The organism is Cellulomonas sp. P5_C5 (genome assembly GCF_054049655.1).
In genome coordinates, this window is sequence record NZ_JBFULY010000018.1 from 1 (window position 1) to 56,642 (window position 56,642).

57 protein-coding genes and 1 riboswitch (1 of these 58 running past the window's edge) are annotated in these 56,642 nt (G+C 73.2%); of the genes, 19 read left to right on the forward strand and 38 right to left on the reverse strand.

Annotated elements, in window-relative coordinates:
* The coding region (locus tag ACXJKF_RS14610) for a glycoside hydrolase family 6 protein (RefSeq protein ID WP_456788435.1) at positions 1–1,570 on the reverse strand (1,570 nt) is incomplete at its 3' end.
* A gap of 174 nt (positions 1,571–1,744) precedes the next feature.
* Entirely contained in the window at positions 1,745–2,734 is a 990-nt protein-coding gene (locus ACXJKF_RS14615; protein ID WP_456788436.1) for a LacI family DNA-binding transcriptional regulator, read from the reverse strand.
* Positions 2,735–3,051: 317 nt separating this feature from the next.
* Between ACXJKF_RS14615 and ACXJKF_RS14620 the strand changes: the two genes are divergently transcribed.
* Positions 3,052–5,637: a substrate-binding domain-containing protein gene (locus ACXJKF_RS14620; RefSeq protein WP_456788437.1), complete on the forward strand. Its 2,586-nt coding sequence runs from the start codon at positions 3,052–3,054 to the stop codon at positions 5,635–5,637.
* Positions 5,638–5,695: 58 nt separating this feature from the next.
* Here ACXJKF_RS14620 and ACXJKF_RS14625 read toward each other — a convergent pair whose 3' ends face one another.
* Together ACXJKF_RS14625 and ACXJKF_RS14630 are read right to left on the reverse strand one after the other, a co-directional pair.
* Positions 5,696–7,456: a DEAD/DEAH box helicase gene (locus ACXJKF_RS14625; RefSeq protein WP_456788438.1), complete on the reverse strand. Its 1,761-nt coding sequence runs from the start codon at positions 7,454–7,456 to the stop codon at positions 5,696–5,698.
* A 260-nt stretch (positions 7,457–7,716) separates the two neighbouring features.
* A complete protein-coding gene (locus ACXJKF_RS14630; protein ID WP_456788439.1) occupies positions 7,717–8,130 on the reverse strand; it encodes a CoA-binding protein in 414 nt (137 codons plus the stop codon).
* 102 nt (positions 8,131–8,232) lie between these two features.
* Between ACXJKF_RS14630 and ACXJKF_RS14635 the strand changes: the two genes are divergently transcribed.
* From ACXJKF_RS14635 to ACXJKF_RS14670, 8 genes are all read left to right on the forward strand, one after another.
* Positions 8,233–8,832 (forward strand): CDP-alcohol phosphatidyltransferase family protein, encoded by a 600-nt coding sequence (locus tag ACXJKF_RS14635; RefSeq protein WP_456788440.1) that lies wholly within the window; start codon positions 8,233–8,235, stop codon positions 8,830–8,832.
* Complete coding sequence (locus tag ACXJKF_RS14640) at positions 8,829–9,797, forward strand: DUF881 domain-containing protein (RefSeq protein ID WP_456788441.1); 969 nt, start codon at positions 8,829–8,831, stop codon at positions 9,795–9,797. Before ACXJKF_RS14635 ends, ACXJKF_RS14640 begins: the two co-directional genes overlap by 4 nt.
* On the forward strand, positions 9,794–10,126 hold the full coding sequence (locus ACXJKF_RS14645; RefSeq protein WP_056027523.1) for a small basic family protein: 333 nt from the start codon (positions 9,794–9,796) through the stop codon (positions 10,124–10,126). Before ACXJKF_RS14640 ends, ACXJKF_RS14645 begins: the two co-directional genes overlap by 4 nt.
* Entirely contained in the window at positions 10,123–11,427 is a 1,305-nt protein-coding gene (locus ACXJKF_RS14650) for a DUF881 domain-containing protein (RefSeq protein ID WP_456788442.1), read from the forward strand. Before ACXJKF_RS14645 ends, ACXJKF_RS14650 begins: the two co-directional genes overlap by 4 nt.
* A gap of 197 nt (positions 11,428–11,624) precedes the next feature.
* Positions 11,625–12,035: an FHA domain-containing protein gene (locus tag ACXJKF_RS14655; protein ID WP_456788443.1), complete on the forward strand. Its 411-nt coding sequence runs from the start codon at positions 11,625–11,627 to the stop codon at positions 12,033–12,035.
* 40 nt (positions 12,036–12,075) lie between these two features.
* The gene (ftsR, locus tag ACXJKF_RS14660) at positions 12,076–12,840 is read left to right on the forward strand and encodes a transcriptional regulator FtsR (protein ID WP_456788444.1); all 765 of its coding nucleotides are present in this window, start codon (positions 12,076–12,078) and stop codon (positions 12,838–12,840) included.
* 70 nt (positions 12,841–12,910) lie between these two features.
* Positions 12,911–13,435: a bifunctional nuclease family protein gene (locus tag ACXJKF_RS14665; RefSeq protein WP_456788445.1), complete on the forward strand. Its 525-nt coding sequence runs from the start codon at positions 12,911–12,913 to the stop codon at positions 13,433–13,435.
* A gap of 250 nt (positions 13,436–13,685) precedes the next feature.
* Complete coding sequence (locus tag ACXJKF_RS14670) at positions 13,686–14,219, forward strand: MerR family transcriptional regulator (RefSeq protein WP_456788514.1); 534 nt, start codon at positions 13,686–13,688, stop codon at positions 14,217–14,219.
* Positions 14,220–14,271: 52 nt separating this feature from the next.
* Here the strand turns inward: ACXJKF_RS14670 and ACXJKF_RS14675 are convergent, their stop codons facing one another.
* Complete coding sequence (locus tag ACXJKF_RS14675; protein WP_456788446.1) at positions 14,272–15,036, reverse strand: ParA family protein; 765 nt, start codon at positions 15,034–15,036, stop codon at positions 14,272–14,274.
* A gap of 77 nt (positions 15,037–15,113) precedes the next feature.
* Here ACXJKF_RS14675 and ACXJKF_RS14680 point away from each other — a divergent pair, with 77 nt between their 5' ends.
* The 4 genes from ACXJKF_RS14680 (at position 15,114) to ACXJKF_RS14695 (ending at position 18,281) form a co-directional block, all read left to right on the forward strand.
* On the forward strand, positions 15,114–15,758 hold the full coding sequence (locus ACXJKF_RS14680) for an MBL fold metallo-hydrolase (protein WP_456788447.1): 645 nt from the start codon (positions 15,114–15,116) through the stop codon (positions 15,756–15,758).
* A gap of 64 nt (positions 15,759–15,822) precedes the next feature.
* On the forward strand, positions 15,823–15,984 hold the full coding sequence (locus ACXJKF_RS14685; RefSeq protein WP_456788448.1) for a hypothetical protein: 162 nt from the start codon (positions 15,823–15,825) through the stop codon (positions 15,982–15,984).
* 35 nt (positions 15,985–16,019) lie between these two features.
* The gene (locus ACXJKF_RS14690) at positions 16,020–16,520 is read left to right on the forward strand and encodes an N-acetyltransferase family protein (protein WP_456788449.1); all 501 of its coding nucleotides are present in this window, start codon (positions 16,020–16,022) and stop codon (positions 16,518–16,520) included.
* Positions 16,521–17,279: 759 nt separating this feature from the next.
* Positions 17,280–18,281, forward strand: a complete 1,002-nt coding sequence (locus ACXJKF_RS14695; RefSeq protein WP_456788450.1) for a tyrosine-type recombinase/integrase — start codon at positions 17,280–17,282, stop codon at positions 18,279–18,281.
* 10 nt (positions 18,282–18,291) lie between these two features.
* Here the strand turns inward: ACXJKF_RS14695 and ACXJKF_RS14700 are convergent, their stop codons facing one another.
* Positions 18,292–18,525 carry a hypothetical protein gene (locus tag ACXJKF_RS14700; RefSeq protein ID WP_456788451.1) on the reverse strand — a complete coding sequence of 78 codons (234 nt, stop codon included), beginning with the start codon at positions 18,523–18,525 and terminating at the stop codon, positions 18,292–18,294.
* Between the two features lie 148 nt (positions 18,526–18,673).
* On the opposite strand from ACXJKF_RS14700, the gene ACXJKF_RS14705 reads away from it, so the two are divergent.
* Entirely contained in the window at positions 18,674–19,069 is a 396-nt protein-coding gene (locus tag ACXJKF_RS14705) for a hypothetical protein (protein WP_456788452.1), read from the forward strand.
* Positions 19,070–19,100: 31 nt separating this feature from the next.
* Here ACXJKF_RS14705 and ACXJKF_RS14710 read toward each other — a convergent pair whose 3' ends face one another.
* The 5 genes from ACXJKF_RS14710 to ACXJKF_RS14730 all read right to left on the reverse strand — a co-directional run bounded on the left by ACXJKF_RS14710 (position 19,101) and on the right by ACXJKF_RS14730 (position 24,490).
* The gene (locus tag ACXJKF_RS14710; protein WP_456788453.1) at positions 19,101–19,526 is read right to left on the reverse strand and encodes an iron chaperone; all 426 of its coding nucleotides are present in this window, start codon (positions 19,524–19,526) and stop codon (positions 19,101–19,103) included.
* Between the two features lie 32 nt (positions 19,527–19,558).
* Positions 19,559–21,922: an excinuclease ABC subunit UvrA gene (locus ACXJKF_RS14715; protein ID WP_456788454.1), complete on the reverse strand. Its 2,364-nt coding sequence runs from the start codon at positions 21,920–21,922 to the stop codon at positions 19,559–19,561.
* A 96-nt stretch (positions 21,923–22,018) separates the two neighbouring features.
* Positions 22,019–22,429: a VOC family protein gene (locus tag ACXJKF_RS14720; RefSeq protein ID WP_456788455.1), complete on the reverse strand. Its 411-nt coding sequence runs from the start codon at positions 22,427–22,429 to the stop codon at positions 22,019–22,021.
* Between the two features lie 10 nt (positions 22,430–22,439).
* Positions 22,440–22,883 carry a helix-turn-helix transcriptional regulator gene (locus tag ACXJKF_RS14725; RefSeq protein WP_456788456.1) on the reverse strand — a complete coding sequence of 148 codons (444 nt, stop codon included), beginning with the start codon at positions 22,881–22,883 and terminating at the stop codon, positions 22,440–22,442.
* A 32-nt stretch (positions 22,884–22,915) separates the two neighbouring features.
* Complete coding sequence (locus tag ACXJKF_RS14730; RefSeq protein WP_456788457.1) at positions 22,916–24,490, reverse strand: OmpA family protein; 1,575 nt, start codon at positions 24,488–24,490, stop codon at positions 22,916–22,918.
* Positions 24,491–24,607: 117 nt separating this feature from the next.
* On the opposite strand from ACXJKF_RS14730, the gene ACXJKF_RS14735 reads away from it, so the two are divergent.
* The 3 genes from ACXJKF_RS14735 to ACXJKF_RS14745 all read left to right on the forward strand — a co-directional run bounded on the left by ACXJKF_RS14735 (position 24,608) and on the right by ACXJKF_RS14745 (position 27,968).
* On the forward strand, positions 24,608–26,902 hold the full coding sequence (locus ACXJKF_RS14735; RefSeq protein WP_456788458.1) for an LLM class flavin-dependent oxidoreductase: 2,295 nt from the start codon (positions 24,608–24,610) through the stop codon (positions 26,900–26,902).
* Positions 26,899–27,372, forward strand: a complete 474-nt coding sequence (locus ACXJKF_RS14740; protein ID WP_456788459.1) for a heme-degrading domain-containing protein — start codon at positions 26,899–26,901, stop codon at positions 27,370–27,372. The genes ACXJKF_RS14735 and ACXJKF_RS14740 overlap by 4 nt, the downstream gene beginning before the upstream one ends.
* 89 nt (positions 27,373–27,461) lie before the next feature.
* Entirely contained in the window at positions 27,462–27,968 is a 507-nt protein-coding gene (locus ACXJKF_RS14745) for a hypothetical protein (protein WP_456788460.1), read from the forward strand.
* 23 nt (positions 27,969–27,991) lie between these two features.
* Here the strand turns inward: ACXJKF_RS14745 and ACXJKF_RS14750 are convergent, their stop codons facing one another.
* Positions 27,992–28,942 (reverse strand): aldo/keto reductase, encoded by a 951-nt coding sequence (locus tag ACXJKF_RS14750; protein WP_456788461.1) that lies wholly within the window; start codon positions 28,940–28,942, stop codon positions 27,992–27,994.
* Positions 28,943–29,139: 197 nt separating this feature from the next.
* Here ACXJKF_RS14750 and ACXJKF_RS14755 point away from each other — a divergent pair, with 197 nt between their 5' ends.
* Positions 29,140–29,484: an RNA polymerase-binding protein RbpA gene (locus ACXJKF_RS14755; protein WP_055914529.1), complete on the forward strand. Its 345-nt coding sequence runs from the start codon at positions 29,140–29,142 to the stop codon at positions 29,482–29,484.
* Positions 29,485–29,582: 98 nt separating this feature from the next.
* Here the strand turns inward: ACXJKF_RS14755 and ACXJKF_RS14760 are convergent, their stop codons facing one another.
* The 10 genes from ACXJKF_RS14760 to ACXJKF_RS14805 form a co-directional block, all read right to left on the reverse strand.
* Positions 29,583–30,353 (reverse strand): polyprenol monophosphomannose synthase, encoded by a 771-nt coding sequence (locus ACXJKF_RS14760; RefSeq protein ID WP_456788462.1) that lies wholly within the window; start codon positions 30,351–30,353, stop codon positions 29,583–29,585.
* A complete protein-coding gene (gene lnt / locus ACXJKF_RS14765; protein ID WP_456788463.1) occupies positions 30,350–31,915 on the reverse strand; it encodes an apolipoprotein N-acyltransferase in 1,566 nt (521 codons plus the stop codon). The genes ACXJKF_RS14760 and lnt overlap by 4 nt, the downstream gene beginning before the upstream one ends.
* Positions 31,916–32,344: 429 nt before the next feature.
* The gene (locus ACXJKF_RS14770; RefSeq protein ID WP_456788464.1) at positions 32,345–33,973 is read right to left on the reverse strand and encodes an amidohydrolase; all 1,629 of its coding nucleotides are present in this window, start codon (positions 33,971–33,973) and stop codon (positions 32,345–32,347) included.
* 75 nt (positions 33,974–34,048) lie between these two features.
* Complete coding sequence (locus tag ACXJKF_RS14775) at positions 34,049–36,868, reverse strand: DEAD/DEAH box helicase (RefSeq protein ID WP_456788465.1); 2,820 nt, start codon at positions 36,866–36,868, stop codon at positions 34,049–34,051.
* 95 nt (positions 36,869–36,963) lie between these two features.
* A complete protein-coding gene (locus ACXJKF_RS14780) occupies positions 36,964–37,878 on the reverse strand; it encodes a diacylglycerol/lipid kinase family protein (protein ID WP_456788466.1) in 915 nt (304 codons plus the stop codon).
* Positions 37,875–38,669 (reverse strand): twin-arginine translocase subunit TatC, encoded by a 795-nt coding sequence (gene tatC / locus ACXJKF_RS14785; RefSeq protein WP_456788467.1) that lies wholly within the window; start codon positions 38,667–38,669, stop codon positions 37,875–37,877. The genes ACXJKF_RS14780 and tatC overlap by 4 nt, the downstream gene beginning before the upstream one ends.
* A gap of 43 nt (positions 38,670–38,712) precedes the next feature.
* Positions 38,713–39,027 carry a Sec-independent protein translocase subunit TatA gene (tatA, locus tag ACXJKF_RS14790; RefSeq protein WP_456788468.1) on the reverse strand — a complete coding sequence of 105 codons (315 nt, stop codon included), beginning with the start codon at positions 39,025–39,027 and terminating at the stop codon, positions 38,713–38,715.
* Between the two features lie 72 nt (positions 39,028–39,099).
* Positions 39,100–39,423 (reverse strand): hypothetical protein, encoded by a 324-nt coding sequence (locus ACXJKF_RS14795; protein ID WP_456788469.1) that lies wholly within the window; start codon positions 39,421–39,423, stop codon positions 39,100–39,102.
* A gap of 2 nt (positions 39,424–39,425) precedes the next feature.
* The gene (locus ACXJKF_RS14800; RefSeq protein WP_456788470.1) at positions 39,426–40,388 is read right to left on the reverse strand and encodes a helix-turn-helix transcriptional regulator; all 963 of its coding nucleotides are present in this window, start codon (positions 40,386–40,388) and stop codon (positions 39,426–39,428) included.
* Positions 40,381–41,394 (reverse strand): helix-turn-helix transcriptional regulator, encoded by a 1,014-nt coding sequence (locus tag ACXJKF_RS14805; RefSeq protein WP_456788471.1) that lies wholly within the window; start codon positions 41,392–41,394, stop codon positions 40,381–40,383. The genes ACXJKF_RS14800 and ACXJKF_RS14805 overlap by 8 nt, the downstream gene beginning before the upstream one ends.
* A 34-nt stretch (positions 41,395–41,428) precedes the next feature.
* Between ACXJKF_RS14805 and ACXJKF_RS14810 the strand changes: the two genes are divergently transcribed.
* Entirely contained in the window at positions 41,429–42,535 is a 1,107-nt protein-coding gene (locus tag ACXJKF_RS14810) for a DUF3866 family protein (protein ID WP_456788472.1), read from the forward strand.
* Between the two features lie 4 nt (positions 42,536–42,539).
* Here the strand turns inward: ACXJKF_RS14810 and ACXJKF_RS14815 are convergent, their stop codons facing one another.
* The 16 genes from ACXJKF_RS14815 to gmk form a co-directional block, all read right to left on the reverse strand.
* Positions 42,540–42,998, reverse strand: a complete 459-nt coding sequence (locus tag ACXJKF_RS14815) for a PH domain-containing protein (RefSeq protein ID WP_456788473.1) — start codon at positions 42,996–42,998, stop codon at positions 42,540–42,542.
* The gene (gene hisG, locus ACXJKF_RS14820) at positions 42,986–43,834 is read right to left on the reverse strand and encodes an ATP phosphoribosyltransferase (protein WP_456788474.1); all 849 of its coding nucleotides are present in this window, start codon (positions 43,832–43,834) and stop codon (positions 42,986–42,988) included. Before hisG ends, ACXJKF_RS14815 begins: the two co-directional genes overlap by 13 nt.
* 11 nt (positions 43,835–43,845) lie before the next feature.
* Complete coding sequence (locus tag ACXJKF_RS14825; RefSeq protein ID WP_456788475.1) at positions 43,846–44,109, reverse strand: phosphoribosyl-ATP diphosphatase; 264 nt, start codon at positions 44,107–44,109, stop codon at positions 43,846–43,848.
* A 9-nt stretch (positions 44,110–44,118) separates the two neighbouring features.
* On the reverse strand, positions 44,119–44,622 hold the full coding sequence (ribH, locus tag ACXJKF_RS14830; protein ID WP_456788476.1) for a 6,7-dimethyl-8-ribityllumazine synthase: 504 nt from the start codon (positions 44,620–44,622) through the stop codon (positions 44,119–44,121).
* Positions 44,619–45,986, reverse strand: a complete 1,368-nt coding sequence (gene ribB / locus ACXJKF_RS14835; RefSeq protein WP_456788477.1) for a 3,4-dihydroxy-2-butanone-4-phosphate synthase — start codon at positions 45,984–45,986, stop codon at positions 44,619–44,621. Before ribB ends, ribH begins: the two co-directional genes overlap by 4 nt.
* The gene (locus ACXJKF_RS14840) at positions 45,983–46,594 is read right to left on the reverse strand and encodes a riboflavin synthase (protein WP_456788478.1); all 612 of its coding nucleotides are present in this window, start codon (positions 46,592–46,594) and stop codon (positions 45,983–45,985) included. Before ACXJKF_RS14840 ends, ribB begins: the two co-directional genes overlap by 4 nt.
* Positions 46,594–47,670 (reverse strand): bifunctional diaminohydroxyphosphoribosylaminopyrimidine deaminase/5-amino-6-(5-phosphoribosylamino)uracil reductase RibD, encoded by a 1,077-nt coding sequence (gene ribD / locus ACXJKF_RS14845; RefSeq protein ID WP_456788479.1) that lies wholly within the window; start codon positions 47,668–47,670, stop codon positions 46,594–46,596. The genes ACXJKF_RS14840 and ribD overlap by 1 nt, the downstream gene beginning before the upstream one ends.
* Positions 47,671–47,746: 76 nt before the next feature.
* Positions 47,747–47,879: riboswitch (FMN riboswitch) on the reverse strand.
* Between the two features lie 53 nt (positions 47,880–47,932).
* Positions 47,933–48,592, reverse strand: coding sequence for a ribulose-phosphate 3-epimerase (gene rpe, locus ACXJKF_RS14850; protein WP_456788480.1), 660 nt, complete (start codon positions 48,590–48,592; stop codon positions 47,933–47,935).
* A 23-nt stretch (positions 48,593–48,615) separates the two neighbouring features.
* The gene (locus tag ACXJKF_RS14855; protein WP_456788481.1) at positions 48,616–50,127 is read right to left on the reverse strand and encodes an RsmB/NOP family class I SAM-dependent RNA methyltransferase; all 1,512 of its coding nucleotides are present in this window, start codon (positions 50,125–50,127) and stop codon (positions 48,616–48,618) included.
* Entirely contained in the window at positions 50,124–51,062 is a 939-nt protein-coding gene (fmt, locus tag ACXJKF_RS14860; RefSeq protein WP_456788482.1) for a methionyl-tRNA formyltransferase, read from the reverse strand. Before fmt ends, ACXJKF_RS14855 begins: the two co-directional genes overlap by 4 nt.
* 10 nt (positions 51,063–51,072) lie before the next feature.
* On the reverse strand, positions 51,073–51,684 hold the full coding sequence (locus tag ACXJKF_RS14865; protein WP_456788483.1) for an HAD-IA family hydrolase: 612 nt from the start codon (positions 51,682–51,684) through the stop codon (positions 51,073–51,075).
* Entirely contained in the window at positions 51,681–53,732 is a 2,052-nt protein-coding gene (locus ACXJKF_RS14870) for a primosomal protein N' (protein WP_456788515.1), read from the reverse strand. Before ACXJKF_RS14870 ends, ACXJKF_RS14865 begins: the two co-directional genes overlap by 4 nt.
* Before the next feature lie 59 nt (positions 53,733–53,791).
* The gene (gene metK / locus ACXJKF_RS14875; RefSeq protein ID WP_456788484.1) at positions 53,792–54,994 is read right to left on the reverse strand and encodes a methionine adenosyltransferase; all 1,203 of its coding nucleotides are present in this window, start codon (positions 54,992–54,994) and stop codon (positions 53,792–53,794) included.
* 43 nt (positions 54,995–55,037) lie between these two features.
* A complete protein-coding gene (gene coaBC / locus ACXJKF_RS14880) occupies positions 55,038–56,234 on the reverse strand; it encodes a bifunctional phosphopantothenoylcysteine decarboxylase/phosphopantothenate--cysteine ligase CoaBC (RefSeq protein WP_456788485.1) in 1,197 nt (398 codons plus the stop codon).
* A 10-nt stretch (positions 56,235–56,244) separates the two neighbouring features.
* Positions 56,245–56,508, reverse strand: coding sequence for a DNA-directed RNA polymerase subunit omega (gene rpoZ, locus ACXJKF_RS14885; protein WP_028046344.1), 264 nt, complete (start codon positions 56,506–56,508; stop codon positions 56,245–56,247).
* Positions 56,509–56,558: 50 nt separating this feature from the next.
* On the reverse strand, positions 56,559–56,642 hold the 3' portion of the coding sequence (gene gmk, locus ACXJKF_RS14890) for a guanylate kinase (protein WP_456788486.1). 486 nt of this gene lie beyond the right edge of the window; the window shows 84 of its 570 coding nt (coding positions 487–570); the start codon falls outside the window, past its right edge; its stop codon occupies positions 56,559–56,561.

Here is a 56,642-nt window from a genome sequence, read left to right on the forward strand (position 1 = left end):
TGGTGGAGGTGCCCACCAGGGTGGTGCCGCGGTAGACGTCGTAGCCGGTGACGGCCACGTTGTCGGTGGACGCGGTCCAGGACAGCGGGACCGACGTCGTGGTGGTGGTGCCGGCCGTCAGACCCGTCGGAGCCGAGGGCGCCGTCGTGTCGGTCGGGTTGGTGCCGCCGCCCTGGATGACCGGGTAGGCGTTCGCGACGAGCGTCTTGAACTGGGCCTCGAACCACTGGCCGGCCAGCGGGGCGCCCGGCGTGGCGCCGGTCAGCTGGTTGGACAGCTTGGGCGACACGAAGGTCGGGTCGCACATGCGGTCGAACCGCTTGCCCTKGTCGTTCTCGATCTCGCTGGACGCACCGTCGGACTCACCCGGGGGCTTGATCCAGACGAACGCGTCGAGGTGCGAGGCCGTGTAGCCCGAGGGCGTGGCCTGGGGGAGCTCCCCGATGCCGGCTCCGAGCGGGTTGCACCACGCGCCGCGGTGGACGCGCTTGTCCACCTTGGACTCGTTCACGTAGGTGTTGTGGTTGGTGCTGGTCGACGTGGCCGTCGGACGGTTCGGCCCGCCCCAGCCGTTGCGCGAGGTGTCGATGAGCATGCCGATCGAGGACGGGAAGCCGGCCGCGACGAGCAGGCGGTGCATGTGCGCCGTGAAGTCGGTCTCGTCGAAGTCGAAGTTCCACTCGTAGAACGAGCTCGACCGGATCGGCGTGCCACCGACGGAGATCGAGGAGTCCGGCAGGTACGGCTCGACGAGCGGGGTGGAGTTGGCCACGTCGCTCACGAAGCCGTCGATCGACGCGAACCCGGCGGTCGTGGACTTCGCGACGTCGGCGAACAGGGTGGCGGAGGGACCGGCGTTGCTGTCCCAGCCGAGCCAGCCCGAGTGGCCGATGTCGATGTAGTTGTAGACGTTCGGGATGGCGTGCAGCTTGTCGAGCGCGTACTTCACACCGGCCTTGTAGTACGGCGCGGCCTGCTGGCAGGCGGCCTCGGAGATGTTCGTCACCAGGTTCGGCAGCGAGTCGGGCTCGATCGTCGCGACGATGCGGAGGTCCTGGTACTTCGAGTCGGACAGGAGCGCCGCGATGGCGTCGATGTACTCGGTCTTGTACCGCGCCAGACCGGCGTCGGTGGCGGGGAGCTCACCGTTCGACGCGAGGGCATAGCAGTCACGACCGGGCAGGTCGTAGATGACGATGTTGAAGACGATCGGGCCGGAGCCCTTCTGGGCAACCGCGTTGTCCAGGTGGAACTTCAGGCCGTTGCCGTCGGCGTTGCCGGTGATGGCGCTGATGCGGTCCATCCAGACGGCTGTCGGCTGCTTGGCCACCGTCCGCATCTTCGCGGCCAGGGTGGCGTCTCCGGCGCGCGTGGCAGCGCTCTCAACCGCTGCCGCGTACGTGGGATTCACGTACTGCGTCGCGCCGGCGTAGGGGTTGTCGACGTGCGCCTCGGCCGCGCTCGCGCTCGTCGTGATGCACAGGGGGGCTGCGAGCAGCGCCATCGCTGCCGCTGCGGTGGTGACCGCGCGCAGGCGCTGCCTCACCGCTTTCTTGCCGTGTGTGGACACGTAGTCCTCCGGGTGTCGTTCGGCGTGCCCGGTCGGCCGTCCCGTCCGGGCGCATGTCGGCCGGGAAAGTCCACGGCGACTGGACGTAGATCACCATGCGGACTTTCCGGACGGCACGGGGCGAATCGTTTAGGTTCCCCCCGTTACCAAAATGTGACACAGATGAGAGCGTTCTCATCTTGAACGAGGACCCGTGCTTCCACGCACCGCGAGCCCGCCGATCTGGAGCTCTCGCCGTGCCCGCAGGTCGCCGTCGAGCACCGCCAGGACGGCCTCGCCGGTGGCGGTCCCGAGCTCGCGCTGAGCCGACGGGAGGGTCGTGATCGACGGTGTCGCGAGCCGGCACAGCGCCGAGTCCGAGCCGGCGATGACGGACAGGTCCCACGGCACCGCGAGGCCGGTGCGGCGCGCGACGTCGAGCGCCGCGACGGCCATCTGGTCCGAGTCGTAGACGATGGCGGTGGGCGCGCGGCCTCCGGTCAGCAACCGCCTGGTCGCCACCGCGGCCTCCTCGGCGGTCCCGCCCGTGGCCTCGTGGACGAGCACGCCGTTCGCTGCATCCAGCAACCCGGTGAGGGCTGCGAACCGCTCCCGGGTGCGCACCAGCTCCTTCGGGCCGCTCACCAGAGCGACGTGCCGGTGCCCCAGCTCGAGCAGGTACCGGCCGACGCGCACGAACGCCTCGGCGTCGTCCAGCGTGACCGAGGCGAGGTCCACGTCGCTCTGACCTGCACTGACGATCACCGCCGGCGCACGCAGCCGGCGCAGCGCATCGATCCGCGGGTCCTCCGCGAGCACGTCCGTGACCACCATGACGTCGAACCGGCGCTCGGCCCACCACTCGCCGTACAGGGTGACTGCGGCCTCCGGTCCGTCGACGAGCTGGAGCACCAGAGCGAGGTTGCGGGTGGCCAGCACCTCCTGCAGCGAGATGACGAACTCGAGCACGCCGGTGGCCTGGGCCACGGGTCCGGCGGCACCGCGGTCGAACACGAGACCGATCGCACGGGGCCCCGTGCGCATCGACCTGGCGGCCGCGCTGGGGCGCCACCCGAACTCGTCCGCGACGCGCAGGACGCGTTCGCGGGTCGCGGCGGAGACGCCCGGTCGACCGTTGAGCGCGTACGACACCACGGCGATCGAGACGCCCGCGGCGCGTGCCACGTCGGTGATCGTCGGGCGCCGTGCCGGCGGCGGTGCAGGGGCATGGGAAGGGGCGGGGGAGGACGGCCCGGACGACGGCGTCGAAGGCGACGCGGAAGAGCCGGGTACTCCGGAGTCATATGCAGGTGTGACCACGATCACCTAGTGTGTCGCCCGATGCGGGTGAAATGCATCATCTCGGCTCCGACGACGTGGGCGAGGGATGTGGGGTCATGGGAACAGTGCGGCGTGGACCGGTCTCACCGACGGCGAGGCGGACGATCGGTGTCCTCTCGCCGGTGGTCGGCGGGTTCTACTTTGGGGCCCTGATCGCTGGGGTGGCACGAGCGGCGCGGGCAGCGGGGCACCGCGTGGTCGCGGTGCAGACGTACCCGGCAGGGCTCGACAGGGAGCGGTACCCGGAGGAGTCGATCCTCGACGCGCCCGTGGCGCTGGGTGCCGTCGACGGGCTCGTCGTGGTCGGCAAGGCGCTGCGCAGCGACCGGCTGGCCTCCGTGCAGCAGTGGGGACTGCCCCTCGTGCTCGTCAGCGAGGAGCCGCAGTCCAGCGACGACGCGGTCGTCCTGCCCGACAACGTCGGAGGCGTGCGCGCCGCCGTCGAGCACCTGCTCGGGCACGGGCACACGGCGATCGGCTTCGTCGGCTGCCTGACACAGCGGGACATGCGGGAGCGGTTCGCCGCCTATCGCGCGACGCTCGCCGACCACGGGATCGAGCCACCGGACTCGTGGATCTACGAGTCGTCGGACAACCACGAGCAGGGGGGCGCGGACGCCGCTGCCCGGATGCTCGCGGCCGGATCGCCGACGACGGCGGTGATCGCGGCGACGGACCGGAACGCGATCGGCTTCCAGCGTGCGCTGCGGACCGCCGGCCTCGTGCTCCCGCGGGACCAGGCGGTCATCGGCTTCGACCACGCCGACTCCGGCGCTCGCGTGACGCCCCGGCTCTCCACGGTCGACGCCCACTACGACCGCGTCGGTGAGACGGCAGTGTCCCTGCTGCTGTCCCGGATGCGCGGCGAGGACGTCCCCGGCGGCGAGTACCGCGCGCCGTCCACGCTCGTCCTGCGCGAGTCCTGCGGGTGCACCGAGTCCGCCCGGTCGGCGCCGGCGGCAGGGTCGGGTGCGGGAAGCCGAAGCGGCTACCAGGTGCTGCGCGCCCTCGCGGGCACCGCGTTCGTCGGCCCGTCGGGTGTCGGTGGGGCCCGTCGCACAGGAGTCGCTCCGCGCGAGACCTGGTGGCACGCCGTCGTGGAGCCCATCGAGACAGCGGCGGAGCGCGGGTCGGTGCCCAGCACGGCCACCCTGGCACGGCTCGCCGACGTCACGTCGGCGATGCAGCCGCACCCCGAGGCGCTCGAACAGCTGGTCCTCTGCCTGCGCGGCGTGGAGGCAGACGTGGTGGAAGCGCTCTCGCGTCCCGAGCACGAAAATGCCGTCCGGCGGTCCGTCACCGAGGTCCTCCTCGCGCTGACCAAGGGGTGCACCCGCGCCATGCTGGCCCGCAGCGGCCAGCTCGAACGCACGATCGTCGACCAGTACGAGGTCGACATGGACCTCCTGCGAGGCGACGGCGCGAGCCCTCGGGCACTGGGCTGGCTCCCGCGCGGCGTCCGGGGGCACGCCTGCCTCGGGCTGTGGCTCGGCGCGGACCGCGGGCCGGGGGACCGCGAGATGGAGGTCGTCGGCGTGCACGACACGTCCGGCACCCTGTCGCGACTGGTCGGCGTACGGACGACTGCCAGCCAGTTCCCTCCTGCGGCGCTGACGCGCGCAGGCACGGTCGGCACCAACGAGCTCACGTTCGTGGTCCCCGTGACCTTCGGGGGCAGCGACTGGGGCCTGCTCGCCATCGACGGCACGGTGGAGACGCGGGCCACCAGCGCCCGGGACCGGTTCAACCACTGGGCAGCCCTGCTCGCGGTCGCGCTCGACCAGGAGCGGCTGCTCGCCAACCTGCGCGAGCAGCGCCGCGCGCTGGAGCAGGCAGCCGCGCGGGAACGGTCCCTGGCGGACACGGTGCGGGCGAGCGAGGAGCGCTACGCCCTCGCGTCGATGGCGGCGCACGACGGGACGTGGGACTGGGACGTCTCGGCCGGCACGGTGTACTACTCGCCACGCTGGAAGCAGACCCTGGGCTACGACGACGACGTCATCGGCGACTCGCCGGGGGAGTGGCTCGAGCGGGTGCACCCGGCCGACCGCGACGAGCTGTCGGCGTCGATCGCGTCGCAGCTCGCCGGTGCCGGTTCCCCGCTCGAGCTCGAGCACCGCGTCCGGACCTCGTCCGGCGACTACCGGTGGATGCTGTGCCGTGCGGTCACCGTGCTGGACGACGCAGGCTGTCCGGCGCGCCTCGTCGGTGCGCTGGTGGACGTGACGGAGCGCAAGGAGCAGGAGATCGCTCTGCAGCGCGACGCCCTGCGGGACCCGGAGACGGGCCTGGTCAACCGGCTGCTCTTCCTCGACCGGCTCGGTGCAGCGGTGCTGCGGACCCGACGGTCGCCCGGGTACGACTGCGCTCTCGCCCTCGTCCGGGTCGTCGACGGCCCCTCCATCCCGACGCAGGGACGGCTCGAGTCGGACGGAGACGCGCGGCTCGACCTGCACCGCGAGCTGGTCCGCCGCCTGCGTCGGCCGCTGCGCGAGGGGGACACGCCCGCGCGCATCGCGGAGGACGACTTCGTGGTGCTGCTGGACGACGTCGGTCCCGGCGGGGTGCCCGCCCGGCTCTCCCTCCTGCTCGACCAGCTGCGCCAGGAGCTCGGGTCGCGGCTCGCCATCGGCGTGCTCGGCAGCATCCGCGGCTTCCGGGACGTGGGCGAGGTGCTCCGCGAGGCGGACATCACCCTGCTGCGCGGCGCCTCCCGGCAGGGGCGGTCCGGGTCGGTCCTGCGCTGACAGCACGACGACGCCCCTGCCTCCCGGTGACGGGAGACAGGGGCGTCGTGGTGCTGGATCAGCTGCGGCCGCGAGCCGGGCCGTGCGCCGGGCGCGAGGCACCGTGACCCGGGCGGGGGCCCTGGTCGAGGCGGATGCGCAGCGGCCGACCGGCGACGCGCGTGCGGGCGAGGCGGTCGATCACGTCGGCGGAGAGGCCGGCCGGGATGTCGACGAGCGCGAAGCTCCCGAAGATGTCGATCTTGCCGACGTCCTTGCCGGTCAGGCCGCCCTCGCCGGTGAGCGCGCCCACCAGGGCGCCCGGCTGGAGGCCGTCACGGTGCCCGACAGCGACGCGCCACCGCGGCGAGCCGCCGGCGACGTGCGTGTCGGAACGGCGACGCTCGCCGCGCTCGGGCCGGTCGCCACGGTCGTTGCCGCGGTCGCTGCCACCGGTCAGGTGGGCGCGCGACAGCGCGTCGTCGAGGTCGTCGCCGTGCGTGACGGCCACGGGGCCCTCGTCGCCGACGGCCAGCGCGGTCACCACCGCGAGGAGCTCGAACGGGTCGACGTCCGGGTTCTGGGCGAGGTGCACCGCGATGGCCTCGCGGTACAGGTCCAGGCGGTCCAGCTCGGCGCGCGCTGCCGTGCGGGCCAGCAGGGTCTGCACCCGGTGCGCGGAGACCTCGGCGGGCGAGGGGATCTCGACCTGCAGGAGCGACTGTCGCGTCGTGCGCTCGATCTGGCGCAGGCGCGACTGCTCGGACGGCGTGACGAACGACAGCGCCTCACCCTCGCGCCCGGCCCGGCCCGTGCGGCCGATGCGGTGCACGTACGTCTCCGGCTCCCGCGGCACGTCGAAGTTGACGACGAGCCCGATGCGGTCGACGTCGAGGCCACGCGCGGCGACGTCGGTGGCGACGAGGACGTCGAGCGCCCCCGTGCGCAGGCGGTCGACGATCTTCTCCCGCTCGGTCTGGGCGACGTCCCCGGAGATGTACGCCGCGGAGATGCCGCGCTCGATCAGCGCGCTGCCGACCTCCTCGGCCGCACCACGCGTGCGGACGAACACGATCGCGGCGTCCGCGGGCGACACGGCGAGGACGCGCGCGAGCGCGCCGGTCTTGTGGCGGTGCGGGACGACGGCGTAGGTCTGCCGGACGCTCGTCACCGTGGACGCCTGACGCGAGACCGTGATCTCGACCGGGCGGTTGAGGTGCTGCTCGGCGACGCGGCGGATCTGCGGCGGCATCGTGGCGGAGAACAGGGCGACCTGGCGCTCACGCGGAGCCGCGGAGAGCACCTTGTCGACGTCCTCGGCGAAGCCCATGCGGAGCATCTCGTCGGCCTCGTCGAGCACGAGGAAGCGGACGTTGTCCATCTTCAGCGTGCGGCGGTCGAGGTGGTCGAGGACACGGCCGGGCGTCCCGACGACGACCTGCGCCCCGCGGGACAGCGCGCGCTGCTGCGGGAGGAACGGCGACCCGCCGTACACGGCGAGCACGTTCAGGCCGGGAAGGTGCGTCGCGAACGACTGGATGGCGTCCGCCACCTGCATCGCCAGCTCACGCGTCGGGGTCAGCACGACGGCCTGGACGGCGGGCAGGTCGTAGTCGATGGCGGCGAGCAGCGGCAGCCCGAACGCGGCGGTCTTGCCGGTGCCGGTCTGGGCGACACCGACGATGTCACGACCGCTCAGGAGCGCGGGGACGGCCTGCGACTGGATCGCGGACGGGACGGTGAAGCCGAGGTCCGAGATCGCGGCCTCGAGGGCCGGCGGCAGCCCGAGGTCGGCGAACGTGGCGTCGACGGGGAGGTCAGAGGGCAGGACAGAGCTCATGAAATGAGGGAACCGATCATCGCGGGGCGGAGCCCTGAACCGTGCACCGGGTCGGCKAACAGCGGGTCGCAGCCCCGGACCACCCAGCGGCAACCGCTCACGCGATGCCTAGACCACACGACGCGAGGCGGGCCCCGACCGGCTCAGCGGTGGTGGCGACGCCTCGAAAGGGGGACGCGACGAACTCCAGATTCGTGGAGGAGTCTACCGGTCGGACGTCCATGTCGGCAGGGTCGTGGCAGGTGACGTCGCGCACAACCTCACAGGCCGCGGCGGTGGCCCTCGATGGCGGGGCACGCATCCATCACGACGTCGAGCCCGGCCGCGCGCGCACGTTCGGCCGCCGCCTCGTCCACGACCCCGAGCTGGAGCCAGACGGCGCGGGCGCCCAACTCGACGGCCTGGTCGACCACGTCGCCGCACCGCGAGCTGTTCACGAAGACGTCGACCACGTCCACCGGGCCCGCCACGTCGCGGAGCAGCCGCACGCCGGCCACTCCGTGCACGGTCGGTGCCTGCGGGTGCACGGGCACGATCTCGTGCCCGAGCGACTGCACGTACGCGGCGACGCCGTAGGCGGCACGTGCGGTGTTGGTCGAGAGGCCGACGACCGCCCAGCGGCCAGGGACCGTCAGGAGGCGGGTGATGACATCGGGATCGTTGCGGTGCCCCATCGTCGAACTGTCGCACCACCCGCCCGCTGCCGCAGCCGTGAGCGTGCCGACGTCAGAGGAGCGTCCGGGGCCGCATAGGATCGACGCCGCCAGGACGGGACGGTGACGGGGGAGGCAGTGGCGAGCAACGACGTCGTCTCCACACGCGTGCTGACCGTCCCCAACGTCATCAGCCTCGTGCGGCTCCTCCTGGTCCCCGTGTTCGCGTGGCTGATCGTCATCGGGCAGGACGGCTGGGCCGTGGGCGTGCTCGCGGTCTCCGGTGCGAGCGACTGGCTGGACGGTGTGCTCGCGCGCCGGCTCGGTCAGGTCTCCCGGCTGGGCCAGCTGCTCGACCCGGCGGCCGACCGGCTCTTCATCATCGTGACGCTCGTCGCGCTGGCCTGGAGCGGTGTGGTGCCGTGGTGGCTGCTGGGGGTCCTCGTCCTGCGTGACGTCGTCCTCGCGGTGATGCTCGTCGTGCTGGCCAGGGCCGGCTACGCCCCGCTCCAGGTGCACCTCGCGGGCAAGGCCGGCACGTTCGCGCTGCTCTATGCGTTCCCGCTGCTCCTGCTCGCGCAGTGGGACTCGTGGGTCGGCGCCGTCGCCGGCGTCGTCGGCTGGGCCTGCGCGCTGTGGGGCGTCGCGCTGTACTGGTTCTCCGCCGCGGTGTACCTCACGCAGGCTCGTCACCTCCTGCGCGAGCCTGCGGACGCGGCATGACCGCGCGGCACGGGTCCGGCGACACCTCGCGGCACGGGTCCGGCGACGCCCAGCGCAGCCCGGACGCGTCGATGACGCTCCTGACCGAGGTCTACCGCCGTCCGCTCGACCCCGGCTACGCCGACGCGGCAGCCCGACGCGCCGCCGGGTCGGAGCCCCGGCGAACGCGGCGCTCGACCGCCGGCCTCGTGGCGCTGGCGATCGGTCTGGGTCTCGGCGCGACGGCGGCCACGATGGCGCTGCGTCAGCCCACGAGCTCCGTGGTGGAGGCGCGTGAGCTGCTGGAGTCCCAGATCGAGCAGCGCGGCTCGGAGGCGGACGCGATCCAGACCGACATCACCGCGATGACGGACGAGATCGGCACCCTCCAGGAGGAGCTGCTCGGCGACGAGGGCCAGCCCGCGCGTGACCAGATCGCCGCCGACGCGGTCGAGGCCGGGGTGATGCCCGTGACCGGGCGCGGTCTGCGCCTGGTCCTCACCGACGCACCGTCCGAGGACCCCGATCTCGTCGACCAGTCGTCGCGGGTGCTGGACGTCGACCTGCAGGTCGTCGTGAACGGACTGTGGGCGGCCGGAGCCGAGGCCGTCGCCGTGAACGGGCAACGACTCACCGCGCGGACCGCCATCCGGAGCGCCGGCGACGCGGTGCTCGTCGACCTGGTCCCGCTCAGCAGCCCGTACACCGTGGACGCCGTCGGCGACGCCGCCGAGATGCAGACGGAGCTGGCGCGTGCCAGCGCGGGACAGCACATGGCGAGGCTGCGCACGGAATGGGGCATCGGCGTCCAGATGTCGTCGCAGAGCAAGCTCGAGCTGCCGGGCACGGGTCTCGTCACCATGTACGCGGCGCGGGTGCCCGCGTCGATCGTGACTCCTGTACCCGAACCGGACGCGGTGGAGGGTGCGCCGGACGAGGCCGGTATGGCAGGGTCTGCTGGTCCGACACGGAGGGACGGCACGTGATCGCAGTCATCGGCCTGGTGATCGGGGTCGTCGGAGGCCTGCTCCTGCAGCCCACGGTGCCCCTGGAGCTCCAGCCCTACCTCCCGATCGCCGTGGTTGCGGCCCTCGACGCCCTGTTCGGCGGGTTGCGCGCCATGCTCGACGGGATCTTCGACGACCGCGTCTTCCTGATCTCCTTCCTGTCCAACGTCGTCGTCGCCGCGTTGATCGTGTTCCTCGGCGACCAGCTCGGCGTTGGCACGCAGCTGTCGACCGCCGTCGTCGTCGTGCTCGGCATCCGGATCTTCTCCAACGCCGCGTCGATCCGCCGTCATCTGTTCAAGGCGTGACCGTGCAGCCACAGGACGGTCTCGACGCGCAGGACCCCCGCCGGCCCGCAAAGGAGCAGAACTCTCTGCCCCCGGTCGTGCCGGAGGAGCCGGAACCGAACTCCCTGCCCCCGGTCGTGCCGGAGGAGCCGGAGCAGAACTCCCTGCCCCCGGTCGTGCCGGAGGAGCCGGAGCAGAACTCGCTGCCTCCCGTCGTGCCCGACAAGCCGGAGCCGAACTCCTTGCCTCCCGTCGTCCCCGACGCGCCCGAGGCGAGCTCCTTGCCCCCGGTCGTGCCGGACGACGACGAGCTCCAGCCGGGTCCGGGGCCTTCGGCGGCGTCGAACGAGGCGGAGCCCGCCGAGCCGGTCTCCCCGCCGGCGGCGGTGCTGGACGAGCCGGAGCCTGACTCGCCCCTCGTCGTCCCGCACGACCTCGGCAAGGACGAGTCCGTGCCGACGTCGACCGCGTCCGAGCCAGCCCCTCGTCCGCAGGACGTCCGGGTGTTCGTCCCGCCCGAGGGCGCACCGGACGTGCCCGATGTGCCTGAGACCGCGGAGAGCGATGCCCCCGTCGCCGAGCCCGCTGCCGCGCAGCCGCGGAGTGGCTGGGCGGTGCTCGGCCGCGCGCTCGCGCCGCGGGCCACCCGCGCGCAGATCGTGGCCGGCGTCCTGTGCGCGGTGCTCGGGTTCGCCCTGGTCGCGCAGGTCCGGCAGTCGGGCGAGACGAGCCTTGCCGGGATGCGGCAGGGCGACCTCGTCCGGATCCTCGACGAGACCACGAACCGAGGGGACACCCTGGCGCGGGAGGCTGCCGACCTCGCGCGCGAGCGGGACGAGCTGCTCTCCGGCTCGGACCGTCGCCAGGCAGCGCTGGACGCCCTGCGGCGCAGCGCCGAGACGCAGGGGATCCTCGCGGGTCGGCTGCCGGCCGAGGGCCCCGGCGTGATCGTCACCCTCACGGAGTCCGACCGGCCCATCCGGCCGGTCACGATGCTCAACATGCTCGAGGAGATGCGCAACGCCGGCGCGGAGGCCATCCAGCTCAACGACCAGCGCATCACGGCGAGCAGCGCGTTCACGGGCGCGGGCGGCACGGTGATCCTCGACGGCGTGGAGCTGACGGCGCCGTACCGGTGGATCGCCATCGGCGACCCGGACAACATCGCTCCGGCGCTGCAGATCCCCGGCGGCGCGATGGCCCAGGTACGCACCAACGGCGGCAAGGGGACCGTGGACAGCCTGGACCTGGTCTCGGTCGACGCGGTGCGCATCGTGCCGGAGCCGGTCTACGCGACCCCGGTCCCTCCGCAGGGCGATTAGTCCCGATCTCGGCGGGTCGACCAGCGCGATCGCGTCCGGCGCGAGCGTGGGACGTGCTGCGCCGACCCGCTCGGTCCGCATAGGGTGTGCCTGACCCCGAGGAACGCCGGTGGTCGACGTGATGAACGGGCCCGGGAGGTGGCATGAGCGGCGAGGACCCGCAGGTCGGGCGTCCAGCCTACGGACCCGACACGACGATGAGCTTCGGAGCGATCGAGCCGGTCGAGATCGAGGCATCAGCGCCTGTCGGACTGACGCCGGACGAGGTCGCTGCGGTGCACGCGCTCCCGCCGACGTCTGCCCTCCTGGTGATGCAGCGCGGACCAAGCGCCGGGGCACGGTTCCTCCTCGACGCCGAGCGGACCGTGGCAGGCCGATCCACCGGGGCCGACATCTTCCTCGACGACGTCACGGTGTCGCGCAAGCACGCGGAGTTCGTCCGTGAGGGGACGACGTTCGCGGTGCGGGACATCGGGTCGCTGAACGGCACGTACGTCAACCGCTCCCGCATCGACCAGTCGGTGCTGCGGTCCGGCGACGAGGTGCAGATCGGCAAGTACCGCATGACGTTCCACCCCAGCCCGCACCGCGACGCGGCCGGCGCGTGACCGGCCGGTCACGGACGCTCGGCCCGAGGGGAGCTGCCTCGTGACGAGCGCTCGCGCGCAGCGCGTCGAGGTCACGGAGGTGGCCGCTCCGGACGGCGCGCACGAGCCGTGGCCCCGCGGCATCTCCCGCCGGGCGTCGATGCGGATCTCCGACGTCCTGGCGTCGTTGCAGATCGAGTTCCCGGCCGTCACGACGTCCAAGCTCCGGTTCCTCGAGGAGCAGGGGCTCGTCGAGCCGGTGCGTACCGCGGCCGGGTACCGGCAGTACTCGCCGGCTGACATCGAGCGTCTGCGGTTCGTGCTGCGCCAGCAGCGTGACCGCTACATGCCGTTGAAGGTCATCGGCGAGCGTCTGGCCGCCCTCGACGCGGGCGAGGAGGACGAGCCCGCCCCCCGGGCGCGCCTCGCGACACGTGACGGGGTCCGCGAGGTCGCCGGGACGAGCTGGACCATCGACGTGCTCGCGCGTGAGGCCGGGGTGGAGGTGGGCTTCGTCGACGAGCTCGTCACCGCGGGCGTGCTGCGGGCGCATCGCTCCGGGTCGTTCGACCTGTGGGCGCGGGAGATCGTCGTGGCCGCCGCAGCGCTGGCCGAGCACGGCATCGACGCGCGGCACCTGCGGCAGTTCCGGACGGCGGCCGACCGCCAGGCGGACCTGGTCGAGCAGGTCGTCGCGCCGTGGCGTGGTCAGCGCAGTGCGTCATCGCGTGCGCGGGCGAGCACGTTGGCGGCCGAGGTGGGCGAGCTGTGCACGCAGATGCACACCGCTCTCGTGCGTGCGGCCGTGGCTGACCTGACCCCGTAGCGGGGCACGCCCACAGTTCGCGAGCCGCTGGGGGGCGCCGGATCGGCGTCCGCGTCGTAGCGTGGGCAGCATGGGAGAGGACGCGGAGCTGGTCCCGGTCGAGATCGTCGGCGTGCGCCAGCACCTGGCCGACGAGGAGATCGTCGTGCTCCTGCTCGACCCGGACTCCGAGCTCCTCGTCCCGATCCTCATCGGCCCCAACGAGGCGAGCGCCATCGCCTCCGCCCAGGCCGGGATCGTGCCGCCGCGGCCCATGACCCACGACCTGCTGCGCGACGTGCTGATCGCCACCGGCTCCGGACTGAGCCGGGTGGAGATCACCCGGCTCGAGGACGGCGTGTTCCACGCCGAGTTGGTGCTGCGGACCGGGCCGCGCGTGGACTCGCGGGCCTCGGACGCCATCGCGATGGCCCTGCGGTTCGGGTGCCCAGTCCTGTGCTCGGCCGAGGTCGTGGCGGTGGCTGGCGTGGAGGTGCGGACCACCACGTCGGAGCAGGACCTCGAGCGGTTCCGGCGCTTCCTCGACGTGGTCACCCCGGAGGACTTCACCACGGGGGTGGAGCCTGACGACCAGGGCGGCACCGAGGGGAGATGATGGGCTCGCGACGGTTGCTCGCGGGCATTCGGGTGACGGACGAGCGCAAACCTTCGTGTTCAGGTCGAAGGTGAGACTCGCCCGTCGCGACACGCCCGTGGGCGTCATGGCGTCTGCACCCCCACGGGCCTAGTCTGACAAGCAGCCGGGGGAGATGTCCGCCGACCGGCGTGCGACGAGTGGAGGATTCGTGACCAGCAACGAGAGCGCCGAGAGCGTCAGCGGGGCAGTGCCGCAGCGCGCTCAGGGCATGCTGTTCGACGACGACCTCCCCGACCTCGACACGGCKACCGGTTACCGCGGACCCACCGCGTGCCGGGCCGCCGGGATCACCTACCGCCAGCTGGACTACTGGGCCCGCACCGGTCTGGTCGAGCCCTCGATCCGCCCCGCCACCGGCTCGGGCACGCAGCGGCTGTACAGCTTCCGGGACATCCTCGTCCTGAAGGTGGTCAAGCGACTGCTCGACACGGGCGTCTCGCTGCAGCAGATCCGCACGGCCGTGAGCCACCTGCGCGAGCGCGGGGTCGACGACCTCGCCCAGATCACCCTGATGTCCGACGGCGCGAGCGTCTACGAGTGCACGTCCGCGGACGAGGTCATCGATCTCGTCCAGGGCGGCCAGGGCGTCTTCGGCATCGCGGTCGGCCGGGTCTGGCGGGAGGTCGAGGGCACCCTCGCCGCTCTGCCGACCGAGCGGGCCGACGAGGAGGAGGAGCTCGTCATCCAGCCGTCGGCGCACGACGAGCTGGCGCTGCGTCGGCAGGCGCGGACCGCCGGCTGACACCTGCACATCTCGAGAGCGGCTGCCCGTCKGGGTGGCCGCTCTTCGTGCGTCAGTGCCGCGGTGCGCGCAGTGCCCGGTCGAGCAGCGCGTCGAACGTGCGCGCCAGCTCGGCGGCCGCGGCGCCCGGCCAGGCATGCACCGGCTGGGCCGCGCCCTGTGCCTGCTGGAGCGCTGCGMGTTCGGGCACCGGGGGAGTGAGGACCAGGGGACCGTAGAGGGTCTGCAGCTCCTMGAGCCGGAACGCCTGCTCGATCGAGCGCGAGCGGACCCGGTTGACGACGATGCCGAGCGGTTGCAGCGCGGGCGCCGGGCCGCGACGGAGCTCGTCGATGGTGCGCATCGCGCGGCCGACCGCCATGACCGCGAACAGGCCCGGCTCCGTGACGACGAGCGCCCGGTCGCAGGCCGCCAGGCCCGTGCGCGTGAGCCCTCCGAGGGACGGCGGGCAGTCGATGATCACGAGGTCGTACCCGTGCACCCACGACAGCGCGTACCGCAGGCGGTCGACGTCKGTGCCATCCAGGCGGTCGTGCACGGCGGACCGTTCCGAGCCGGCGAGCACGTCGAGGCCGTCGTCGGCCCACGAGGACAGCACCGTCGCGGCGCTCATCGTCGACTCGCCCGGCTCGTCGAGGACCGACGCCACGTCGCCGACCTGCGGCCGTGCTCCGAGCGCCATGGTGCTGTCGCCCTGGGGGTCGAGATCGATGACCAGCGTGCGCAGCCCGCGCTCGAGGGCCGCCGACGCCAGACCGAGGGTGATCGACGTCTTGCCCACGCCACCCTTGAGACTGCACACCCCGAGCACCAGCACGTGCGCAACCGTATCCGGGCGACGCGTCGGGAGCGAAACGCCGCGCGCGTTCGCCCTGGTCAGGACAGACTGCTGGGATGAGCATCCGCCTGACGCGCTGGGGACACGCCTGCATCCGACTCGACCGTGGCGCCGACCGCCTGGTCATCGACCCCGGGGTCTTCTCGGACCTCCCGGCCGCGCTCGACGGGGTGGGTGCGGTCCTCGTCACGCACGAGCACCCCGACCACGTCGCCGTCGAGCCCCTCGCTGAGGCCGTCCAGGGTGGCGTGCAGGTGTGGGCGCCGCAGTCGGTCGTCGACGCGCTCGTCGAGGCGGGCGCTCCGGAGGACCGCGTCCGCCCGGTCCAGGCGGGTGAGACGTTCTTTGCCGGAGGCTTCGACGTGGCGACTCTGGGGGAGTGGCACGCCCTGGTCCACCAGGACGTGCCGCGCATCCACAACGTGGGCTACCTCGTCGAGGGCGTGCTCCATCCGGGCGACGCGTACGTCGACCCCGCGGGCGCCCAGGTCGACGTGCTGTGCACGCCGCTCGGAGCGCCGTGGCTGAAGCTGGGCGAGGTCGTCGACTACGTGCGCTCGGTTGCTCCGGGCCGGGTCGTGGTCGTCCATGACGCCCTGCTGAGCGCCATCGGGCAGGGCATGGCGATCGGGCTGCTCGGTCGGCTGGGCGGTGCTGGTGACCCGATCGCGCTCGATCCGGGCGAGGGCATCGACCTCTGAGGCCGCTCGGCTGTCGCAGCACCCGCACCGCCCGTACGGTGGTCGCGTCGGAAGGGAGACCGCAGTGACGGAGTCCGTGGGGCACGAGGTGCCCGAGCTCGAGTACGACGAGACAGTTCCGCCCCGGCCGGAGGAGGAGATCGCCGACGCCGCGCGCGCCGTCCCTGATCCCGCCGGCCACGGCGGCGCACCAGCGGCCGGGCCGACGGCGCGCGACGAGCCCTGAGAGCCCTTTCGTCCGACGTGAGGCATCCTGTGACCGTGCTTGTCCAACAGGTGGTGGAGAACGACTGGCGGCTTGTCCAGGATGTCCGGTTGCGCGCGCTGCGCGAGGACCCGAACGTGTTCGGCGCGTCCCTGACCAGGGAGGAACGGTTCGTCGAGTCGCACTGGCGGATGCGCATCCGGACGACGACCACGTGGGTCGCGGTGGACGACGACGGCGTCGGCCGTGGGATCGTCACGATGATGCAGGAGCCCGGCTCGCCGGTGGACGACCGGCACATCGTCGCCCTCTGGGTGGCGCCGGAGTCGCGCCGACATGGCGTCGGCTGGGCGCTGCTTGACGCCGTGCGCCAGGCGGCCGTCACGCAGGATGCCCGGACCGTGTCGCTCTGGCTGCTGGACGGGAACCACGCCGCGGGGGACCTGTTCGTGCGGGCGGGCTTCACGCGCACCGGGGAGCGGCAGGTCGTCCCACGCGACCAGTCCCAGACCGAGGAGCGGTACGTCCTGACCCTGCGCAACGCCGCGTCAGCCTGACCCTGCGCAACGCCGCGTCAGCCTGATCGACGGAGCCGCCTCGCACGGACATGGCTGGGCAAGCGCGGCCGCGCTCCAGTTGTCATAATGCGAAGCCCGGGTGCGGCAGCCGGCGTGGGGAGTCGTGGGCTGCTCCACACGAATAGGCTGCGCCTGACTTCGCCCCGCGGCCGGTCAGTGCCTCGGGCGGCCTCACCGTGGACCCACGGTGGCGTCGCCGCGGGATCGCGACACTGCCAACGGGTGTCCGGACGACCCGGATCATCCGGCGCGCGCCGTTCGCCTGTCGTCAACGCCAGAATCTCGCGTCGATCGACGTGCACCGGGCCTAGAGCTTCGTCGAGGTCTCGCGGGCCGAGTCCCTTCACACCGCACGGTTCAGCGGAGGCACGAGTGTCCCGCTGCGGGCACCCGCGCCGGTCGAGCACGGCGAACCGTGGCACGACCCCTTCTGAGCGTGGAAACCGTGGCTTTGCGCACATAGGCGGCACTATGCGAGAAACATCAGTACCTCTCATCGCGATGCCTGGCGGTGCCCGAACCTGATCTCTGGGACTTCCCTGTGTCGGCAGGCAACATCCCCCGCCTCGACATCGCTGCGGAACACGACGAGCGGGTCGGGACGTCGTCGTCCATCGACATCGCCTGCCGTGACCGGACCGTCGGTCCCGGCCGCCCACAGGTCGGCGCACGACACTATGCGCGCAACTGCGGCGCGGCTCCGCGCGTCACCCGCGGAGCCGACCTACCGTGCGCTGCATGGGTGTGCCGCTGAGCGAGGTAGTCGACCAGTTCCTCATCGACCGCGCGACCCTGACGCGTCGCGGCCTGACCGAGAGCTCACGGGAGAACTATCGACGCGACATCGTCGTGTGGGCCACCGTCATCGCCCGCCAGGCGGGACGTGTCAGCGACACGCCCACCGCGGACGACCCGGCTCCGCTGGAGGTCGTGCTCGTCGACGACCTGACCGAGACCCAGATCAAGAACGCGTACCGCGTGATCCGGCTCCAGGAAGCGGTGAGCACCACGCAGCGCCGGGTCGGCACCTTGCGGCTGCTGTGCCACTGGCTCCAGCTCGAAGGCCACCTGGGCGTCGATCCCACGCTGCGCATCGAGGCGCCCGAGCGGCCGGTGCGCCTGCCGGCCGGCTGGAACGACGACGAGCTCGAGCGGCTCGCCGAGGCGGTGTGGGAGGAGCGCAAGGCGCACGCGCGTCGCTGGCCGGCCCTCGAGCAGGCGACGTTCGCGCTCCTGTCCACCACCGGCGTCCGCGCCGCCGAGCTCTGCGCAGTCACCGAGCAGTCGCTGCGGCGCGACTCGGGCGGCGAGGTCGTCATGTCGGTCATCGGGAAGGGCAACCGGCAGCGCATCGTCCCCGTGCCACCGGAGGCCATCACGTTCGTCGAGGCGTACCTGCAGGAGCGCACGGCACGGTTCGGCACGCTGCCCGCCGCCTCTCCCCTGCTCCGTCGGGCCGACGGGGTCCCGCTCACCCGCGGCGCCCTGCGGCACCTCGTCGACGGGTGGATCGCACGCTCCGGGGTTCCCAAGCAGGAGGGTGAGTCGGCGCACGGCTTCCGGCACACCTACGCGAAGGGGCTGATCCGCTCGGGCGTGCCGGCGCCCGCCGTCCAGGCGCTCCTCGGCCACGAGGACCTCAAGACCACCGGCATCTACGTGAAGGCCACTGCCGCGGACGTCCGCGACGCAGCCCTCCTCTCCCCCGCCCGCCAGGTGCTGCGAGCGCGCAGTCACTAGGGCGCACCTCCTAGCCGACCTCGAGCTCCAGCCACTCACAGGGTTCGCCAGTGGCCGCGGCGACCTGCGACGTGACCTGTGCCATCCAGACCTCTGCCCGCGGCATGTCGCCGTCGACCACAACCTGCCAGCCGATGTCCTCACCGGAGTACGAGACCTCGATCCCCTCGGCGCGGGCCCGGAAGTCACCTTCCCCGTCGATGGGCTCCGACGCCCAGCCCTTCGCCTGGAGAACCTCTGCCATCCGATCGGCACGGAACGCGGGCCAGCCATGATCGGCAACCGTACGAATCAGAAAATGACGCACACCCGAATCTTGGCAGGGCACAAGGAGACGCGCCTCAGTCGCACGGGACGTCGACACCCGGGTGGCCGTCCTGGAGATCGCGCGCATGGAGCTCGTCCCACAGGCCGTCTTCGGCGGACCCGATCACGCTCGTCTGTTCCCACCCGGCTGGATGCGCGCGCTGAAGGACGCCGTGGTGGGTGTCGAGATGCCCGGTGTGGACACCGTGGACGTCGCGTTCCGGATCGGCGGGCACATCCTGTCGTTCGAGGGTGACGCCGGCGTCCACCACGTGCGGTTCTCGGCGGTCCGGCAGCGGGTCACGGCGAACGTCGTCGTCCCGGACTCCGAGCTCGCAGAGCTGGGGACGGCTGCGCTGGTGCCGCACCTCGACGAGCTGTCGAGGGCGGTCGCTCAGCGCGTGGCGCCCGACCGTGTCGACGAGCTCGCCGGCGCGCTGGCTCGCGCCTTCCGCGAGGCACTTCCCTCGCCGGCGCCCTGACGCCAGCGACGGCRGCCGCTCGTCGGTGTGATCAGCCGACGGCCTTCTTCACCAGCTCCGCGATGCGCTTCTCGTCGGCGGCGGTCAGCGAGGCGAGGGCGAACGACGTGGGCCACATCGAGCCGTCGTCGAGGTTCGCGTCCTCGCTGAAGCCGAGCGTCGCGTAGCGCGTCTTGAACTTCGAGGCGGCCTGGAAGAAGACGACCACCTTGCCGTCCTTGGCGTAGGCGGGCTGGCCGTACCAGGTCTTGGGGGCGAGCTCCGGCGCCGTCTCGGTGACGAGGGCGTGGATCCGCTCGGCCATCGCACGGTCGGCGTCGCCCATCTCGGCGATCTTGGCGAGGAGGTCGGCCTCACCGCTCGCCGCCTTCGATCCACGGCGCGACTCCTTGGCGCGCTCCTTCATCGCGTCGCGCTCTTCCTCCGTGAATGCTCCGGCCTTCTTGCTCTCTGCCATGGTCAGATCCCTTCTCGTGGTCAGATCTCTGGTCAGGCGCTGACGTAGGCGGCGAGGTGCTCGCCGGTCAGCGTGGATCGGGCGGCGACGAGGTCGGCGGGTGTCCCCTCGAAGACGACCAGGCCGCCGTCGTGGCCCGCACCGGGTCCGAGGTCGATGATCCAGTCGGCATGAGCCATGACCGCCTGGTGGTGCTCGATCACGATGACCGACTTCCCCGCGTCGACCAGCCGGTCGAGCAGGCCGAGCAGGTTCTCGACGTCGGCGAGGTGCAGGCCGGTCGTGGGCTCGTCGAGCACGTAGACCATGCCCTTCTCCCCCATGTGCGTCGCCAGCTTGAGCCGCTGACGCTCCCCGCCCGACAGCGTCGGGAGCGGCTGACCGAGGCTGATGTAGCCGAGCCCCACGTCGACCATCCGTGCCAGGACGGCGTGCGCGGCGGGCGTGCGCCCCTCCCCCGTGCCGAAGAACTCCTCGGCCTCCGTGACGGACATGGCGAGCACCTCGCTGATGTCGCGACCGGCCAGGTGATAGTCCAGCACCGACGCCTGGAAGCGCTTTCCCTCGCACACCTCGCACACCGTCGCGACACCGCTCATCATCGCCAGGTCCGTGTAGATGACGCCCGCGCCGTTGCACGCCGGGCACGCGCCCTCGGAGTTGGCGCTGAACAGGGCAGGCTTCACGCCGTTCGCCTTGGCGAACGCCTTGCGGATCGGCTCGAGGAGCCCGGTGTACGTCGCCGGGTTGCTCCGGCGGGAGCCGCGGATGGCGCTCTGGTCGATGGACACGACGCCGTCGCCGGCCGGGATCGAGCCGTGCACCAACGAGCTCTTGCCGGACCCCGCGACGCCCGTGATGACAGCCAGGACCCCGAGCGGGATGTCGACGTCGACGCCGCGCAGGTTGTTGGCCGTCGCGCCGCGGATCTCGAGCGCGCCGGACGGTGAGCGGACGTCGGCCTTCACCGACGCGCGGTCGTCGAGGTGCTTGCCGGTCAGGGTCCCGCTGGTCCGCAGATCCTCGACCGTGCCCTCGAAGCAGACGGTGCCGCCGGCGGTGCCGGCACCCGGTCCCAGGTCGACGACGCGGTCCGCGATCGTGATCATCTCCGGCTTGTGCTCGACGACGAGCACGGTGTTGCCCTTGTCCCGCAGCTGCAGCAGGAGCTGGTTCATCCGCTGGATGTCGTGCGGGTGCAGGCCGATCGACGGCTCGTCGAAGACGTAGGTGACGTCCGTGAGGGACGACCCGAGGTGCCGGATCATCTTGGTCCGCTGCGCCTCTCCCCCGGAGAGCGTCCCCGACGACCGGTCGAGCGACAGGTAGCCCAGACCGATGTCCGTGAACGAGTCCAGCAGGAGCTGCAGCCCGGTCAGCAGCGGCGCGACGGACGGCTCGTCGAGCCCGCGCACCCAGTCGGCGACGTCACTGATCTGCATCGCGCAGACGTCCGCGATGCTCTTGCCCGCGATCGTGGACGAGCGGGCCTCCGTGCTGAGCCGCGTCCCGTCGCATTCCGGGCAGGTGGAGAAGGTCACGGCCCGCTCGACGAACGCACGGATGTGCGGCTGGAGCGCCTCGACGTCCTTGGCCAGATACGACTTCTGGAGGCGCAGGATCAACCCCTCGTAGGTGAGGTTGATGCCGTCGACCTGGATCTTGGTGGGCTCCTTGTAGAGCAGCGCGTCGAGCTCCCGCTTGGTGTACCTCGCGATCGGCTTGTCCGGGTCGAAGAAGCCACAGCCGCGGAAGATCCGGCCGTACCAGCCGTCCATGCTGTAGCCGGGGATCGTCAGCGCACCCTCGTTGAGCGACAGGCTCGCGTCGTAGAGCTGGGTCAGGTCGATGTCGTTGACCGAACCGCGCCCCTCGCACCGCGAGCACATGCCGCCGAGGACGCTGAAGCTGCGCCGCTCCTTGGTCTCCCGGCCCCCGCGCTCGATGGTGACCGCGCCGGCACCGCTGATCGAGGCGACGTTGAACGAGTACGCCTGCGGCGGTCCGATCTGCGGGGACCCGAGACGGCTGAACAGGATGCGCAGCATCGCGTTCGCGTCGGTCGCGGTGCCGACGGTGGAGCGCGGGTTGGCGCCCATCCGCTCCTGGTCGACGATGATCGCCGTCGTCAGGCCGTCCAGGACGTCGACGTCAGGACGCGCCAGCGTCGGCATGAAGCCCTGCACGAAGGCGCTGTACGTCTCGTTGATCATCCGCTGGGAGTCGGCGGCGATCGTGTCGAACACCAGCGAGCTCTTGCCCGAGCCGGAGACGCCCGTGAAGACGGTCAGCCGGCGCTTCGGGATCTCGACGCTGACGTCCTTGAGGTTGTTCTCCCGCGCTCCGTGCACGCGGATGAGGTCGTGGCGGTCGGCCGGGTGCGTGTCGGTGCTCATCGGTGCTCCATCGGGGAGGCAGAGCCGCGTCGCGGGCTCCGTCAGCAGCGTGTGGTCGATCTCACCAGCGCCGGCCTGGACGGCCGGCGCGAGCTCTCAGGTGAGCTCGTTGATCCGCAGGAGGTTGCCTGCCGGGTCCCGGAAGGCGCAGTCGCGGACACCATACGGCTGGTCGGTCGGCTCCTGGACGACCTCCGCGCCGCTGGACTCGAGCCGTGCGAAGACCCCGTCCAGGTCGTGGGTGGCCAGGGTGATGGCGGCGTAGCTGCCCTTCGCCATCATCTCGACGATCGTGCGGCGCTCGTCGTCGGTGAGACCCGGCTCGGCCGCCGGCGGGTGCAGCACGATCGCCGGGGCCGACGGGTCCGCGGGGCCGACCGTGATCCAGCGCAGGCCGTTGTAGCCGACGTCGTTGCGGACCTCGAAACCCAGGGCGTCCCGGTAGAACGCGAGGGCGGCGTCGGGGTCGTCGTGCGGGAGGAAGGCGTAGTGCAGGGCGATGTCCATGACCGTCACGCTAGGTGCGAGTCAGGCTCCGCGCTTCTCGATTCCTGACCGGTCTGGTCACCTGCTTGGCCACGCACGACGGCATCCCCTCGGTCACCCCCGCGTGGTCGCGCCGGTAGACGCTCGGCGGTACGCCGACCAGCTCGGTGAACCGGGTGCTGAACGTCCCCAGCGACGAGCAGCCGACGGCGAAGCAGACCTCGGTCACGCTCAGGTCGCCCCGGCGGAGCAGCGACATCGCACGCTCGATGCGGCGCGTCATGAGGTAGGCGTACGGGGACTCCCCGTAGGCACGGCGGAACTCGCGACTGAGGTGGCCGGCCGACATGTGCGCGCCCCGCGCGAGCGCCTCGACGTCGAGCGGCTGCGCGTACTCACGGTCGATCCGGTCCCGCACGCGGCGCAGGCGCGCGAGGTCGCTCAGGTGCTGGGTCGTCGCGGCAGTCGTGCTCACCTGCCCGATCGTGCCATGCCGGGTCGACGCCGTCAGCGCTGCGGAGCGTCCACCACCGGAACATCGGTGAGCCGGAACGCGGCCGCGCCGACGGAGATCCCCCCGAACGCCGCGATCTCCCGCGAGGCGACCTCGACGGCGACGGTCTCCGTGCCCGGGTCCGGCCAGACCACCGTGACCACGCCGGTGGCACCGGGCTCGAGCACCAGGCTGCGGTCCGTCAGTGGCTCTCGTCGGTCCGACTCGGCCGCACGCAGGTAGTCGACGGGGAAGAGCCGACTACGGCCGACGAGGAGGCTCACGTTCGTCGCCGCCTGCTGGAGGCTGGGGTCGAAGCTGCCCCTCGAGTCCCACGCACCCACGGCGAGGACGTCGCCCTTCAGCTGCCCCGTCCCGAGGTTCTCGAGCTCGAGCTCGCCCACGAGGTAGCGACCGTCGCGGCGCACCTCCGGCAGCCGGACCGAGAAGTGGTCCTCGCCGTCCTGGACGGTGACGCCATCGAGACCCGTCGCGGTGGGGCCCGTCGCCTCCGGGAGCTCGGAGGCGTCCGTGGGTGCGACGGGATCGACCTCGGCGTCGGCGGTCGGGACCAGCGTGACCTCGACGCGCCGGTTGAGGGACCGTGCCTCGTCGGAGGTGCCCTCGACAGCCGGCTCGCTCTCCCCCCGCCCGTCGACCGAGACCTCGAACGCCGACAGGTCGACCAGGCCGCCGAGCCGCTGTGCCACGCTCTGCGCCCGGCGCTGCGACAGGTCGAGGTTGTGGGCCTCGTCGGCCACGTCGTCCGTGTGCCCCACGACCGTGAGGCGGCCGCCGGCGTAGGCGGCGACCTGCGCACCCGCCGCAGCCAGTGCTGCCTCCGCCTCCGGTCCGAGGTCGGCGGAGTCGGTCGCGAACAGCACGTCGGAGGAGACGTCGACGGTCACCTCGGTCGCCGTCTGCCGGGCCCGCACCTGCCCGCCTACCTGCTCGGTGTACGTCTCGAGGTCGAGCACCGGCCGCTCGGCGACGGCATCCTCGGCGAGCTCGGACGGCGGGACGGAGAGGGTCCCGGCGGCCGAGGCGTCGACGAAGGGGACGTCGTCGAACCAGCCCGCGTGGGGAAGCAGCACGTCGACTGTGTCGGCGTCCGGGACGGCGAACGCGACGTAGATGATCTCGGTCCCCTCGCCCGCGGCTGCCTGGGCGGCGTCCGTCGCGGTGCCTTCCGGGCTCCCGTTCTTGCTCATCACGGGCCCGTCGGCGGCGGTGCGGGCCACCGCCAGGACCGTGCCGGCGTCGACGTCCACGAGCCGGACGCCGCTGGGCCCCGGGCTGCTGATGCTCTCGAAGACCTCCCAGAACGCCATCCGGAGCGCGGGCGGTTCGGTGGGCGCCGCAAGCCGGAGCACGGCGACGTCGTCGTGGACGGCGAGCGGACCGACCTCCAGGTCGACCGGTGTGCCGTCGAGCGTGACCGTTCGCACCACCGGCTCGACCTGGACCGCGGTCGCGCTCGAGGTCGACGTCGGCTCCGGAGTTGCTGGGTCCGCTCCGCCGCTCGTGCAGGCTGCCGAGGTCGCCGCGACGAGCAGCATCGTGAGCAGGGTTCGTGCGGTCGTCGTCATGGCCAGCTTCCGGTGGGTTCGACGGGCTGCGGCAGTGTGTCAGCCGGTCGACGTCTGGGCGCACGGGTATCGCCGATCGGTCGTATCGTTGAACCCTCAACCAACTGGAGGATTCGCATGCCGGACTACGGCCACGATCTCGTCCTCGGGACCTTCCTGACGCCGGCCGCCAAGAACCCCCAGCAGGTCGTCGCGCTCGCGCAGGGCACGGAGCGCGCCGGGCTGGACCTCGTCACGTTCCAGGACCACCCGTACCAACCGGCCTTCCTCGACACCTGGACCCTGCTCTCCTGGGTCGCCGCGTCGACCGACCGCATCCACGTCGCGGGCAACGTGCTCAACCTCCCGCTGCGTCCGCCCGCTGTTCTCGCGCGCGCGGCCGCGAGCCTGGACCTGCTCTCCGGCGGGCGGTTCGCGCTCGGGCTCGGCTCCGGGGCGTTCTGGGACGCGATCGTCGCGATGGGCTCCCCGCGCCTGACCCCCGGGCAGGGCGTGGACGCGCTGGACGAGGCCATCGACATCGTCCGCGGCATCTGGGACACGAACGAACGGTCCCCGCTGCGGGTCGGCGGGACCTACCACCGCGTCGACGGCGCCAAGCGCGGTCCGGCGCCGGCCCATGACATCCCGATCTGGCTCGGCGCCTACAAGCCGCGGATGCTCGGTCTCGTGGGGCGCAAGGCCGACGGCTGGCTGCCGAGCCTCGGCTACCTGAAGGACGGCGACCTGGCCGCCGGGAACGCCCGGATCGACGAGTCGGCGCAGGCGGCCGGGCGGGACCCGCGCGAGATCCGGCGCCTCCTGAACCTCGGCGCCGGGTCGTTCTCGGGGTCCGGGTTCCTCCAGGGGCCGCCCGAGCGGTGGGTCGAGGACCTGCTCCCCCTCGTCCTCGAGGACGGCATCTCGACGTTCATCCTCGGCAGCGACGACCCCGGGACCATCGCGCGGTTCGGCGAGGAGGTCGCGCCCGCCCTGCGGGACGCCGTCGCGGCGGCGCGCGCCTCGGCCGGGACCACGACGGGCACGGTCCGGCCCGCGGCCTCCCTTGCCCGGCGACGTGCGGGGATCGACTACGACGCTCTGCCCGCTTCGCTCGCCGCGACCGCCGTGGAGCCCGGCGACCGTGAGTACGCCCGCGTCCGGTCGTCGTACGTCTACGCCGGCTCCCCCGGCCTCGTCCTGCGACCGCGGGACGCCGAGGCGGTCCGTGACGCGCTCGCCTTCGCCCGAGCGCAGGACGTGCCGTTGGCGGTGCGGAGCGGCGGTCACGGGATCAGCGGCCGGTCCACGAACGACGGCGGCATCGTCATCGACCTCGGCGCGCTCGACAGCGTCGAGGTGCTCGACCGTGAGCAGCGTCTCGTGCGGCTGGGTGCGGGCGCGCGGTGGGGTGACGTCGCTGCTGCGCTGTCACCGCACGGGCTCGCGATCAGCTCCGGTGACTACGGGGACGTCGGCGTCGGCGGTCTGGTGACCGCGGGTGGTCAGGGCTTCCTGGGACGCTCGTACGGGCTCACGCTCGACCACGTGGTCGCCGCCGAGCTCGTCCTCGCGGACGGCCGTCTCGTGCGGACTGACGCGACGCACGAGCCCGACCTGCTGTGGGCCGTGCGGGGCGCCGGGGCGAACTTCGGCATCCTCACCGCCGTCGAGATCGAGGCGGCCGAGGTCGGCAACGTCGTGCACGCGACGATCATCTTCGACGCGACCGACACGGCATCCTTCGTCCAGGCGTGGGCGGACCTCGTGGAGTCCTCCCCGCGTGAGCTCACCAGCTTCCTCAGCCTGGTGCCGGCCCGCGGTCAGGACCCGGCGATCGGCTACACGATCGTCGTCTGGGCGAACGACGACACGGACGCCGCCGTCGTCGCGCTGGAGCGGTTCCTGGACCTGGCGCCCGTGCTCCAGCAGCAGGCTCAGCTGGTGCCGTACGCCGCCACGGTGACCGCGCACCACGGCGAGCACACCGGCGGTTCCGCGCCCGCCAGCCGGGGCGGGCTGATCGAGCACGTGACCCCGGAGCTCGCCGCGTTGCTCGGCGAGCTCCTCGCCGCCCGAGACGCCGACATGGTGCAGCTGCGGGCGGTCGGGGGCGCCGTCAACGACGTCGACCCGGCGGCGACCGCCTACGCGCACCGGACACAGAACTTCTCGCTCCTCGCGTCCGCCCGGGGCAGCCGCCGCGCGCAGGTCGACGCGTGGTGGCAGCGGCTCGCGCCGCACCTGCGCGGGGTCTACCTCAGCTTCGAGACCGACCAGTCCCCCGCCCGGATCGCCGAGGCCTTCCCGCCGGAGACGCTGGCTCGCATCGGCAGGCTCAAGGCCCTCTACGACCCTGGGCACGTGTTCGACGGGAACTTCGGGGTCGCTCCGACGCCGGCCGGTAGTGCCCGTGCCACGATGACGACATGAGCACCGACGACATCACCGACGTCATCGCGCGCGTCGAGCAGCAGGAGCACGACCTCGTGTTCAGCACGTTCACGAACGACGACGCGTGGCGCCTCGGCTGCCTGCTCGTCGAGCTGGCCCAGGAGCGGGACCTGCCGGTGACCGTCGACGTCCGCCGCGGCACGCAGCAGCTCTTCCACGCGGCACGCCCCGGGACCACGCCCGACAACGACAGCTGGGTCGAGCGCAAGGTCCGCGTCGTGGAGCGGTTCGGGGCGTCCTCGTACCTCGTCGGCCTGCGCGCCCAGGCCAAGGGCACCACGTTCGCCGCGCAGCACGACCTGCCGCTCCAGCAGTTCGCCGCGCACGGGGGCGCGTTCCCCGTGCGCGTCCGCGACGTCGGCATCGTGGGCGTGGTGACCGTCTCGGGCCTCCCGCAGGCCGACGACCACGCGCTCGTCGTCGAGGCCCTCGTCGCGCACCTCGCCTGAGCCGCCCACAGACCTCCCCGGCGCGGTGCTCGCGCACAGATCGTCGTACGTGACCACCATCGCCGCGGCGTGCGCCCGAGCCTGGCGGCATGACGGAGCACGGGTGGTTCGACGAGGACTGGGACGACGGCGACGAGGACGACCGGTGGGATCCCGACCCGGTGCCGGTCGGTGCCGACGGGCTCGCCCCTGACCTGCCCGGCCCACGGGGTGCAGCGCTGCGGTCGGGCAGCGACGCGCTCGCGGTCCTGCTCGACCTCGTCGGACCCGGGCGCGCCGGGGCACCGGCCCTCTGGTTCGTCCTGCTCGACGCCGAGGACCGGACCACTCCCGTGGTGCTGCCCGTCGTCGACGTCCCGACCCGCGCCGACCGTGCGGTCGCCCGCCGGCTCCTCGCCGTGCTCGGTGCGCTCCTGCGCGCCGACGAGCCCGGCGGGTCCGTGGTCGTCGGGCTCGTCCGCGCGGCGGGCGGCGACCTCGGCGCGTTCGAGGCGCAGTGGGTGCCCACCCTGCGGGACGCCGCCGACGACGCCKGGGTGCGCCTCTGGGCGGTCGTCGCGATCGGCGAGAGCCGGGCGCGCGTGCTCGAGTGGTGAGGGCGTGCCGGGTAGGCCCCGCGTCAGGCCGACGGGCCGGGTGCCGCCTCGTCGATCGCCGCGAGCTGCTCGAGGCTGGGCTCCCAGCCGATCGACGCGACGTTCGCACGCAGCTGCTCGGGCGTGCGGGCACCTGCGATGACGGTCGACACCGCGGGTTGCGCCGCCAACCCGCCGAGCGCCAGGGTCGGCAGGTCGATGCCCCACGCCGCGGCCAGCGACTCCAGCGCCTCGATGCGGTCGAAGTCGGCGCGCGCCAGCCGGTCCGGCATCCGGGTCAGCCGTGTCCCGTCGGGGGCGGCCTGGCCGCGGCGGTACTTGCCGGTGAGCAGGCCCGACGCCAGCGGAACGAACGGGATGAGCCCGACCCCGACCTGCTCGGCTGCCGGGACGAGCTCGGCCTCGGCACCGCGGTCCAGGAGGTTGTACCGGTTCTGCGCGGACACGAAGGGCGTCGCACCGGCCGTGCGCGCGCTCCAGTCCGCGTCCACCACCTGCCAGGCTGCGAAGTTCGAGGAGCCGATGTAGCGGACCTTGCCCTCGACCACGAGCTCGTGCAGGGCGGCCAGCGTCTCCTCGATGGGCGTCACCGGGTCCGGCGCGTGCATCTGGAGCAGGTCGACGTGATCGGTGCGCAGCCGGAGCAGGGAGCTCTCGACGGCCCGCCGCACGTAGCGCCGAGAACCCCGCACGCCCCAGTCGGGACCGTTCAGCCCTCCGGTGTCCAGGCCGAACTTGGTCGCGATCACCACGTCGTCACGGTGTCCTGCCAGAGCCGCGCCCAGCAGCTCCTCGCTCTGGCCCGGGACACCGCCGTACACGTCCGCGGTGTCGAAGAACGTGATGCCCGCGTCGAGCGCGGCCGCGACCAGCGCCGGGACCTCCTGCGACGGGAGCGTGGCACCGAACGTGTTGCACCCGAGCCCCGCGACGGAGACGACGAGGCCGCTGTCGCCGAGCTGTCGAAAAGACATCTCAGCGCCAGTGCGAGAGGCTGGTGGGACGGGAGGGGTCGAATTGCTCACCCGGGCAACCCTAAGCCTCTCCCCCGCGCACCAGGTGCATTCACGAGACCTTCACGTCCTCCTGGAACACTGGAGGGGCGCCCGCCGTTGACACCGGTGGAAGTTCTCACTCTCGACGGCCGTACAACGGCACGGAGGTTCCCCAGATGGCAAACCGGTCCCTGCGCGGCATGCGCATCGGGTCCCACAGCATGGAGACGGAAGATGGCGTCGAGTTCGCCCCCCGCCTCCAGGCTCACTACGACTGTCCCAACGGACACACCATCATCCTGCCGTTCTCGGTCGAGGCCGACGTGCCGGTGGTGTGGGAGTGCCGTTGCGGCGAGGAGGCGCTGCTCCGCGACGCGTCCAAGCCCGAGGTGAAGGCCGGCAAGCCGCCGCGCACCCACTGGGACATGCTGCTCGAGCGCCGCACCGTCGGCGAGCTCCAGGAGCTCCTCGACGAGCGACTGGACCTGCTCCGGTCGGGCAAGCTGCGCCGCAGCGCCTGACAGCGCTCAGCACTGAGCCCGCCGCGCACTCAGCACTGAGCCCGCCGCGCACTCAGCACTGAGCCCGCTGCGCACTCAGCACTGAGCCCGCTGCGCACTCAGCGCCCAGATCGACGGAACGCTCCCGCCACCCGGCGGGAGCGTTCTGCTATCCCCCACCGGGTGACGTTGAACAGCGCCTCGACGACGATGGCACGGCTCATCTTGCTCTGGCCGAGCTCCCGCTCGACGAACGTGATCGGGACCTCGACCACCCGCGCACCCGTGCGCACCGCACGCCAGGCCATGTCCACCTGGAAGCAGTAGCCCTGGGACGCGACGTCCTCCAGGCCCAGCCGACCGAGCAGCCCCGCGCGGTAGGCGCGGAAGCCGCCGGTCGCGTCGCGCAGCGGGATGCCGAGCACGATCCGCGTGTAGGTGTTCGCACCGCGAGAGAGCACGTGGCGGCTCACCGGCCAGTTGAGCACGCTCCCACCGGGCACCCACCGCGAGCCGAGCACGAGGTCGGCGTCCGTGAGCGCGGCCAGCAGCCGCGGGAGGTCCTCCGCCCGGTGGGACCCGTCGGCGTCCATCTCGACGACCACGTCGTACCCGCGCTCCAGCGCCCAGCCGAACCCCGCGACGTACGCGGTGCCCAGCCCGAGCTTGCCGGCACGGTGCAGGACGTGGACGCGCTGCCGTCCCTCGGCGGCCTCGGCCTCCGAGATCTTCTCCGCCAGCTCGCCGGTGCCGTCCGGTGAGCCGTCGTCGACGACGAGCACGTCGGCGTCGGGGACGTGGGTGCGTAGGCGGTCCAGTGCGCCGGGCAGGTTCTCGCGCTCGTCGTACGTCGGGACGACGACGAGCACACGCGACAGGGCCTCGGTCATACGGCTGTCTCGATCCGGTCGGCGCGGCGCACGCGGTACGCCCCGGCTGCACCGGCGAGCACCACGCACACCGCGAGGGCGTCGATGATCCATGCGGGCCACGAGCCCAGCCTCGTTGCGGGCGTCAGCGTGTCGCGCAGGGGAAGGGTAGCCACCATCTGCTCTGCGGTGAAGAGGCCTGTCTGCTGGGTGACCACCCCGTTGGGGTCGATGACGGCGCTGACGCCGACCGTCGAGATCTGCACGGTCGCCCGTCCGTGCTCGATCGCGCGGATCCGTGACATCGCCAGCTGCTGCGTGGACTCGTCGGACACGCCGAACGACGCGTTGTTGGTCTGGACCACGAGCACCTCGCCGCCGGCGCGGACCGCCTCCCGCACGATGCCGTCGTAGGCGACCTCGAAGCAGATGACGTCGCCGATCCCGACCGTCCGCCCGAGCCGCTCGGAGTCGAGCGGGATGTAGCCGGGCTCGGTGCCGGGAAGCATGTCCCTCGTCACCAGGTCCACGGCCGACGAGAACTGCCGCACGAACGAGCGGATGGGGATGTACTCCGCGAACGGCGCCGGGTGCTGCTTGGTGTACGTCGCGGTGACGCCCACACCGGGTTCCCAGAGGACCGCCGTGTTGTAGCGCCCGCCGCTCGGCGGGTACTCGACCGTCCCGACGAGCATGGGCGCGTCGACGGCCTGCGCTGCTCCGTCGATGAGCTCGGCCGCGCCCTGGTCTGCCTGCGGGTCGATGTCCGTCCCGTTCTCCGGCCACAGGACGATGTCGAGCTCGCCGGGCTCCACCTGGTCGAGCAGCGCGAGCGTGCCCGCGACGTGGTTGTCCAGGACGGCCTGCCGCTGCCCGAACGCGTCCAGTCCCGTGCCGGGCACGTTGCCCTGGACGGCGCCGACACGCAGGCTCCCGGTCTGCGCCTGGGTGTCGAGCGGGACCAGCATGCTCACCACGAGCACACCCCCGACCACGGCCGTCGCGGCGACGAGCCGGCCGATCTCCAGCCGGCGCGCGGCGAGCATGATCCGGGCGAGCAGGACGCCCACGGCGACCACCGCTCCGGTGAGCATCGGGGTCCCCGCCAGGGAGGCGAGCGCGGAGAGGGGTGAGTCGGCCTGCGAGAAGGCGAGCCGTCCCCATGGGAAGCCCCCGAACGGCCAGGCCGCGGCGAGCTCCTCGGTCGCGACGAACAGGATCGTGAAGACGACCACCTGGAGCCCGATGCTGCGCCAGACGGCGTTGCCACGCCGCGCCCAGCTCCACGCGGCGCCGAAGAGCGCGAAGAACCCCGCCTCGAGCGTGCTGAGCGCGAGCCACGGCACCAGCCCGACGGCCTCGTCGGCCCACGTGATCAGCAGAAGGAAGAACGTCAGTCCCCAGACGAGCCCGACCAGGGCGTTCCAGCGCGCGCTGTCCCGTCGCAGGGCGAGGTACAGGAGGGCGACGCCGAGGAAGGCCGTCCCCCACCAGCCGGGCTCCGGGAACGCGAGACGGGTCAGCAGGCCACCCGTGACGGCGAGGACCAGAGTCCACCAGCGGGCGGGTTCACGGGCGGGCACCACTGGAGGGTACGTCAGCCGACTGAGGGCCTGAGTCTGTGGACGGGAGGTGCGTCGGACGGGTCCGACCGACCGGCCCGCGTGTCCTTCGTACCGGTCGGCGTGCAGGCGCACGGACCGTTGTCTACTGAACACGCGGGCCCGGTCGGAGCCCTCCCCCAACCCTTGCCCTCACAGGCCCTCGACGGCGTCGTCGTAGGCATGTCGGCAACGGTGGATCTCCTGAGGAACCTACCGAGATCCGCACGAGTGTCAAGGTCGCGTCGGTGCAGGTGGGAGCCGTACGCGCAGGTCATCCGCGCACCATCGGTCCCGTCTGACCRGTTCGGCTCGGCGTGTCGCCGCGCGTGTCGGCAGATCCGGTCGAAGCGGGCGGATCCGGTCGGCGGCGGACGGCCGAGAATTCACCCGCTCGGCGCCGCCGTCGCGTCAGAGCGTGTCGTGCAGGATCACGCCGTCGCGGACCGTCCGCAGGCAGACCGGCTCCGGAGCGTCGGGGCCGAGGTCGGGCAGCAGCGGGATCCCCGCGCGTGCGTCCGTGCTCCAGGACGAGAACTGGCCCTCGGCGGCCTGCACCGTGAGGTTGTCCGCACGCCAGACCGCGAAGTGCGCCGGCGCACCGACGCGCAGCTCGCCGGCGCCCGTGTGGTCGAGCCCCGCGACGCGCCAGCCGCCCCGGGTGGACGCGCGGAACGCCGCCCGCGCGGAGATCCGCTGGTCGACGGCACGGTGCCGGACGGCTGCCCGGACGCCCGCCCAGGGGTCCACCGGTGTCACGGGCGAGTCGGACCCGAAGGCGAGCGGCACCCCGGCCGCAGCCAGGTCCGCGAGCGGGTTCAGCGCGGCGGCGCGCCCCGCGCCGAGCCGGGTGGCGTACATGCCGTCCGGGCCGCCCCACGCGGCGTCGAACGCCGGCTGCATGCTGAGCCGGACGCCGAGCAGGACGAGCGCGGCGAGCGTCGGGGCATCGACCATCTCGGCGTGCTCGAGCCGGTGCCCCATCCGCGCGATGGCGTCGGGACCCTCCACGTCGACCGCCGCGCGCAGCCCGAGCAGCAGCTCGTCCATCGCCCGGTCCCCGATGACGTGGAACCCACCCTGCACCCCGGCACGCGTCACCGCGGTGAGGTGGTTGCAGATCTGCTCGGCGGTCAGGTAGAGCACGCCCGAGCTGTCCGGCGCGTCCGTGTACGGCGAACGGACGGCGGCGGTGTGCGAGCCGAGCGAGCCGTCGATGTTGAGGTCCCCGCCGATTCCCGTCAGGCCCGGGATCGCCGCGAGGATCTCGCGCGCGTCGTCGACCGTGACGCACTGCTCGCCGCGGTAGGCGACGAGGTGCGGCAGCCCGCTGGTGGCGTCGGCCGTGAGCTCCAGCAGCTCGACCAGGCCGGCGCGGGTGTCGATGGACGGGGCGGAGTGCTCGTGCACGGACACGACGCCCCGCGCGGCAGCGTGCTCGAGGGCGCGCCGGTACAGGGCGGTCCGGTGCTCAGGGCTCACCTGGCGGGCGGCGTCGCGTGCCGCGTGGTGGGCGTCACGCTCGACCCGCCCGTCGTAGCTCCAGCCCGGCAGCCGGTCGAGGCCCGCCGCGTCCGACAGGGCGCTCGACACCACCGCGGAGTGCACGTCGACGCGTGCCAGGTAGACCGGCGCCCCGCCGGCCGCAGCGTCGAGCTCGTCGCGGGTGGGCGGCCGGCCCTCCGGCCAGCGCAGCTCGTCCCAGCCGAAGCCGAGCACCGGGGCGTCCGTGGTCCGCTCGCGCGCCGCCCGGTGCACCGCGTCGAGCGCGTCCGCGAGCGAGCGCACGCCGCCGTCCGGCGACAGGTCGATCGACTCCAGGGCGAGGCCCGTCTCCAGGACGTGCACGTGGGCGTCGACGAAGCCGGGTGCGACCAGGGCCCCGTCGAGGTCGACCACCTCGTCGGCGCGGGACACCATGCCGTCGGCGGTGTCGTCCGCGCCGAGCCACACGATCGTGCCGTCGTCCACCAGCAGTGCTTCGGCGAAGGGGTCGGCGGCGGAGTGCACCACGCCGTGCCGGTACAGGGTCGAGCTCACAGGGGCACACGATAGGGCAGGCCAGCCCGACAAAGCGTGCGGAACCGGACGGGCGCCCGGGTGAAGGCCGTCACGTCAGACGGAGGAGTACGCCACGACCCCGTGCCGCAGGGCGTCGACGGCCTGGCGCGCGGTGTCCCGCAGTCGCTGGTGAGGAGCCGCCTGGGAGACCTGGTCGAGCACGTCGATGACCTGCTTGCACCACCGCACGAAGTCGCCCGCCGAGAGCTCGCTGCCCTTGAGGACCGCGTCGAGGCTGCGTCCGGCGGCCCACCGGTGCACCGCCTCGACCAGGCCCGCGTCGAGCGGCTGGATGGTCTCCACCTTGTGCGCGGTCTCGAGGTCGTCCAGCTCCGACCAGGCGCGCACGCACCCGTCCAGCGCGACGCCCAGCCGGCTGTGCGGGCCACCGGGGATCCGCGGTTCGCCCTGGTCGTCGCGACGCGACCGGTACACGAGCGTCGAGACGGCCGCGGCGAGCCCGGGAGCGTCGAGCTCGTCGAACACGCCACGCCGGAGGCACTCGGCCAGGAGCAGGTCGTTCTCCGCGTAGAGCCGCCGCAGCCACCGGCCGTCGTCGGTGACCTCCAGCGCGGCGCGACCGGCGTCGTCGGTCGTCGTGGCCAGGTAGCCGAGCCGCAGCAGGATGTCGCAGATGCGGTCGAAGACCGCGGCGATGGAGCCGGTCCGGCCGGCGATGCGCGCGACGAGGGCGTCGTGCTCKCCCGCCAGACGCGCCCAGCGCTCGGCCCACCGCGCGTGCTCCTCGCGGTCGGGGCAGCTGTGGCACGGGTGCGCGCGCAGCCTGCGGCGCAGGGCGGCGATCTCCGCGTCGTCCTGCGCGGCCCGACGGCCGCCCTTCGGCCGGTCCTTGCGCGTGGGTCCAGTGCCGGTGCCGACGGAGGACCGCAGGGCGGCGGCCAGGTCTCGACGCGCCGCGGGCACCCGAGCCGTGAAGCCCTTCGGGACCCGCAGGAAGCCCACCGTGCTCACCCCGGACCCGACGTCCGCGACGGTCAGCTTGCGCACCTGGCGGTCGACCGTGAGCACCGTCGGCTTCGGCCCGTCGAAACCGGCGGCGCCGCCCGGGTCGATGACGACCGCGTGCCCGCTGCGTCGACCGACCGGGATCTCGAGCACGTCACCGACCCGCAGGCCCTCCAGCGTGCGCGCGACCTCGGCCCGGCGGGCCGACGCCTCGGCCTTGGTCAGGTCCTTCTCGCGAGCCGTGATCTGCCGCCGCAGGTCCGCGTACTCCGCGAAGTCGCCCTGGTGGCACACCATCGCGCGGGCGTACCCCTCCAGGGCCTCTGCGTGCCCCTGTGCCTGCCGCGCGAGGCCGACGACGCCCCGGTCGGCCTGGAACTGCGCGAAGGACGTCTCCAGCACGTCTCGCGCCCGCTCGCGGCCCACCTGGGCGACCAGGTTGACGGCCATGTTGTAGGTCGGGCGGAAGCTCGACCGCAGCGGGTACAGCCGCTTGGACGCCAGCCCCGCCAGCTGCACCGGGTCCAGGCCGGGGTGGGCGACGACGACCGCGTGGCCCTCCGTGTCGATCCCGCGGCGCCCCGCTCGCCCGGTCAGCTGGGTGTACTCCCCCGGCGTGACGTCGACGTGGCTCGACCCGTCCCACTTGACCAGCTTCTCCATGACCACCGACCGCGCGGGCATGTTGATGCCGAGCGCGAGCGTCTCCGTGGCGAACACGACCTTGACCAGCCCGCGGGAGAAGAGGTCCTCGACGGTCTCCTTGAACAGCGGCAGCATCCCCGCGTGGTGCGCGGCGACGCCCCGCTGGAGCGCGTCGCTGAACTCCCAGTAGCCGAGCACGTCGAGGTCCTCGGGCGGCACCGCAGCGCAGCGCTCCTCCACGATGCGACGGATCTCGGAGACCTCCGCCGGCGTGGTCAGCCGCACGCCGGCGGCCAGGCACTGCTGCACGGCGCCCTGGCACCCGGCGCGAGAGAAGATGAAGACGATCGCGGGCAGCAGGCCGTCGCGGTCGAGGGCGTCGACGACCATGAACCGCGGCGTCGGCCGGCCTCCTCCGGGACGTCCGCCGCCGGGACGCGGGCGACCTCCACGATCGCGCGGACCGCGACGCGGCTGGCCCACCTCCTCGCGGTTGCTGCGGCGCAGCACGTGCGTCAGATCCGGGTTGATCGGCGGGTCGACGCCCGGCGCGGTGGGGTCCACGTGGCCGGCGTACAGGTCCAGCAGGTCCCCGTGTACAAGGACGTGCTGACCGAGCGGGACCGGGCGGTGCTCGCTGACCACCACCGTCGTGTCACCGCGCACGGTGGCCAGCCAGTCGCCGAACTCCTCCGCGTTCGACACGGTCGCGGACAGCGAGACCAGCTGCACGTCGTCGGTGAGGTGGATGATCACCTCTTCCCAGACCGGTCCGCGGAACCGGTCGGCGAGGTAGTGCACCTCGTCCATCACGACGAACCCGAGGCCCTGCAGGGTGCTCGACCCCGCGTAGAGCATGTTGCGCAGGACCTCGGTGGTCATGACGACCACCGGTGCGTCGCCGTTGATGGTGGTGTCACCGGTGAGCAGGCCGACCTGGTCCGCGCCGTACCGGCGGACCAGGTCCGAGTACTTCTGGTTGGACAGCGCCTTGATGGGGGTCGTGTAGAACGCCTTGCGGTTCGACGCGAGCGCGAGGTGCACCGCGAACTCGCCGACCACCGTCTTGCCCGCACCGGTCGGCGCCGCGACGAGCACGCCGCTGCCCCGCTCCAGCGCCTGGCAGGCGTCGATCTGGAACTCGTCCAGCGGGAACCCCAGCAGCTCGCGGAACTGCCCGAGCTCGCTGCGGTCCACCTCGGCCCGGCGCCGGGCCGCGGAGTAGCGCTCCGCCGGTGAGGGTTCGGCCGGCGGTGTGCTCACGCTCGGCGACGAGGACGGCGGGACGGATCTCCGGGAGCGGGATACCACCTGCACACCCTAGGCACACCACCCGACGACGTACGTCCGCGGCGCGCTCAGCAGAGGACGGACAGCGCTCCGGGATCGACCGTGACGCGCAGCGGGAGCGGGCCGATGCGCTCGCCGTCCGCGAACGCCACGGGCGGAACCGGTCCGAGGTCGGTGAGCGGCTCGATGAGCACGGACCGGCTGCGCAGGACCTCGACCGCGGGGTGGCCGACGTGCTTGCCCTGGTAGATGCCGGGAAAGATCTTGACGACCCCGGGCTTGGTGAACGGCCCGGCGACGACGACGTCGAGCAGGCCGTCGTCGATGACCGCGTCGGGCGCGATCTTCAGCCCACCGCCGATCCACGGGATGTTGGCGACGGCGACGAGCGTGCCCGCCGACTCCCACACCGAGCCGTCCAGCGTCACGCGGTAGCCGTAGGGGCGGAACCGGCCGAGCTCGGCGGCCAGCGCCCGCACGTAGCGGCCCGACCCCTTGGGCCAGGTCATCTCGTTCGCGCGTGCGTTGATCGCGGCGTCGAAGCCGCAGGACAGGACGCCGAGATACCACTCGTGCGCGGCGTGCACGGGCGACCCGACCCGGACGGCGTCCACGCGACGCGGGCCGTCGAGGAGCCCGTGCTCGATCGCTGCGACCGACGCCGGCGCATCGCCGCGCGGGAGCCCCAGGGTCCGCGCGATGTCGTTGCCCGTCCCCGCGGCCACGATGCCGAGCGGCAGGCCCGTGCCCGCGACGACGTTGACGCCGAGGTGCACCATCCCGTCGCCGCCGACCACGACGAGCGCGTCGAGACCCTGGACCGCCGCGGCGCGCGCCCGGTCCGTCGCCTGCGCCAGCGTGGACGCCGACAGGTCCTCGACCTTGTGACCCCGGGCCCGGAGGAGCTCGTGCACCTGGCGGCCGGCCTGCGTGCCGCGCCCCCTGCCCGCGGTGGGGTTGATGACGAGGCCGAGGTGGATCACGCGGTACCGGCCGCGGTGCCGGGATCCTCGGCCATCGTCCCGTCGAGGCGCGGCAGACCGGCGGCCACCCGACGGCGGTCGACCCGGCGGTCGTGCAGGACGCAGACACCGAGGGCCAGGAAGTAGAGCGCGCTCATCGGGATCGCGACGGCGAGCATGGTGATCGCGTCCGGCGTCGGCGTCACGACCGCGGCGAACACGAACGACAGCAGCACCGCCCACCGCCAGCCCTTGCGCCACGTGGCGGCGGTGCCGACCCCCGCGAAGTTGAGCGCGACCATGATGATCGGCAGCAGGAAGGCGATCCCGAACGCGAGCATGATGCGCATCACGAAGCCGAGGTACGTCTGGGCGTCGATGATGTTGGTCGCGCCCGTCGGCGTGAACTCGGTGAGGAGCCGCACGGCGTTCGGCAGCACCCACCACGCCATGAATGCGCCGGCGAGGAACAGGGGCACCGCGACGGCCACGAAGCCGATCGCGTAGCCCCGCTCCTTCCGCGTCAGGCCCGGCGTCACGAACGCCCAGAACTGGTACAGCCACCACGGGCTCGACAGGATGATGCCGAGGAAGAACGAGACCTTGACCTGCATGTCGAACGACGTGGCGATGCCCGCGAAGTTCAGCGTGATCAGGTCGTCACGCTCCGCGGCGACGAGCTCGATCGGGCGCTGGAGCGCCGTGAACACCGGGTCGTAGAGGAACCAGCCGATGACGGCACCGACCACGACACCGATCGCGGCGAGGAAGACACGTCGGCGGAGCTCGACCAGATGGGCACGCAGCGGCATCCGGCCGCCGGGTTCATCCCCGCGGCGAGCGTTCACGTGCGGGTCAGGCCTTCGGCGGGGCGTTGCCCTCGGACGGCGCCTCGACGGGCCGGACCGGGGTCACGTACCGGGGCTCGACCACCGGGGGAACCACGGGCGGCGCGCCGACAGGGGTCACACCGGCCGGCGCAGCCGGGGGCGACGTCGCGACCGGCGGGGCGGGCGGCTCGTCGTCACGCAGGTCCTTGACCTCGTGCTTGAAGATCTTCATCGACTGGCCGACGCTCTTGGCCAGGTCGGGCAGGCGCTTGGCGCCGAACAGCAGGACGACCACGAGCACCACGATGATCACGTGCCAGGCGCTGATGTTTCGCAACACGTCAGGTCCTCCGTCGGAATCTCGATGACCGGGTGATAGTACCCGCGTCACCTGGGGATGGAGTGCAGACGGCTACCGCCAGTAGGCCTGCCACCGGAGCCGGGTGGCCACGTGCCGCTCCTCGCGCACCGCGCGGCGCCCCGCGGCCGCCTCACGCAGCGCATCGAGCCGGGCACGCAGGACGGCGCGATCGGCGAACAGCGTGGGACCGGTGTCCCGGGTCCCCGCCGCGGCCTGGAGCTCATCGATGCGGTCGGCCAGCTGCGCCGTGACGTCGGCAGCGCGCGAGAGCTCGTGCAGGAGCGCGACGGCGGAGCGCCACAGGCTGCGGCCGAGCAGGAACGCCCCGCCGAGCGTCGCCAGGACGAGGAGGGTCCACACCGAGAACCAGAGCACCGTCAGATCATCTCCCCGTACGCGCGCAGGCCGGCACGTGCGGCCGCGGCGACCTCCCGCGCGATGCGCGCCGGCCGGATCTCGAGCACGTCGTCGGCCACCTGGAGGACCAGGTGACGCAGCCACGCGTGCTGCACCACGCGCACGTCGACCTCGAACGACCCGTCGTCGAGGTTGCGCACGGCATCCACCGGGATGGTCTCCGCGACCCACCGCGCGCGGCTGGACAGGTGGAGCGTGACCAGCTCGCCCTCGGCGCCCGGCGAGAACACGTCGGCGCCCGCCGGGACCTCGTGGTCCTCGGCGTCGGCGTCCAGGACCTCGGCGGACAGCACCCGGTCCACCCGGAACAGCCGCTCACCGTCCACGAGCAGGCACCACGCGAGCAGGTAGGACCGCTCGTCGTCGGTGACGAGGCGGACCGGGTCGACGTCGCGCTCCGTCGTCACGTCGGAGGCGTTGACGTAGCGCAGGTGCAGCCGGCGACCGTGCCGCAGCGCCGTCGCGACCGCCGCCGCGACGTCCGGGGCCGCATCGACCGACAGCTGCACGTCGACAGCCGCCGCGGCGTCACCCGTCGCGGCCGTCAGCTTGGCGAGCGCGGAGCGCAGGACCGCGGCCCGTTCCGGGTCCATCGCGTCGCCGAGCGCCGCGTCCACGGCACGCAGGGCCGCGACGAGGGCGACCGCCTCCCGCGCCCCGAGGCGCAGCGGGCGGGTCATCCCGCGCGACTCGGTGAGCCGCACGACGCCCTGCTCGTAGGAGGCGGCGTCGAAGTCGATGAGGTCGTGCGGGTAGTAGCCGGGCGTGCCCGTGACCCACAGCGTGTCGATGTCGTCCATGACCTGACGCGTGCTCACGCCGAACTGCTCGGCGATGGCCTCCACCGGCACCCCCTCGTGGCGGTCGAGGTAGGTGATCATGCCGAGCATCCGCAGGAGCCGGTCGCTGGCCCGCTCAGCCATCGGAACCCACCTCCCGGTCGAGCGTCGCGGCGGTGCGCAACAGGTGCAGGACGGACTGCCGCAGCCCGGCCGGGGCGAGCACGACGACCGCGTCGCCGTACCCCACCAGCTCCTCGGCGAGCTCCCACTCGGCTCGGAACGGCACGTGCACCAGGTCGCGCTGCGCGAGCAGGGGGTCGGCCGACCAGTCCTGTTCGTCCGGTGGAGGCGGCACGGCGCGTGCGCGGGGTGCACTGGCCCGCTCCGGCAGGATCGCGAGCGTGGCGATGCGCTCGGGCCCGGTCCCCCACGTCTGCAGGGCGTCCGCGAGCTCCTCGGTGGACGGGGCGGTGAACGAGCCCGGCTCGCCGACGGTCCGGACCGAGCCCTCCAGCCGGCTCAGCCGGAACGACCGGCTGGCACCACGGTCCCGGTCGCGGCCCACCAGCACCCAGCCGCCGCGGCGCGCGAGCAGCTTCCACGGCTCGACGGTGCGCTCGCGGACCTCGCCCGTGGTAGCGGCGCGGTACGTGAACCGGACGGCCTGACGCGCCTGCACGGCGTCGACGAGCGGCCCGAACGCGCCGCCGCCCGCCCGCACGCGCGGGGCGAGCCCCGCCACCAGGTCGGTCGACTCCGGTGCGTCGCCGACCGCCCGCAGCTTGGTGAGCGCCCGGGTGGTGTCGGCGCGGACCGCCTGGTCCTGCCACACCTGGGCGGCCATCGCGAGCACGCCCAGCTCGGCGGCCGTCAGCTCGAGCGGCGGGAGCGCGTACGCGTCCAGGTCGACCCGGTAGCCGATGTCGTCGCCGTGCCCCGCGTCCGTCACCGTGAGGATCGGGATGCCGAGGTCGCGCAGCGTGTCCTTGTCCCGCTCGAACATCCGCTCGAACGCGTCGTCGGACGGTGCCTCCTGGTACCCGGCGACGCTCGTGCGCACCTGCTCCTTCGTCATCCGGCCGGCCGTGTTGACCAGGGCGATGACGAGGTTGAGCAGGCGCTCGGCAGGGGCGATCTGAGCGGCCATCGAGGACCACCGTAGTGGCCGGTAGCGTGGGCGCGTGATCACGTGGCGTGCGGGTGTCGTGGTGTCGCTCGGGGCCACGTGGCCCGGCGCCGCCGAGGTGACGGTCGAGCTCGAGGCTCCCGTCGGCACCGCGACCGCAGGTGACACGGTTCGCGCGCTGGCGTTCCCGGCGCTGGTCGGGAGCCCGGAGATCGGGGACCGCGTCCTGCTGAACGTCTCCGCCCTGGCCCGCGGGCTGGGCACGGGCGGGTACGCGCTCGTGATCGCGCTGCCGGAACGCACCCCCCTCGACCCGCCCGCCGGGCCGGGGCACCTGGTGAAGGCGCGCTACACCCCGCTGCAGGCCATTGTCCTCGGCGTCGACGACCAGGAGTCGCCGCACCACGAGCTCCTGCGCGACGCCGACGACCTCGCCGGTCTGCCGGTCGTGGTCGCGGACCTGCACTCCGCGCTGCCCGCGATCGTCGCCGGCGCGCGGTTCGCCGCCGACCGCGCGGGTCGGCCGATGCCACGCGTCGCGTACGTGATGACCGACGGCGGTGCCCTGCCCGCGTGGTTCTCCCGCACGGTCGCCGGGCTGCGGTCCGCCGGCTGGATCGAGGCGTGCGTGACCACCGGGCAGTCGTTCGGCGGGGACCTCGAGGCGGTCACCGTGCACACGGGGCTGCTCGCGGCACGGCACGTCGTCGGCGCCGACCTCGTCGTCGTCGCGCAGGGTCCGGGCAACCTGGGGACCGGGACGCGCTGGGGCTTCTCGGGGGTGGCCGCCGGCGAGGCCGTCAATGCTGCCGGTGTGCTCGGCGGACGTCCTGTCGCCTCGCTGCGGGTGTCCGGCGCGGACCAGCGCGAACGCCACCTCGGCGTCTCGCACCACTCGCTGACGGCGTACGGCCGGGTCGCGCTCGCGCCCGCCGACGTCGTCGTCCCGCTGCTCGACGGGGAGCTCGGCGCACGGGTCCGCGAGCAGGCCGCGGCGCTGGCCCCGCGGCACCGGCTGGTCGAGGTCCCCGCAGGACCGGAGCTGCGCAGCGCGCTGACCGGCTCCCCCGTCCGCCTGTCCACCATGGGGCGCGGTCTCGACCAGGACCCGGAGGCGTTCCTCGCTGCCGCTGCCGCCGGGGTGCACGCCGTCGAGCTGTAGCGGGTCAGTCGTCCCGCGGCGTCGCCGTGTGCATCGCGACGAGGGTGGCCAGGCGGCGGGCCTCGGCGTCCGCGAACTCCCCGTCAGCCCGCTGGATGCCCATCACGGCGAGCGTGTCACCGTCGGACAGGTCGAGCTGGACCCACGGCCGGCCGGACCCGAACCGCACCGACACGATCTCGGCCCACTCGAGCCGGCGCGTGAACACGAGGTTCCGGACGGTGAGACCGTCGTCGTCGACCCTCGCCGTCACGGTCGCCTGCCGCCACAGGAACCAGACGATCAGGCCGCCGACCAGCACGAAGCCGACGCGGTCCCCGGTCGACAGGACGGACATGGCCAGGATGATCGCGACGGTCGACGCCACGACGAGGACGGCGAGGGCGATCGTGACCACCCGGGCGAACCGCGGCCGGAACGGTGCCGTGAGCTCGTCCACCGACGGACCGCTCAGAGCCGGCACGCGTGGATCGACGTCACGAGGATCGCGCGCGCACCGATGTCGTACAGGGAGTCCATGACCCGGTTGGTCTGGTCGCGCCGGACCATCGCCCGCACCGCGGCCCAGTCCCGGTTGTGCAGCGGCGAGACGGTCGGCGACTCCAGGCCGGGGGTGATCGCGACGGCCGCGTCGACCAGCCCGAGCGGCACGTCATAGTCCATGAGCACGTACTCGCGGGCGGTCAGCACGCCCTGGATGCGGCGCGTGAGCACGTCGAGCCCGGCCGGCTCGTCACCGTCGGCCCGCCGGACGAGGACCGCCTCGGAGCGCAGGATCGGGTCCGCGAAGATCTCCAGACCTGCCGCGCGCAGCGTGGTGCCCGTCTCGACGACGTCCGCGATCACGTCGGCCACACCGAGCTTGATGGCGGACTCGACGGCACCGTCCAGGCGCACGACCCCGGCCGGCTCGATGCCGAGGGAGCGCAGGTACGACCGGACGAGCACCGGGTACGACGTGGCGACGCGCCGGTCGCCGACCTGCTTGACGTCGGTCCACTCCCCCGCCGTCCCGGCGAACCGGAAGGTGGACCGGGCGAAGCCCAGCGGCAGGTGCTCGACCGCGGCGGACTCCGAGTCGAGCATCAGGTCGCGGCCGGTGATGCCGACGTCGACCGTCCCGGCGCCGACGTACACGGCGATGTCCCGCGGGCGCAGGAAGAAGAACTCGACGTCGTTGTCCGGGTCGGGCAGCACGAGCTCGCGCGAGTCCCGACGCTGCCGGTACCCGGCCTCCTTGAGCATCTCGACGGCGGGCTCTGACAGGGAGCCCTTGTTCGGGACGGCGATCCTCAGCACGGTCAGTCTCCTCAGAGGTGGGTGTAGACGTCGGCGAGCGTCAGCCCGCGCGCGATCATCAACACCTGGAGGTGGTACAGGAGCTGCGAGATCTCCTCGGCCGTCCGCTCGTCCGACTCGTACTCGGCGGCCATCCAGACCTCCGCAGCCTCCTCGACGACCTTCTTGCCGATGCCGTGCACGCCGGTGTCCAGCTCCGCGACGGTGCCGGAACCCGCCGGGCGGGTCACGGCCTTCTCCGAGAGCTCGGCGAACAGGGTGTCGAAGGTTTTCACGCGGAGACTCTAGACGCCGGGGAGCGCAGGGCGCGCAGCGCGACCACGGACAGTGCGCAGGGCGACCACGGTCGCGACCGCCGCCTCGGCCGCCTCGGTCCCCTTGTCCTCGTGCGACCCCTCGAGGCCGGCCCGGTCGAGGGCCTGCTCCTCGTTGTCGCAGGTGAGCACGCCGAACCCGACGGGCACACCCGTGCGGACGCCCACGTCGGTGAGCCCGAGGGTCGCGCCCTGGCACACGAAGTCGAAGTGGGGGGTGCCGCCGCGGATGACGACGCCGAGGGCGACGACCGCGTCGGCACCGTTCTCGGCGGCGACCTGCGCGGCGACCGGCAGCTCGAACGTGCCGGGGACGCGGACGATCGTGACGTCCTCGACGTGTGCCGCAGCGAGCGCGCGCTGCGCCCCGGCGAGCAGGCCGTCCATCACGACGGTGTGCCAGCTCGCCGCGACGACGACGACCTTCAGGCCGGTGCCGTCGACGGTCAGGGTGGGTGCTCCAGCACCGCTCATGCCAGGTCCTCCAGGTTCTCGAACGCGTGGTCGTCGTGGTCGGCGCCGGGGGTGGCCGGCGTGGCGTGCACGGGTGCGACCGCGATGGGCTCGCGCTCCGTGCCGGGTGTCAGGTGGAGCAGGTGCCCCATGGACGTGGCCTTCGTCCGCAGGTACGCCTCGTTCTGCGGCGTGCGGCCGACCTCGAGGCTGCGGATCTCCGCGACGTCGATCCCATGGGCGCGCAGGCCGGCCACCTTCGCGGGGTTGTTGGTCAGCAGGCTCACCCGTCGCACCCCGAGGTCCGTGAGGATCGCCGCGGCTGCACCGTACTCGCGCCGGTCCGCCGGCCAGCCGAGGTCGAGGTTGGCCTCGACGGTGTCCCGGCCCTGGTCCTGCAGCGCGTACGCCGCGACCTTGGCCAGCAGGCCGATCCCGCGGCCCTCGTGCCCGCGCAGGTAGACGACCGCACCGCCCTGCTCGGCGGCGAGCTCCAGGGCAGCGTCCAGCTGCGGTCCGCAGTCGCACCGGGCCGAGCCGAACGCGTCGCCGGTGAGGCACTCGGAGTGCACCCGCACGACGGGCACGTCCGCGAGCCCTGCGGTCGGCACGAGCGCGACGTGCTCGGCGCCCGTCCTCAGGTCGCGGTAGCCGTGGATGCGGAAATCCCCGTGCTTGGTCGGCAGGTACGCGGTGTGCGTCGCGTGCACCCGCTCCTTCGGCGGAGCCGCGACGGCGACCTCCGCGGTGACGTCGTCGCCCTGCGCGATGCGCCAGGCGACGATGTCCTCGATGGTGAGCAGGACGAGACCCTCGGCGTCGGCCAGCGCCGAGGCGTCGGGCAGTCGCATCATCGACCCGTCGTCGTTGACCAGCTCGGCGATGGCCCCGACCGGCTCCAGTCCGGCGAGCCGGCACAGGTCCACCGCGGCCTCGGTGTGGCCGGTGCGGTGCAGCACGCCGCCCGGCACCGCGCGCAGGGGCAGCACGTGGCCGGGGCGGATCAGGTCCCCGCTGCCCGACGCCGGATCGGCCAGCACCCGCATCGTCCGGGCGCGGTCCGCCGCCGAGATACCGGTCGTGACGCCCGTCGCGGCGTCGACCGTCACCGTGTAGGCGGTGCGGCGCGGGTCCTGGCTGCTCGGCACCATCAGCGGCAGGTCGAGCGCGTCGGCCCGCGAGGCGGGCATCGGGGCGCACAGGTAGCCCGACGAGTGCCGGATGGTCCACGCGATCCACTCGGGGGTCGCCGACTGCGCGGCGAGGATGACGTCGGCCTCGTTCTCCCGGTCGGGCGAGTCCGCGACAAGCACCGGACGCCCCTCGCGCAGGGCCTCCAGCGCGTCCTCGACGGTGCCGAGGCGCACGCCTGCAGGGGCCGTCATCGCAGGACCCCGGCCGTCGAGAGCAGCCGCTCGGTGTACTTGGCCAGCACGTCGACCTCCAGGTTGACCCGGGCACCGGGTGCGAGCGTGCCGAGGGTCGTCGCCTCGAGCGTCGTGGGGATGAGGGAGACACCGAACGACTCGTCGGTGACGTGCGTGACCGTGAGGGAGATGCCGGAGACCGCGATCGACCCCTTCTCGGCGACGTACCGCGCGAGCTCCGGGGCCAGCCCGATCTCCACGTCGTCCCAGCGCGGTCCGGGCGACCGGCTCAGGATGGTGCCGACGCCGTCGACGTGGCCCTGCACGACGTGTCCGCCGTACCGTCCGCCCACGGGCAGGGCGCGCTCGAGGTTGACCGGGCTGGACACGCCGACATCCTCCAGCGCGCTGCGCCGCAGGGTCTCCGGCATGACGTCCGCGAAGAACGTGCCGTCGCCGGGGAGCTCCGTGACCGTCAGACAGACCCCGGAGACACTGATCGAGTCGCCCAGGTGGGCGTCGGACACGACGAGCGGTCCGCGGACCCGCAGGCGCGCGTCCAGGCCCTCCCCTCGGTGCTCGATGGCCTCGACGGTGCCGATCTMCTCGACGATTCCGGTGAACATCAGTGCTCCTCCGTGGTGCCGTGCGGTTCGTGATGCGAGTCGACGGTCGCGACGATGAGGACGTCGGGACCGAGCGGGATGACGGATCGGGTGGTGAGGCGGACGGCGTCGCCGATCGTGGTGACGCCCAGGTCCGCCATGGCCGGACGGCCGGAGCCGAGCAGGACGGGAGCGACGTAGGCGTGCACCTCGTCGACCAGCCCGGCGGCGAGGAACGCGGCGGCCAGCGTGGGGCCGCCCTCGACCAGCACGTGCCGGACCTCGCGCGCCGCGAGCTCGGCCAGCACCAGTGCCGGGTCGTGCGTCCGCACGTGGACCAGCTCGCCCCCCGGTCCGTGCAGGCGCGCGCCCGGCGGCAGGTCGCGACGGCCGACCACGACACGCAGCGGCTGCTGACCGTGCAGCTCCCCGGCGGCGTTGCGCGCGGTGAGCGAGGGGTCGTCGACGAGTGCGGTGCCGGTGCCGACCACGATGGCGTCGACCTCGGCGCGCAGGTCGTGCGCGTGGTGCCGGGAGACCTCCGAGGTGATCCACCTGCTGGTCCCGTCGGCGGCGGCCACACGGCCGTCGAGCGAGGTGGCGAGCTTGAGCGTCACGAACGGGCGTCCACGCTCGACCGAGGGCAGCCAGGCACCCAGCAGAGCCCGTCCCTCGGCGGCGAGCACGCCGGTCTCGACGTCGACCCCGGCGGCGCGCAGCCGGTCGGCGCCGCCGGCGGCGACGGGGTTCGGGTCGGGCACGGACACCACGACGCGGGCGACGCCCGCCGCCAGCAGCGCCTCGGAGCACGGACCTGTGCGGCCGGTGTGGTTGCAGGGCTCGAGCGTGACGACGGCCGTCGCCCCGCGCGTGTCCGCTCCGCGGTCGGTGGCGTCGGTCAGTGCGGCCACCTCGGCGTGCGGTGTGCCCGCGCCCCGGTGCCAGCCCTCGCCGAGGACGGTGCCGTCCGGGCTGAGCAGCACGCAGCCGACACGCGGGTTGGGACCGTTCGCCGGTCCGCGGCGGGCGATCTCCAGCGCGCGGCGCATGGCGTCGAGCTCCGCGGGTGCGCGCACGACGGTGTCGCTGCTGGTCATGCTCACCTCCGGACGCGCGGGGCTCCGGGGTGAGGGCGGCAGGAAGGGTCCCGCAGCCACGGCGCACAGGCGCCGCCACGTGATCCTCCCATCCGGACTTTCACCGTCGGTCCTGGAGTTCCACCAGGTCAACCGCCCGATCCTTGCGGACCGTGCGGGTCGCGGACTGTCACCGCCGGCTCGGAATTACACCGACCCCGGAGCACGTGTATGTGTGTTCGTCTTGCGCCAACGATCATGCCACACCAGGCATTCCCGCCGGTCAGGCGTTCGCGTCCGCCAGCCCGCGCAGGGCGACGATCTCGGCGCCGACGTCCGGTGCGCCGTAGACCGCCGAGCCCGCGACGAAGACGTTCGCGCCCGCCTGCGCGATCCGCCCGATCGTGTCACGCGCGACCCCGCCGTCCACCTGGATCCAGGTGGACGCGTCGGACGCGTCGATCGCCTGGCGTGCTCGGCGGATCTTCGGCAGCATCCCCTCGATGAACGACTGACCGCCGAACCCGGGCTCGACCGTCATCACCAGGATCATGTCGAACTCCGGCAGCAGGTCGAGCAGCGGCTCGATCGGCGAGGCGGGTCGCAGGGCGATCCCCGCCCGCACGCCCCGCGAGCGGAGCTCCCGTGCCAGCCGGACCGGCGCCTGGGTGGCCTCCGCGTGGAACGTGACCGAGGCGGCACCCAGCGCGGCGTACTCGGGGGCCCACCGGTCGGCGTCCTCGATCATGAGGTGCAGGTCCAGCGGGACGGGCGACACCTCGGCGATGCGCTTCACCACCGGCAGCCCGAGCGTCAGGTTGGGCACGAAGTGGTTGTCCATGACGTCCACGTGCACGAAGTCTGCAGCGGCGATCCGCTGCAGGTCACGCTCCAGGTTCACGAAGTCCGCGGACAGGATGCTGGGGTTGATCAGCGCAGGCACCCGACCAGCCTAGAGGCCTCCGCTCAGCCGGTGCGGCGCAGCAGCGTCAGGTGCATCGCGTCGGTGCCGTGCACGTGCGGCCACAGCTGCACGTCGGTCCGGTCGTCGTCGAGGTCGACGTCCCCACCCGGCGCGATCGCGCGCACGACCGCCGGGGTGTCGAGCCGTTCGACGTCGATGCTCAACCGGGTCGCGGCGCGCAGGGCGTCCTTGACGACGAGCTGGGTCTCGACGAGGTGCGGTGAGCACGTCACGTACGCCACCACACCGCCGACGCGGACCGCCCGCAGTGCCGAGACCAGGAGGTCGCGCTGGAGCGCGCTGAGGGCGGCGAGGTCGGCCGGTGTCCGGCGCCACCGGGCCTCCGGCCGACGGCGCAGCGCTCCGAGGCCGGTGCACGGCGCGTCCACCATCACGCGGTCGTACGCGCCGGGCTCGTCGGCGCCCAGGGTGCGGCCGTCGCCCGTCCGGACGTCCTCGACCGCGTCGGCGGGCACCGCACGCAGGGCCTGCTCGACGAGCCGCGTCCGGTGCGGCTGCACCTCGTTGGCGACGATCCGCGCACCGCGCTCCCCCGCGACGGCCGCCAGCAGCGCGGCCTTGCCCCCGGGTCCCGCGCACAGGTCGAGCCAGCGCTCGTCKGGACCGTCGAGCGGCGCCTCCGTCAGGGCGAGGGCGACCAGCTGGCTGCCCTCGTCCTGGACCCCGGCACGGCCGTCCCGCACGCTGGGGAGCGCGGCGGGGTCGCCACCCGACAGGACCACCGCGGTCGGTGCCAGAGCACCGACGACGCCCGCCCCGTCGGACTCGTCCATCACCTCGTCCTGGTCCACCAGGCCGGGGCGTGCGACGACGGTGACGCGAGGCGCCCCGTTGTCCGCAGCCAGGAGCGCCTCGATCTCGTCGGCGGACCGGCCGTTGCCCACCAGGGCCTCGCGCAGCGCTCGCACCACCCACAGCGGATGGCTCTGCACGACGGCGAGCCGGGCCAGCTCGTCCTCGCCCGCGGCATCCGCGATCCGCTCCTGCCACTCCTCCGCCGAGGACCGCCCGACGGTCCKCAGGACCGCGTTGACGAACTGTGACGGCCCGGTGCCCAGCTGCTCGCGGGCGAGGCCGACCGTCTCGGACACGGCCGCGTGCGCGGGCACGCGCATGCCGAGCAGCTGGTGGACCCCGAGGCGCAGGACGTCGAGCGCGGGAGCGTCGATCGTGCCGACCTCGCGGTTGGCCGCCTGCGCGATGATCGCGTCGTACCGGCCGCGCAGCCGCAGCGTGCCGTAGGCGAGCTCGGTGGCGAACGCCGCGTCCCGGCCGCTGATCCGGCGCTCGCGCAGCAGGGGTGGGAGCACGAGGTTGGCGTACGCGTCGGAGCCCTCGACAGAGCGCAGCACGTCATAGGCCGCGGTCCGCGCGGGGTCGCTCCCCCGCCGTCGCTGCGACGGCGCGGAGGCCGACCGCTGGGTCCGACCCTCGGAGCGGGCAGCGCCTCGCTGGCGGCCGCTCGGGTCGCGTCGGTCRTCGGCGGGGCTCATGCCGCACCGCCGAGCACGACGTCGGCGCCGAGCCGGGCGCCACGGGCCCAGTCCGCCGCGTTCATCGACCGCTTGCCCTGCGGGGTCACCTCGGTCAGCCGGACGGCGTGCCCGCCGGTGCCGACGAGCACCTCCTTCTTGCCGGCCAGGAGCTGCCCCGGCGCCAGGTCCGTGACGTCGGAGACCGGTACGACGGGTGCCAGGCCGAGCCGGGAGCCGTCCGGCAGCGTCGTCCAGGCGCCGGGCGCAGGGGTGCAGCCGCGGACGAGCCGGTCGACGGCGTGCGCCGGGTGCGACCAGCGCACGCGCGCGTCCTCGACCTCGATCTTCGGCGCGAGGCTGACCCCGTCCGTGGACTGCACGACGGGGCTGAGGATCCCGTCCTCCAGGGCGTCGAGCGTCTGCACCAGCAGGCCGGCACCGGCGACGGCCAGGCGACCCAGCAGGTCGCCGGCGGTGTCCCGCGCGCGGATCGTCTCGGTGAGGAACCCGAACACCGGCCCGGTGTCGAGGCCCGCCTCGAGCCGGAACGTCGAGGCGCCCGACACCTCGTCGCCGGCGATGATCGCGTGCTGCACGGGGGCGGCACCGCGCCAGGCCGGCAGGACCGAGAAGTGCAGGTTGACCCAGCCGTGGGTCGGGACGTCCAGCAGAGCCGGCGGGATGAGCGCGCCGTACGCGACGACCGGGGCGGCGTCGACCGCGAGCTCGGCCAGCCGTGCCTGGAAGTCCTCGTCCCGCGGGCGCTGCGGTGTGAGGACCTCGAGCCCGGCCTCCAGCGCACGCGCCTTGATCTCGCTCGGCGCGGAGGCCCGGCCACGCCCCGACCGGGCGTCGGGACGGGTGAGCACGGCCACCACCTCGTGGCGGGAGGCGAGGAGCGCCTCGAGCGACGGCACCGCGGCCGCGGGAGTTCCGGCGAAGAGCAGTCGCATGGCGTCGATCCTAGGCGCGCGGCAGAGCGACCCCGCGCGCGACGAGGTCCGCCCGCAAGGCCTCCGCGGTGGTGAAGAGGACGGCATCGAACCCGGCTGCGGCCCCTGCGGCGACGTTCGCCGCGGAGTCGTCGGCGAACACCGTGCGCTCCGGGCGCAGGCCGAACCGGTCCGTCAGCAGCGCGAACACGCGCGGGTCGGGCTTGGCGACGCCGACCTCGCCCGAGACCAGCACGTCCTCGAGCAACCCGATGGCGGTCGCCGCCGGCTCGGCCAGGTGGAACGTCTCGGCGGACCAGTTCGTGAGGCCGAGCAGCCGGATGCCGAGCGCCCGCAGGTCGCGCACCACCTCGTACGACCCGGGGACCGGTCCGGTCAGCGTGTCGGCGAAGTGCTCGACGTACACGTCGAGCGCCGGCAGGTGCTCGGGCGCGCTCGCAGCCAGGTCCGCCCGGGCGTCCGCCCACGACCGCCCGGCATCCTGCAGGTGGTTGAACGCCATGAAGTCGAACCCGGCGAGGAAGGCCTCCGTCGCCGGTGCCGGGAGCCGTCCGACGAACGGCCGGTACGGGTCCCACCGGACGAGGACGTTGCCGAGGTCGAGCACGACCGTGTCGATCACGAGAGCTCCGCCGGATCCATCTGGACGCGGACGGTGCCACCCTCGCGGCGGGCGCTGCGCACCGCCAGCGACGCGGACAGCGCGCGGGCGAGCGCGGCACCGGCGGTGCGCGGCACCCGCACGAGAGCCCGCACCGCCGGCTCGAGCGCGTCCTGCTCGGCACCGTCGGCAGGGACCGGGCCGAGGATCTCCGCGTCGGCGAGGTCGAGCCGGGACAGCAGGATGTCGACGGCGTCCCGGGGGCCGGTGACCGAGGCGATCCGGACGGCCGGAGGCAGGGCGAGCTCGACCCGCTCCGCCAGCTCGCGCGAGGCGTACCCGGAGGGGTCCCAGCGCACCAGCGCCTGCGTGACCCGCTCCTCCGCGTCGCCGACGAGCACGACCGTCCCGCCCGCGGACGCGGGACGCACCAGGGCGGCAGCCGTGAGCCACCGGCGCAGCGCGTCCTCCCCCGTCCGCAGCGACGCCCCGGCCGTGCTCACCGCCGCATCCAGCAGCAGCGCGGCGGCATATCCGCCGGGAGCGACCGGCTCGGCGCCGGGCGTCGCCACGACGACCGCCGGCACGTCCGGGACCGACGCCAGCACGCCGCCGGCCGCACGGGCCCCCGAGACGCGGATCGGGACGCCCGGGAACGCCCGGCCCAGCTCCTCGGCGGTCCGCTCCGAGCCGACCCGCACGGACCGCAGCGCACCCGCACCGCACTCGGTGCACCGCCAGTCGGTCGCCAACCGCCCGCACCAGCCGCAGGTCGGGACGCCGTCGGCGGTGGTCAGCCCCAGCGGTCCGTGGCAGACGCCGCAGCGCGCCGAGGCCCGGCACCGCCCGCAGGCGACCGCGGGCACGTACCCGGCGCGGGGCACCTGGACGAGGACCGGGCCGTCGGCCAGCCGGTCGCGGAGCGTGCGCCAGGCCGGTGCCGGGAGCCGCGCGGCAGCCGCAGGGCCTTCCCGGGCGAGCTCGACCGAGGTCAGGGCCAGCACCCGCGCGGCCCGCGCCCGCGTGGTGGGGCGGTCCGCGACCACCTCGCGCGCCCACCCCGACTCGACGAGGGCCTGCGCCTCGACGCTGCGCCCGTGCGCCGCCACGAGCAGCGCGCACCGTTCCAGCTCGGAGCGCAGGGCCAGCACCTCGCGGACGTGCGGGTACGGCGCTCGCGGCTCGGCGTGCAGCGGGTCGCCGTCGTCCCACACGACCGCGAGCCCGAGGTCGGCCACGGGGGCGAAYGCCGACGCGCGCGTCCCGACGACGACGGTCGCCTGACCACGCAGCGCCGCGAGGAACGACCGGTACCGCCCGGCGGGGCCGTCGTCGGCGGCGAGCCGGACCGCGCCACCGGTCGTCCCGGGCGTCCAGCGTGGTACCCCGGCAGCCTCCAGCGCACCGAGCACGCGGTCGATGTCCCGCGCGTCAGGCACGACGACGAGCGCACCACGCCCGCCCAGCACGCATGCGGCGACCGCCTGCACGATCCCGTCGGGCCACCGCTCGCCCTCCGCACCGGGCAGGGCCGTCCACACAGCGCGTGGCGCACCGCCGTCCCTCACGTGCTGGAGGAAGGCCGCACCGCCGCGGTACGGCGCCCACGCCGTGGCCGACGGTGACGGCGCTGGGCCCTCGTCCGCGGGTGCCGGAGCTTCCGCCTCGACGCGGGCGTGCCGCGCAGGGATGGCGAGCCGGAGCACGTCGTTCAACGTGCCCGCCCACCGGTCCGCGACGGCCCGCGCGAGCCTGGCCACCTGCGGCGTGAGCACCGGCTCGGTCGAGACGACCTTGCGCACCGGTTGGAGCGTGCCGTCGTGGTCGGCCTCGGCGACCCGCTCCAGGATGTAGCCGTTGACGTCCTGGGCCCCGAACCGCACCTTCACCCGGGTACCGGGGACGGCGGTGTCGGCCAGCGTGGCCGGGACCAGGTACTCGAAGACGCGGTCGAGGTGCGCGGGGACGAGGTCGACGCACACCCGCGCGACCGGCAGCTGCTCCGCGGGCGTGACACCGTCAGGAGCGCGTCGAGTGCGCCGCTTCGGCTGCGGCAGGCCCTCGAGCATCAGCTGCTCGCCCTCCGCGCTCGTCTCCACGCCGGGCGACCCGGGCCGACCGTCCGGCGTCAGCCCACCGCGGACCGGAGGTCCGCCACGCGGTCGGTGCGCTCCCAGGTGAACTCCGGCAGCTCCCGGCCGAAGTGCCCGTAGGCGGCCGTCTTGCGGTAGATCGGGCGCAGCAGGTCGAGGTCCCGCACGATCGCCGCGGGCCTCAGGTCGAACACGTCGCGGATGGCGGCGGTCAGCCGGGCCAGCGGCACCGTCTCGGTGCCGAACGTCTCGACGTAGAGGCCGACAGGGTTCGCCTTGCCGATGGCGTAGGCGACCTGGACCTCGCACCGCCGCGCGAGACCGGCGGCGACGACGTTCTTCGCCACCCAGCGCATCGCGTACGCGGCCGAGCGGTCCACCTTCGACGGGTCCTTGCCGGAGAACGCCCCGCCACCGTGCCGGGCGATGCCGCCGTAGGTGTCGACGATGATCTTGCGTCCCGTGAGCCCGGCATCGCCCTGCGGCCCGCCGACCACGAACGTGCCGGTCGGGTTCACGAGCAGGCGGTAGTCCGTGGCGTCGAGGTCCAGCTGCGCCAGGACGGGAGCGACGACGAGCTCGGCGATCGCCGGCCGCAGCGTCGTCTCCAGCTGGACGTCCGGGTCGTGCTGCGTGGACAGGACGACGGTGTCGAGCCGGACCGCGCGGTCGCCGTCGTAGCCGATGGTGACCTGGGTCTTCCCGTCGGGACGCAGCCCCGGGAGGATCCCCTCCTTGCGCACGAGCGTCAGCCGCTCGGCGAGCCGGTGCGCGAGCCAGATGGGCAGCGGCAGCAGGGTCGGGGTGTCGTCGGAGGCGTAGCCGAACATCAGGCCCTGGTCGCCGGCACCCTGTGCGTCGAGCGGGTCCAGGTCCGCCGAGTCCTCGCGGATCTCGAGCGCCTTGTCCACGCCCGCGGCGATGTCCGGCGACTGCTGCCCGATCGAGACCGAGATGCCGCAGGAGTCGCCGTCGAAGCCGATCGCCGACGAGGTGTAGCCGATCCCCCGGACGACCTCGCGCACGATCTGCGGGATCTCGACGTACGCGCTCGTGGTGACCTCACCGGCGACATGCACGAGGCCCGTGGTGACCATCGTCTCGACCGCGACGCGTGCCTGGGGGTCCTGCTCGAGCATCGCGTCGAGGATGGCGTCGGAGATCTGGTCACAGATCTTGTCCGGGTGCCCCTCGGTCACGGACTCGGACGTGAACAGGCGCATGTCGGGCTCGGTCATGGCGGACAGCGTAATGGGCGCGTGGCAGCGTCCGTGCAGCGTCTCAGCGACGCGTGAGGACCGCGTCCCAGACCGCGTCGGCGACCTCGGCCTTGGTGCCGGAGGCCTCCGCGACCACCGCGCCGGCGCCGTCCAGGATCGTCACGTCGTTCAGGTCGGTGCCGAACCCGCGCCCGCCGCCGACGGCGTTCACGACGAGGAGGTCGGCTCCCTTGCGTCGCGCCTTCGCCCGCCCGTGCTCGAGGACGCTCTCGGTTTGGTCACCTGTCTCTGCGGCGAAGCCGACGACGACCTGGCCGGGCCGCAGCCGCTGCGCGGCGAGCTCGGCGAGGATGTCGACGGTCTCGACGAGCTCCAGCACGGTGGGCGCGCCGTCGGCCTGCTTCTTGATCTTGGACTCCGCACTGGTGCGGGGGCGGAAGTCGGCCACCGCGGCGGCCATCACGACGACGTCGGCGTCCTTGGCGGCCGCACGCACGGCGTCCCGCAGCTCGGCACCCGTCTCGGCGTGGACCACGTCGACCCCCGCCGGGACCGGGACGTCGATGTTCGCGGCGACGAGCGTCACGCGTGCGCCGCGGGCGTGGGCGGTCTGCGCGAGCGCGACGCCCTGCCGTCCGGACGACCGGTTGCCGAGGAACCGGACGGGGTCCAGCGGTTCCCGGGTGCCGCCGGCGGAGACCACGACGTGCGTGCCCGCGAGGTCGTGCGGCCTGCTGCTCACCAGCGCGAGGGCGGCGGCGGCGATCTCCTCCGGCTCCGGCAGGCGACCGGGGCCGGTGTCCGAGCCGGTCAGGCGACCTGCGGCGGGCTCAAGGACGTGCACGCCGCGCGCCCGCAGGGTCGCGACGTTCGCGACGGTGGCGGCGTGCTCCCACATCTCGGTGTGCATCGCCGGAGCCAGCAGCACCGGGCAGCGGGCCACCAGCAGCGTCGCGGTGAGCAGGTCGTCGGCCTGCCCGGTCGCGGCCCGAGCGAGGAGGTCCGCGGTGGCCGGGGCGACGATCACGAGCTCGGCCTGCTTGCCGACGGCCACGTGCGCCACCTGGTCGACGTCCTCGAAGACGTCGGTCGTCACCGGCTGGCCGGACAGCGCCTCCCAGGTCGCGCGCCCGACGAACTCGAGCGCCGCCCGGGTGGGGACCACGCGCACGGCGTGGCCCTGCTCGCGCAGGAGGCGCAGCAGCAGCACCGCCTTGTAGGCGGCGATGCCGCCCGCGACGCCGAGGACGATGTGCATGGAGGGAGGGTCAGCCCTCGGTGGCCTCGGACGTCAGCAGGCCGGCGTCGATCTCGCGCATCGCGATCGAGAGCGGCTTCTCCTGCGGGCGGGTGTCCACCAGCGGGCCGACGTACTCGAGCAGGCCCTCGTTGAGCTGCGAGTAGTAGGCGTTGATCTGACGCGCGCGCTTGGCCGAGTACAGGACGAGCGCGTACTTGGAGTCGGCGCGCTCGAGCAGACGGTCGATGGGCGGGTCGGTGATGCCGGTGGGGGCGGCGACGGTTCCGGACACGGTGATCTCCCAGAGAGGCAGAGGGGGGCTGACGGACGCTGACCCCAATACTACCTGGTCTGGATACCCATCCCGCGGACGAGCTCGTCGGTGGCCCGGTGGACGTCGTCGTTGACGATCACCTGGTCGAACTC

Excerpts from the sequence above, each read along its gene's own strand:
- ACXJKF_RS14715 (WP_456788454.1), bottom strand. The coding sequence starts at position 21,922 with ATGAGCACCGACACGCACCCGGCCGACCGCCACGACCTCATCCGCGTG.
- ACXJKF_RS14720 (WP_456788455.1), bottom strand. The coding sequence starts at position 22,429 with ATGGACATCGCCCTGCACTACGCCTTCCTCCCGCACGACGACCCCGAC.
- fmt (WP_456788482.1), bottom strand. The coding sequence starts at position 51,062 with ATGCGACTGCTCTTCGCCGGAACTCCCGCGGCCGCGGTGCCGTCGCTC.
- ACXJKF_RS14625 (WP_456788438.1), bottom strand. The coding sequence starts at position 7,456 with ATGAGCTCTGTCCTGCCCTCTGACCTCCCCGTCGACGCCACGTTCGCC.
- ACXJKF_RS14630 (WP_456788439.1), bottom strand. The coding sequence starts at position 8,130 with ATGGGGCACCGCAACGATCCCGATGTCATCACCCGCCTCCTGACGGTC.
- ACXJKF_RS14665 (WP_456788445.1), top strand. The coding sequence starts at position 12,911 with ATGGGAGAGGACGCGGAGCTGGTCCCGGTCGAGATCGTCGGCGTGCGC.
- ACXJKF_RS14710 (WP_456788453.1), bottom strand. The coding sequence starts at position 19,526 with ATGGCAGAGAGCAAGAAGGCCGGAGCATTCACGGAGGAAGAGCGCGAC.
- ACXJKF_RS14740 (WP_456788459.1), top strand. The coding sequence starts at position 26,899 with ATGAGCACCGACGACATCACCGACGTCATCGCGCGCGTCGAGCAGCAG.
- ribB (WP_456788477.1), bottom strand. The coding sequence starts at position 45,986 with ATGACGGCCCCTGCAGGCGTGCGCCTCGGCACCGTCGAGGACGCGCTG.
- ACXJKF_RS14655 (WP_456788443.1), top strand. The coding sequence starts at position 11,625 with ATGAGCTTCGGAGCGATCGAGCCGGTCGAGATCGAGGCATCAGCGCCT.
- ACXJKF_RS14695 (WP_456788450.1), top strand. The coding sequence starts at position 17,280 with ATGGGTGTGCCGCTGAGCGAGGTAGTCGACCAGTTCCTCATCGACCGC.
- ACXJKF_RS14680 (WP_456788447.1), top strand. The coding sequence starts at position 15,114 with ATGAGCATCCGCCTGACGCGCTGGGGACACGCCTGCATCCGACTCGAC.
- ACXJKF_RS14700 (WP_456788451.1), bottom strand. The coding sequence starts at position 18,525 with ATGGCAGAGGTTCTCCAGGCGAAGGGCTGGGCGTCGGAGCCCATCGAC.
- tatC (WP_456788467.1), bottom strand. The coding sequence starts at position 38,669 with ATGCCGCTGCGTGCCCATCTGGTCGAGCTCCGCCGACGTGTCTTCCTC.
- ribH (WP_456788476.1), bottom strand. The coding sequence starts at position 44,622 with ATGAGCGGTGCTGGAGCACCCACCCTGACCGTCGACGGCACCGGCCTG.
- coaBC (WP_456788485.1), bottom strand. The coding sequence starts at position 56,234 with ATGCACATCGTCCTCGGCGTCGCGGGCGGCATCGCCGCCTACAAGGCG.
- ACXJKF_RS14705 (WP_456788452.1), top strand. The coding sequence starts at position 18,674 with ATGGAGCTCGTCCCACAGGCCGTCTTCGGCGGACCCGATCACGCTCGT.
- ACXJKF_RS14735 (WP_456788458.1), top strand. The coding sequence starts at position 24,608 with ATGCCGGACTACGGCCACGATCTCGTCCTCGGGACCTTCCTGACGCCG.
- ribD (WP_456788479.1), bottom strand. The coding sequence starts at position 47,670 with ATGACCAGCAGCGACACCGTCGTGCGCGCACCCGCGGAGCTCGACGCC.
- ACXJKF_RS14800 (WP_456788470.1), bottom strand. The coding sequence starts at position 40,388 with ATGGCTGAGCGGGCCAGCGACCGGCTCCTGCGGATGCTCGGCATGATC.
- metK (WP_456788484.1), bottom strand. The coding sequence starts at position 54,994 with ATGACCGAGCCCGACATGCGCCTGTTCACGTCCGAGTCCGTGACCGAG.
- ACXJKF_RS14640 (WP_456788441.1), top strand. The coding sequence starts at position 8,829 with ATGACCGCGCGGCACGGGTCCGGCGACACCTCGCGGCACGGGTCCGGC.
- ACXJKF_RS14750 (WP_456788461.1), bottom strand. The coding sequence starts at position 28,942 with ATGTCTTTTCGACAGCTCGGCGACAGCGGCCTCGTCGTCTCCGTCGCG.
- ACXJKF_RS14730 (WP_456788457.1), bottom strand. The coding sequence starts at position 24,490 with ATGACGACGACCGCACGAACCCTGCTCACGATGCTGCTCGTCGCGGCG.
- ACXJKF_RS14805 (WP_456788471.1), bottom strand. The coding sequence starts at position 41,394 with ATGGCCGCTCAGATCGCCCCTGCCGAGCGCCTGCTCAACCTCGTCATC.
- ACXJKF_RS14760 (WP_456788462.1), bottom strand. The coding sequence starts at position 30,353 with ATGACCGAGGCCCTGTCGCGTGTGCTCGTCGTCGTCCCGACGTACGAC.
- ACXJKF_RS14755 (WP_055914529.1), top strand. The coding sequence starts at position 29,140 with ATGGCAAACCGGTCCCTGCGCGGCATGCGCATCGGGTCCCACAGCATG.